We start from the raw sequence: 56,147 nt of genomic DNA, 5'->3' as shown, positions 1-56,147 counted from the left end.
TTGCCCACCGAGTAGGCGCCGGGGATCGGATCGTCGTCACCGAGGTCCCCCGCGACCTTGTCGACCCGCTGCTTCCCGAGGTTCATGAGCTCCTTCCTGAGCTCATCGTTCGGGTCCGGCGCGAGACCCAGCGGGTCCGCCCAGGTGTACGGGTTGTGGACGTAGGTGTCGGGGTTGGGGTCCGGGGCGAGGCCCAACGGGTCAGGAGTGGTGTAGCGGGCGGTCTCGGGGTCGTAGTACCGGTTCAGGTTGTAGTGCAGGCGGGTCTCGGGGTCGAAGTACTGGCCGGGGAAGCGCAACGGGGTGTAGGTGGTGCTCGCGGCAGGCCAGGTGGTGTGGCCCCACACGGTCCGGGTGGCGCGCCAGGCGATGGTGCCGGCGGCGGCGTCCACGAGTTCGGTGGGGGTGCCGACCAGGTCGGTGACGATGGCGAAGAACCGGCGGTCGATCTGCTCCTGCGGGGCGTCGGCCGTCCCAGGAGTGGTGATGGTCTCGGTCTGGGCCAGGGGGTGGAGCCCTCGGTAGTCCCAGCTGAGGGTGTGCGGACCGGGCAGGTAGGGGGCGTGGGTGGTCTGTTCCGCCAGGGTCGCGCCGTCCCAGGTGAAGTCGGTCTGCTCGACTACCGTGATCCCGTCCTCGGCCAGGCGCTGCTTGGCGATGCGCCGACCGAAGGGGTCGTACCGATAACGCCAGCGGGTGCCGTCGGGCGTGCTGACCTCCCTGAGGCGGTCCTCGGCGTCCCAGGTGTAGCGCCAGGTGTCCGGCTTGCGGGACAGTCTGGTGACCTGGCGGAGAACGGTGCGGCCGGCGGCGTCGTACTCGTAGCGGACCCGGCCGGCGGTGGTGAGCTCGGTGCCGGTGTGGGTGCGGGTGCCGAGCGCGGCACTGGTGGCGCCAGAGGCGGGCCAGTCGGCGTCGGTGAGGTTGCCGGCCGGGTCGTAGGCGTAGCGCTCACTCCAGCCGGCGGCCTGCACGGCCGTGACCCGGCCGGCGGTATCCAGCTCGAAGGCACGAGGACCGCTGACCTGGTCCTCGACTCCCAGGAGGGCGCCGTCGGCACGGTAGGCGTAGTCGCGACGCTGCAGCACCGACTCGTCGGTCCGAAGGATCTGGCTGGTCAGCCGGTGTTCAGTGCTCCAGGTGCTGGCCAGCGTGAGCTGTCCGTCGATGCTGCGTTCGGCTTCGTGCCCGGCCGCGTCGTAGGCGAAGTCGAGACGGCCGCCCGAGGTGGTCAGGGAGCTGCGCCGGCCTGCCTCGTCGTAGGTCCAGAGACTGGTGTGGCCCGTGGGTGTGGTGTAGCCGATGCGGCGGCCGAGCTTGTCCCGGGTGTAGCTGAGGCTGCGTCCGTTGACGTTCTCGGCCAGCAGGTTGCCCAGCGGGTCGACGATCCGGTGCAGCTCGGCGTCGGGGCTGATGGCCTGGAGCAGGTGTCCGGCGGCGTCGTATCCGTAGCGGGTGACCTCGCCTGCCACGTTCTTCGCCACCACTCGGCCGAGCAGGTCGTAGTCGTACTCGATCCGCTGGCCCAGCGGGTTGGTCCGCGCGACGATCTGTCCGGCGGCGTCCAGTTGGTAGCCGACGCTTCGGCCGTGGAAGTCGGTCTCGCGGACCAGGTTGCCGGCCGCGTCGTACGTGTAACTCCAGCTCTGGTCCAGGGCGTTGGTGACGGCTGTGAGCCGCATGTCGGCGTCGTAGCTGAAGCTGAGCCGGCTGCCGTCGGGTGCGGTGCGGGCGGCCAGGGTCTCGAACGGCGTGTACTCGAAGGTACTGACCTGGCCGGCCTGGTCGGTGTGGACGAGAAGGTTGCCCTCGTCGTCATAGCTCCAGGTCTCGATGGTCCCGTCCGGGGCCGTGAACGAGGCCAGCCGACCCTCGGTGGTCCAGGTCACCCGGGTGACCGCCCCCAGTTGGTCGGTGACCGCGATGACTCGGCCGAAGGCGTCGCGCCGGTAGCTGCTGGTGGCGCCGCCGGGGGCGGTGACCTCGACGGGGAGCCCGGCAGCGTTGCACCGGACCGAGGTGCACTGGCCCACGGCGTCGGTCACCGACGCCAGGTGCCCGGACTCGTCGTAGCCGTAGCGCGTGACGCCACCGGTCGGGTCGGTCACCGAGGTACGGCGACCGGCTTCGTCGTACGTCTGGTGCCAGATCCGGCCGCCCGGTCTGGTGAGCAGGGTGGGCTGACTCAGCGCGCCGTCGTAGGCCGCTGTGGACTGTTCGCCGTCGGGGCGGGTGACGGCGACCAGGTCGCCGGCACCGTCGTAGGCGAACCGGGTGGTGCGGCCGAGCGGGTCGGTGCGGGAGAGCAGCCGGTCGTAGTCGTCCCGCTCGAAGAGCGTGGTGTTCCCCAGCGGATCGGTCTGGGAGACGACCTGGGCATGCTCGTTCACGTGGTAGACGGTGGCATGGCCGAAGGCGTTGATCTCGGAGTGGACCTTGAGGCCGGTGTCCGGATCGGGGTCGCCGTACTCGAACCGGAAGTTGAGCGAGCCGTCGGTTCCGCCCTCCTCGACGACCCGGTCGAACTGGTCGTAGCGGTAGCGGTACTGGGTGCCGTTCCGATCGGTCCAGGCCACCACCCTGCCCTGGGTGTCGTTGGCGAACCGCAGGGGCTTACCGGAGGAGTTGTAGACCGAGGTGAGGTGCCCGTCGGTGTAGCCGTACCTGGTCAGCAGAGCGTCACGGCCGTCCTCACCCGCACCGGCCAGGCGCAGGGCGGTGATCCGGCCGCCGTCGACCGTGACCAGCAGCCGGTAGCCGCCGGAATGGGTCATGCTCACCGGAGTGCCGTCGGCGTCGTACTCGAACTCGACGCGGTGGCCGGAGCGGTCGCGCAGCCCGGTCAGCAGCGCCTCATGACCACCCGGGACGACGCTGAACTCCCGCACCAGGCCGGTGCCGGGATCCGTCAGTCGGTAGTCGCCGGTCTCTGCGGCTGTCGAGAGACTCCATCGCGCGCCGGCACCGGCCTGCACGGGCTCGTCCGGAGCCGGGTGCGGATAGGCCTGGACCATCCGATCCGCGCCGAGGTAGACCACGCCCTCGGCATCGATCTCCAGCCGCTCGTCGAAGGTGCACACCCAGCGCGGACCCATCCAGCGCCCGGCCCGGTAGCCGGACTCGAACGACCTGTTGAACAGCAGGGCCAAGGCACCTGGGAGGTACGCGTCCGTCTGCTCGATGAACATCCGGCCGGTTGCCATGTCGACGGGCTCGCCGCCTTCGCAGACGGAGTCCTTCGGCCGGCCGGCCTCGCGCTGGTTCCCTGCCTGCTGGCGGCCCGAACCGGGCTCGCCCTTGCCGCCGCCTCGGCCACCCCCGCCCTCGCTGGGCAGGTGGGGCTCGTGCGGTTCGTCGTGCTTGGCGTCCTGAAGGATCTTCTTCAGTGCCGCCTCGTGCTCGGCGTCGGTCTCGGCGGTCTGCTTCGCGACGCTCTTCAGCTTCGTGCCGGCGGAGTGGTAGAAGTCCTTAACCGTTTTACCCGCATCTTCGGCGAGTGACTTGCCGAGCTTCTTGGCGCCGTCCTCCAGCGCCTTGACGATCTGGTTGCTCATGTGAAGTCGACCCCCGCCAGCTTGCCGCGCAGCGTCTCGGCGTGGCCGGCCACTTCCTGGGCGTGTCCGCTCATCGTCTCGGAGTGGCCTTCCAGTGCGGCCGGGTTGATTTTGAAGCTCGTGCCCCCGGCCCCGGCGCTGCCCGAGACGCCCAGGATCCCTGCCATCGCCGAGAACGCCAGTCCGTTGACGGCCTTGGCCACCACCGCCACCAGCGGCGTGATCGCCGCCTCGATCACCTGGCCGATGATGTACTGCTCCAGCTGCTGTTCCAGGTAGTCGGTGACCTGCTCCGCGCCTTCGACGATCAGGGCCATGCCGGCCTCGGCGAGGCCGAAGGTGGCCACCGCCGCTGCCTGGTCGGCGGCGAACGTGACGGCCAGCGCTATGAGTTCGCCGATCGCCTGCATCTTCATCGTCACGATCACCCCGGCCGCCGCGTCCAGTGCGGTCGCCACCGTGTGGCAGGCGTTGACCAGGTCGGTCATGTGACTCGACGACAGGTGCGCCCAGTTCGACACCAGCGCCTCGTAGGAGGAGCCCTGGTAGTCGGCGGCCATCGCGTTGACCGTGCCGGTCGCCTTCTGGTGCGTCCCGTCCACGTTGTCCGCGAACTCGCGGATGTGCGTGGCCAGTTCGCGGACCTTGTCCTCGTTCACGTTCGGCCAGTTCACCCCGATGAACTGGAGCATCGTCACCACTTCGCCAGGCAGCTCGATCGCCATGACTTCCCCCGTACGGTCATATGTGCAACGCCGACCGTAACGCATCACGCATCACACCGACCGAGGGGCCGTCAGTTCCACCGCGGCCCTCGCCCCGCCGCCATTCATTCGCTCGGCGCGACATACGCCCCGGCGGTGGTCGCGGTTCGCCATTGCTGCTCGGTCACCCGGCACGAGAGCAGTGTCGCCTGGGAGAAATCGGCACCGTTCAGGTCGGCCCCCTCGAAATCGCAGCCCTGCAGCACGGCTCCGCGGAGGTTGGCATTGCGCAGGAGGGCGCCTCGGAACGAGATGCGGCCACGGCAGTGGGACAGGTCCGCCCCGCAGAGGTCGGCACGGTCGAAGCCGGCGTCGAGAAGGTGTGCGCCGGCCAGATCGGCGCAGGCCAGGACAGCGGCCACGGCCGTGGCGCCGTCGAGAAGTGCTCCGCTGAGGTTCGCCCCGGTGAGGTCGACGCCGTCCAGTGGTGCGCCGCGCAGGTCCCGGCCGCCTGGCGCCGGCCGGTCGCCGTGCTCCTGAACGAACGGCGGTTCCGTCGCGGTCGGCTCCGGCTCCGGCTCCGGCTGCGAACGCTGTCCGGCGCGGGCCGACGCCAGCATCGCCTCGAGAGCGCGGCGGCCCTCGGGAGCGGACCATCGGGCGCGAAAGACTTTCCGCACGGCCGGCGGGAAGTCGAAGCCGTGCAGCACCTGCGGGAGGGCTTCCGGCACCATCTCGCTCGGGCCAGGTCCTTCGGATCCGCGGTCGTCCAGCCGGGCACCCGACAGGTTCGCCCCTGTCAGGTCCGCGGTCGTCAGGGCGGCGCCCAGCAGGTTCGCACCGGTCAGGTCCGCACGCATCAGCTTGGCCTGCCGGAAGTCGCTCGCCCGCAGCATGGCACCGACGAGCTTCGCCCCGTCGAAGCGGCACTCGGCGAAACCGGCCTTCCCGGCAGCGCCGGAGAGGTCGGCTCGACGTAGGTCCGATCCCGTGAAGTCGGTCTCGTCCAGTTGGGCGTCGCGCAGGTCGGCGCCGGCCAGCACGGCTGACCGCACCGAGGCCCCGTAGAGGTCCGCCGAGCGCAGGTCGGCGCCGTGCAGATCCGCCCCGTCGAGCGGGGCGCCGCGCAGGTCGCGGCAACCCGGTTCCGGCTCCTCCCGAAAGGTCTCGTCGGCGTAGGGCAGTTCGGCCACCGCGTCGGCCCACCGGCCGCCGGACGGAGCGGTGGCGGCCACCGCTGCCAGCGCCGCCTCACCCTGGGGGGTCAGCCAGCGAGCGCGCAGCTGCTCCAACGAAGCCAGTGGAGCGAACACCCCGTACAGGCCCGGAACGCCGTCCTCACCCGTCATGTTCGTCCTCTCCCGCGCCCGCGGTTCACGCTCCTGGCGGCCACTCATGATACGGAGGCGTCGTTCCGTGTCCGATCCCGTGCAGGAAGCTGCTGAGGCGCCCGGCTTGGCCGTTGGCGGCTCTCACGTATCCGGAGAGCATGCTCCGGTCCTCCTCGCTGAGGTCTCCACCCTTGATCAGTTGCGAGGAGCGGGAGTTGTGGCCGTGCCGGCCGCCGGGTCGGTTGCGGTTCGATTACGTCGTGTCCGATTGGTGAAGCAATGGGGGAGTCGAGTGGATTGCCGCCTTGTTGGCGAGAGCGGGGATCTCTCATAATTCCAGGTGACTGGTACTACGGCCGATTTCCGAGCGGCGGCCGGGCCGCTTCCGCCGTGCCGGTGGGGAGCACCGCTCTTCACTCCTGGGGGGAGTCCCTTGTCCGCGCCCGACCCTGCCGGCGATCCCACGCCGGTGCCCGAGCCGTCCGTGCCCGAGCCGTCCGTTCCCGACCCGCTCCCTGCCCTGCCCGCTGCCCTGCCCGCTGACGCGCCCGTCGAGGCGCCCGCCGCGCGTCGGCTGCCGCGGGCGGCGGTGGTCGCGCTGGCCACCGCCGGACTGCTGGCCGTCACCGCGGGCAGCGCGGCCGTCACCGTCCTGGTCGGCAGGCCGGACCACCGCAGCACGGTCGCCGCGACGGCCCCGGCCGCTCCCGGCGCGAGCGCGAGCGCGTCCCCGACCGCCGGACCCGCGGCGAGTGCGGCGCCGGTGCCGCTCCCCTCCCAATCGCTCGTCCCGTCGCCCAGCAGCACGCTGCACGGCACGCTCAGCGGCAGCACCCACGGCGGCGACCTGCGCTACTTCCTGGTTCCGATCCCCGACGGCGGCGAGTCCTACGGTCCTGCCGACGGCGCCGCGCTGACCACCGACGACCTGGCCAAGGAGTACGACAGCTCCACGGACATCAAGAGCGTCCTGAACTCCTACGGCTACCAGGAGAGCGTCTACCGCAAGTACCGCACGGCCGACGGCTCGATGGAGGTCTCGGCGCGGCTGATGCGCTTCTCCTCGGCCTCCAGCGCCCGGCAGTTCGCCGCCAACGCCAGCTTCTCCACGGGCGACAGCTTCGACCTGGACGGCGACAGCGGCGGCCGCGGCTTCCTCTTCAAGCCCGACCAGCAGGCGTTCCCGGGCCACTTGATCGGCGTCTCCGCGGTCGGCGACGTCGAGTACGAGGTGAGCGTCGACGTGAAGGGCGACCCGGACAAGGCGCTGCTCACGGACGCGATGAAGCGTCAGCGCGATCGGCTGTCCAGTGCCGGTTGAGCCCACGGCCGTTGAAGGCCCGCCCCCGCCACCCTCATCTTCTTCTGTGCTGGAGCCCTCCGTGAGCACCGACTTCGCGCCGGACACTGCCCCGGACAGCGCGCCGGACACCGCGCCCGCGCCGACCACCCGCGGTCGCCGCCCCCGCACCGCGCTCCTGCTGGTCGGCGCGCTGCTGCTCGGCCCGGTGATCGGGGGCGGCGTCGGCTACGCGGTCCAGGCCGGCCGTCCGCCGACCCCGCTGCCCCCGCTCCAACTCACCGTCCTGCCGCACTACCCGAGCACCGTCCTGGACGACCGGGCCGCGGCCGACGCGGCCCCCAAGCCGCTCGCCATCGACGGCGACCTGCGCAAGCTGCTGATCGGCAAGCCCGCCGACGCCCAGGACTGGGACGACTTCGGGTTCGCGGACGGCGACGGCTGGGAGTCCGCCGCCAACCTGGCCCGCAGCATGGGCAACTCGGCGCAGCGGTTCCACCTGATACTGGCCGAGGGGTTCCGGCGCACCGCCGCCACGTCCTGGCAGAAGGGCGACGTCAAGTACCTGGTCCAGCTGACCCAGTACGACGCGGACCACGCGGCCACGGCGATCACCGACGTGGCCGGTCGGGGCGTCACCGTGCCGCGCCCGTTCGCCAACGGCATGGAGGGCGGCTACGGCGCGGACGACACGCCCCTGACCTACAGCGACACCACCGAGCAGTACTACTACGCGCTCGCCCGAGCGCGCCGGGGCAACGTCCTGATCAGCGTCGAGGAGTTCTCCTCGACCAAGCTCGGCCCGGACGAGGTCAAGGACCTCGCGCAGCGGCAGTGGGAGCAGTTGGCATGAGCGACGACCTCGACAACGACACCGCCCAGCAGACGGACGCCCCAGAGCAGTTGGCCCCAGCGCCGGTTCCGGCGCGCGGGCGCGGACTCGCGCTGCGCGTCTGCGCCGCAGTGGCCGCCGCCGCCCTCGCGGGGGTCGCCATCGGCGTCGGCATCATCAGGGTGAAGTACGACGACGCCCCACAGCCCGCGGCCGGCTCTGCCGCACAGGGCGTCGCGCCCGCCGCCGCGAAGCCGCACCCGTACGGCGCGCAGGCGAACGGCACCCACTTCGGCTCGCTGCGCGACCTGCTGCTCCCCGTCCCCGCGGGCTACCGGCTCGGCCCGGACGACGGTGCGGACGGCAACGACACCGAGCTGACGCCGGACCAGCTGGCCGCCGACCTCGACGACAGTGTCAAGGACCTGCCCAAGACCGAGCGGGACAAGGCCAAGGCCGTGCTGCAGGGGCTGAAGATGAAGGGGAAGGGCGTCCGCACCTTCCGCTCGGAGACCGGCGACATGGCGCTCTACCTGCGGCTCAGCCAGTTCAACCAGAAGTCGGTGGAGGCGGAGAGCGCCTTCGAGGGCGCGCTGGGCTCGCAGTCGGGCCTGTTCCGGCTGGGGCCGGAGGTGCCGGGCCACCCGGAGGCGCACTGCTTCCTGCCGCCGGCCGATCCGGGGGAGCCCATCGACGAGCTGGACTGCACGGCCGCCGTCGGCGACCTGCTGGTCGAGCTGCACGTCGAGGGCGTCGCACCGCTGCCCAAGGCCGAGGCCGTGTCCCTCTTCCGTCAGCAGCTCGACCGGCTGGCCCTTCCCGGAGCGACCGTATGAGTGACCAGACCCCCACCACCGAGACCCCCACCACCGAGACCCCGGCAGCGGAGACCCCGGCAGCCGAGACCCCGACCACCGAGACCCCTACCGCCGCCCCCCGCCGCCCGCGCACCGCTACAGTCGCGCGCTGGGCCGCCGCCGTCCTGCTCCTCGCGGGCAGCGGAACGGCCGCCGCCTTCGCGGTGACCGCCCCCGCGCGCACCGACCTCCCGGGCCTGGCCACGCCGAACGACGGCCGCTACACGTTCGCGCCACTGACGCTGCCCCCGCTGCCGTCCGGCAGGTCGGCGCCCGCCGCCGACCCTCTGGAGCATCGCCACTACGCGGACCTGCGCCGACTGCTGCTGCCGCCGCCGAGGGGCGCGGTCACCCCGACGCTCCCCGTCGCCCCCTCGTCCTCCCCGTCCTCCGCCCCCGCGTCCTCCCCCTCCGCGTCCTCCGCCCCCGCCGCATCGCAGCCGACCGCCCACTGGGCCACCTGCGGCGACTTCACCAAGCTGGACGCCAACCCGGTCCTCCTCACGGTGATCGTCACCGAGAACGCCTGCCGCGCCGCCGCCACCCAGGTCTGGACGGCCGCGGACGGCACCCGCACCGAGCTGTGGCTGCAGAGCTTCGGTTCGGAGGAGGAAGCCGACCAGTACTTCACCGAACTCACCACCATGGGCTTGCCCAAGGCCGTCCCGCAGCCGATGGTGGCACCGGCCGACATGGCCCTCAGCAGCCTCTCGAACGCCTTCCCGCGGTCCAGCGGCCAGCGCGGCACCGGCGGCTCGCTGCCCATCGGCCGGTACGCCTACCTGAACGCGGGTGACGTGGTGGCGACCGTCCTGATGACCAACCCGGTCGGCGTCGCCGACCAGCCGTTCCAGCAGGTCGTCACCCTCCAGTCCGACCTCCTCAACTGAGACCGACCGACAAGGACTTGCCGGCCCGGGCCTTCCCCTAGGGGAAGGCCCGGCCCCCACTCATCCCCGAGGATGACCGACTCCTCGTCATCCCAGTTCATGCGGGCCGTTGTTCACACCCACTAGGTTCGAGCCGTGTCCATTTCGTCCCCAGTCATCAGAACCGATGGCCTCACCAAGCGGTTCCCCTCCGTCACCGCCCTGGATCAGCTCACCGTCGAGGTGCAGCCCGGCGTGGTGGGCCTGGTGGGGGCGAACGGTGCGGGCAAGTCCACGCTGATCAAGATCCTGCTCGGCCTGGCCCCGGCCACCTCCGGGACGGGCGAGGTGCTCGGTCTCGACATCGCCACCGAGGGCTCGGCGATCCGCGCGCTGGTCGGCTACATGCCCGAGCACGACTGCCTGCCACCGGACGTCTCCGCCACCGAGTTCGTGGTGCAGATGGCCCGGATGTCGGGGCTGCCGGCGGCCGCGGCCCGCGAGCGGACGGCCGACACGCTGCGGCACGTCGGCCTGTACGAGGAGCGCTACCGCCCGATGGGCGGCTACTCCACCGGCATGAAGCAGCGGGTGAAACTCGCCCAGGCGCTGGTCCACGACCCGCGCCTGGTCCTGCTGGACGAGCCGACCAACGGGCTCGACCCGGTCGGCCGCGACGACATGCTGGCGCTGATCCGCCGGGTGCACAGCGACTTCGGCATCTCGGTGCTGGTCACCACCCACCTGCTCGGCGAGCTGGAGCGGACCTGCGACCACCTGGTGGTGATCGACGGCGGCCGGCTGCTGCGCTCGTCCTCCACCGCGTCCTTCACCGAGGCCACCCAGCTGCTGGCCGTCGAGGTCACCGACCGGCCCGACGATCCGGAGTTCGACGCCGACGCGGCCGTCCAGGAGCGCCTCACCGCCGCCGGGCTGAGCGTCCGGGCGGACGGCGCGCGGATCCTGCTGGTGGACATCGCCGGTGAGGAGACCTACGACGTCATCCGCGACACCGTCGCCGACCTCGGGCTCGGGCTGGTCCGCCTGGAGCAGCGCCGGCACCGCGTCTCCGAGATCTTCACCCAGGAGCCCCAGGAGACCCAGGAGCCAGCCGATGCCCACGCCGTCTGACCGCCCCGCCGCCACCGCCCCCGGCACCGGCGTCATCCACGACATCGGCTACCGCAGCTACCAGGGCCCCCGGTTGGGCCGCTCGTACGCCACCCGGTCGCTCTTCGTCCAGGGGCTGCGCGGCGCCTTCGGCCTCGGCCGCTCCGGCCGGTCCAAGGTCCTGCCGATGCTGATCCTGGCGGCGATGGTGCTGCCCGCCGGCATGCTGGTGGCGCTGACGGTCTTCCAGCAGCGCGCCGACCTGCCGGTCGACTATCCGCAGTACCTCAGCAGCTTCGGTCTCTTCGTGGAGATCTTCCTGGCCGCCCAGGCGCCGGTGCTGCTCTCCCGCGACCTGCGCAACGGCACGATGCCGCTGTACTTCTCGCGCCCGATCACCCGCGCCGACTACGTCCGGGCCAAGGCCGCCGCGATGGTCGCGGCGCTGCTGATCGTGACGGTGCTCCCGCTGCTGGCGCTCTACGCCGGCGCGCTGCTGGCCGGCCTGGACTTCGTGCACAGCACCGAGCACCTCGGGTACGGGCTGCTCGCGGCGGTGCTGTACTCCGTCGTGCTGTCCGCGGTCGGGCTGCTGATCGCGGCGGGCACCCCGCGCCGGGGCTTCGGAGTGGCCGCGATCATGGGTTTCCTGGTGGTCAGCTCCGGTGTCGCGACCGTCCTGGAGGGTCTCAGCGACCGCTCCGGCGGCGGCTCCGCGTCCGGGTCCGCCGCCGACTGGGCCTACCTGATCTCGCCCGACGACCTGGTGGACCGCTTCGTCAACCACGTCTGCGGTCTGGTCCGGACGGTGCCGACGAGCATCGGTGACACGCCGGGGACGCTCGGGGCCCTGGTCTTCGGGCTGGAGATGCTCCTCATCGTGGCGGGTGCGTATGCCCTGCTGCTGCGCCGCTACCGGAAGATCTGAGAGGGCGTCATGGCCGTCATCACCATCGACAAGGTCTCCCGCTGGTTCGGCAACGTGGTCGCCGTCAACGACGTCTCGATGTCGATCGGCCCGGGCGTCACCGGCCTGCTCGGGCCCAACGGCGCGGGCAAGTCCACCCTGATCCACCTGATGAGCGGCTTCCTGTCCCCCTCGGCGGGCACGGTCACGCTGGACGGCGCGACGATCTGGCGCAACCAGGAGGTGTACCGGGAGATCGGGCTCGTCCCGGAGCGGGAGTCGATGTACGACTACCTGAGCGGCTGGGAGTTCGTCCTCGCCAACGCCGAGCTGCACGGCCTGCCCGACCCGGGCGCCGCCGCGAAGCGCGCGCTCGCGCTGGTCGAGATGGAGTACGCGCAGGAACGGCAGGCCGGGACGTACTCCAAGGGCATGAAGCAGCGCGTCAAGATGGCCTCCGCGCTGGTCCACGACCCGTCCGTGCTGCTGCTCGACGAGCCGTTCAACGGCATGGACCCGCGCCAGCGGATCCAGTTGATGGACCTGCTGCGCCGGTTCGGCGCCGAGGGCCGTACGGTGCTCTTCTCCTCGCACATCCTGGAGGAGGTCGAGCAACTGGCCCGGCACATCGAGGTCGTGGTGGCCGGCCGGCACGCCGCCTCGGGGGACTTCCACCGGATCCGCCGGCTGATGACGAACCGCCCGCACCGCTACCTGGTCCGCTCCAGCGACGACCGGCGGCTCGCCGCGGCGCTGATCGCGGACGCCTCCACCGCCGGGATCGAGCTCGACTGGCAGGAGCGGGCGCTGCGCGTCCAGGCGATCGACTTCCAGGGCTTCACCACCCTGCTGCCCAGGGTCGCGAAGGAGGCCGGGATCCGGATCCTCACCGTCTCCCCGGCGGACGAGTCGCTGGAGAGCGTCTTCTCCTACCTCGTCTCCTCCTGAACCCCCACCCCTGAAAGGACCCACCCCCTTGCTGCAATCCCCAGTGCAGGGCACCGTCGCCCGGCTGACCGTCCGAGGTCTGCTGGGCAGTCGGCGCGGCATCCTGCTGGCGGTCGTGCCGGTGCTGCTGCTGATGATGTCGGCGGTGGCGGCCGCGACGAGCGGCGACAAGCACGACCTGACCGTCACCATCCTCGGCCGGCTGGGCCTGGGCACCCTGGTCCCGCTGCTCGGCCTGGTGGTCGGCACCGGCGTGATCGCCACCGAGATCGACGACGGCTCGATCGTCTACCTGCTCGCCAAGCCGCTGCCGCGCTGGCGGATCGTCACCACCAAGCTCATCGTGGCGGTGCTCACCACCTGGCTGTTCTCCGCCGTGCCCACCCTGCTGGGCGGCCTGCTCCTGTACGGGACCAGGGACGGCCTGGCGTTCGCCCTCACCCTCGGCACGATGGTGGCCGGCGCCGCCTACAGCGCGCTCTTCCTGCTGCTCGGCGTGGCGTCCCGCAACGCGGTGGTGATCGGGCTGGGGTACGCGCTGATCTGGGAGAGCCTGATCGGCAACTTCGTCAAGGGCGCCAGGACGCTCAGCATCCAGCAGTGGGGCCTGTCGGTCGCCAAGGCGGTGGCCTCCAGCGGCTCGCTGACAGCGGACGTGGCGCTGGGCGCCGCGGTGCCGCTGCTGCTGGTGGTCACCGCGGCGGCCACCGTGCTCGCCTCGGTCAAGCTGGCCGGCCTGACGCTGGCCTCCGAGGACTGAGCCGAGGACTGAGTCCTTACAGCGTCCGGCCGCGTCCCGCGCCCCAGCCCGCGACGGCCGCGGCGCCCGCGAGCACCAGCAGCAGCGCCAGCGGCACCGTCCAACTGCCCGTCAGCTGGTGCAGCGCTCCCGCGCCCACCGGCCCGGCGGCGGCGATCAGATAGCCGACCGCCTGTGTCATGCCGCCCAGCTGCGCCGCCCCGGCCGCGCTGCCGGTCCGCAGCACGATGAAGGCCAGCGCCAGCCCGAGCGAGCCGCCCTGCGCCACGCCGAGCACGGTGGCCGACACCCAGGCGCCGGAGACCGGCGCGAGCAGCAGGACGCTGACCCCGACCGCGTTGAGGCCCGCCATCGCCACCGCGAGCCCGCGCTGACGGGTCATCCGGCCGGCGATCAGCGGCACCAGGAACGCGCCGGACACCTGCACCAGGTTGCTGTACGCGAAGACCAGGCCGGACTCGTCCCGGCTCATGCCGTGGTCGGCCAGGATCGTCGGCATCCAGGCGACCAGGGTGTAGACCATCAGCGAGGAGATGCCCATGAAGAGGCTGATCTGCCAGGCCAGCGGCGTCCGCCAGAGCCCCGCGATCGGCTTCGCCGCCGCCACGGGTGCGGCCGCCACAGGGCCCTGGGCCTTCTCCTGACGGGCGCGCAGCACCTGCGGCAGCCAGGCCACCGCCGCGATCAGCGCGAGCACCGACCATGCCCCCAGCGAGGCCCGCCAGCCACCGCCCAGCACGTGCTCCAGCGGCACCGAGGTGCCGGCCGCCAGCGTCGCGCCGACCAGCATGGTGGTCGAGTAGACCCCGGTCATCGCGGCGGCCTTGGCCGGGAACTCCCGCTTGACCAGCCCGGGCATCGAGACGTTCAGGACGGCGATCGCCACGCCGATCACCACGCAGCCCGCGTACAGCGACGCGACCGAGGGCAGCACCCGCAGCAGCACGCCGGCGCCGAGCACCAGCACCGCGCCCAGCACCACGCGCTCGGTCCCGAACCGGCGGGTCAGCCGCGGGGTGAGCGGCGCGCCCATGCCCTGGAACAGCACCGGCACGGTGGTGATCAGCCCGCTCGCGGTGGAGGAGAGGCCGAAGGTCCGCTGGATCTCCCCGACCATCGGCGAGATGGCCGCCAGGCAGGCCCGCATGTTCAGCGCGACCAGCAGGATCCCGGTGAGCAGCAGGGCGGGGTGCGCGAGCTTGGAGCGGACGGCGGAGACCGGCGTGAGCACCGGCTGCGGGGCACGGGTGATCGACAAGGTGGTGCACTTTCTGGGAAGGACAGCGGACTGACGGACGGCGACGGACGCGCCGTGCCTTACTTCCGGGCCGCGAACTCGGCGAGCAGCTGCTCGACGGCGGCCGTCGGCTCGGCCAGCAGGGCGCGACACGCGACCTCGGCCTGCTCCGGGTCACCGGCGGCGATGGCGTCGACCAGGGCCTGGTGGGTGGCCACGACCACCTCGGGCATCTCGTGGTCGCCGAAGGCCGTCCGCATGGACTCGCGGACGGAGGCGCTGAAGTAGCGGTAGACCTCGGTCAGTGCGGGGTTGTGCGCGGCCTCGACGACGGCGGTGTGGAACTCCAGGTCGTGCTCGACCGTGGCCTCCCGCCCGACCCGATCCGAGTGGGCGGCGATCACCTCGGCCTCCCGGGCGAGCGCGGCCCGCATCCGGTCGAGGTCCTCGGGGGTGTGCCGGACGGCGGCCAGCCGGGCGGCCTCGGCCTCCAGCGCGGCGCGGACCTCCAGGACGTCGCGGACGCCGGAGCGCTGCACGCCGCGCAGCACGGAGGCGGGGTCGCTGGTGCTGCGCACGAAGGTGCCCTCACCCTGCCGGGAGACCAGCATCCCGGCGTGCACCAGCACGCGGATCGCCTCCCGCACGGTGTTGCGCCCCACCTGGAGCCGCTCGGCGAGCTCGTGCTCGGTCGGGATCTGCTCCCCGACCGCCCAGGTCCCGGCCGCCAGCCGCTCGCGCAGTTGCTCGATCGTGAGGTCCACCAGGGACTGTCGCCCGGTGGCGCGCAGACTCTCGTTCCCGCTGGTCACCACGCCACCTCCGATCCGATCCCGACGGACTCCCGACTCGCTTGCCCGGTCATCCTACAACCAGTCGTCCTACAACCGCACCGCGGGGGCTCGCCAGGGGCGTGACGCTCAATTGCTTGCGCAATTAAGCGATTATCCAAAATCTCATTCCGGCACGAACGGCATCCTCGCCACCATCCCTTGATCGGCCGATCCGCTCGCACCACCACCGGCCCTGACCTGCCGATCTGTCCGTCAGTCCACTCGCGCCGTGACTTCGTGATCATGCCTTTATATGCTCCGTTGGAGCTCCATGTGGATCGTGCCGCCGGTGAAGGGTGTACGAATGTCAGGCCAGAGGGCGGGAGCGTCCGATCGCGGCGCGGGGTCGCGGCGCGAGGGCGCCTCGAACGGCGCGGTGCCCGGGCAGCGGGGTCCGGCCGACGGTCCGGCCGACAGTCCGACGGGCGGTCCGACGGGCGGTCGCGCTGAGGCTCGGCGGGCGCAGGGGCGCGGGCGCAAGAAGCAGCAGCGCAACACCAAGAAGATCGTCGCCTGGACGGCCGCCTCGGCGGTGGCCCTGGTCGCTGCCGGCGGCGGGGCGTTCTACTACAAGCTCAACGGCAACATCACGACCTTCGACAAGGCCGGCATCAGCAAGGACCGCCCGGCCGCAGCCACCGCCGATGCCAACGGCGACAAGCCGGTGAACGTCCTGCTGATCGGCTCCGACTCGCGCGGCAACGGCAACAACGACCTCGGTGGCGGCGGTGAACCCGGCGCCCGTTCGGACACCACGATCCTGCTGCACGTCTATGCGGACCACAAGCACGCGGTCGGCGTCTCGTTCCCGCGCGACTCGCTCGTGCCGATACCGCCCTGCCTGGTGAACGGCAAGTGGACCGCGAAGCAGTCCAGTGCCATGTTCAACTCGGCCTTCGCGATGGGCAATTCGGACAAGGGCAACCCCGCCTGCACGCAGAACACGGTGGAGAGCCTGACCGGGATGCGGGTCGACCACACCATGGTGGTGGACTTCAACGGCTTCGCCTCGATGACCAACGCGATCGGTGGCGTCCAGGTCTGCCTGCCGAACGCGGTCTACGAGGGCGACCTCGACCCCAACCTCGGCCACAAGGGCAAGCAGGTCTTCGCCAAGGGCCTCCAGCAGGTCTCCGGACAGTCCGCGCTGGACTACGTCCGGATCCGGCACGGCATCGGCGACAACTCGGACATCGGCCGGATGGCCCGTCAGCAGGCGTTCCTCTCCTCCATGATCAAGGACGTCAAGGGCAAGGGCATGGACCCGACCACCCTGCTGCCGCTGGCCGATGCCGCGACCAAGTCGCTCACCGTCGACCCGGACCTCAACTCGGCGGCGAAGCTGCTCTCCTTCGCGATGTCGATGAAGAGCATCGACCTGAAGAACATCAAGTTCATCACCACGCCCTGGCGCTACAACGGGAGTCGGGTGGACCTGGTCCACCCCGACGTCGAGAAGCTGTGGGGCGCGCTCAAGGCCGACCAGACGCTGGACGGCCAGGACGCCAGCGGCGGCCAGCAGGCCGACGCGCCGTCCGCCCCGCCGGCCGCGCCCTCCCCGCCCGCCCCCGCGGTGAACGGCGCCGGTGCCCGGGTCATGGTGCTCAACGGCACCACGACCAAGGGCCTGACCAGCACGGCCTCGGCCAAGCTCAAGGACGCCGGGTTCACGGTGACCGGCGCGGGCAACGCCCCCACCCAGACCCACGAGACCACGCTGATCCAGTACAGCGCGGCCTCGGCGCAGGCGGCCCAGTCGCTGGCCCAGCTCTTCCCCGGCGCGACCCTGGAGAAGAGCAGCTCGCCCGGGATCAGCCTGACCCTGGGCAGGGACTACGCGGCCACCGCCGGCGGCGCGTCCCCCGCGGCCGGAGCCGCCTCCCCGGGCACGGCTGGGGCCCCGGCCCCGCTGCCGACCAGCATCAGCGACGCGGGCCGCTCGGCCGCGGACGACCCCTGCAGCAACGTCTCCTACGGCTGAGCGCAGCGAAAGGGCCCGCTGCCAGTGCCGGCAGCGGGCCCTTCCCCATGTCACGTCAGCCGAAGAGGCGCTCCAGCACCACCGCGACGCCGTCCTCGTCGTTGCCGGCGGTGACCTCGTCCGCGACCGCGAGCAGCTCCGTGTGCGCGTTGGCCATCGCCACGCCGTACGCGGCCCAGTGGAACATCGGCAGGTCGTTGGGCATGTCGCCGAAGGCGATGGTGTCCGCCGCCCGCAGGCCCAGCCGGCGGGCCGCGATCGCCAGCCCGGTGGCCTTGGAGAGCCCCAGCGGCAGCAGCTCGACGATGCCGGGCCCGGCCACGGTGACCCCGACCAGCTGGCCGGCCAGCCGCGCCGCGGCCTCGCCCAGCTCGTCGTCCCCGTAGCCCGGGCACTGGATGTAGAGCTTGCTGATCGGCGCGACGATCAGGTCGGCGAAGGTCTCCACCGGGACCATCGGCAGGTCCCCGACCGCGCGGAACGACCTCATCGCGAGCACCGCGCCTTCCAGCCCGTCCTGGCTCGCCGCCACGGCGAGCGGGCCGAGCTCGGCCTCGATCTTGGCGATGGCCGTCGCGGCCAGCGTGCGGTCCAGCGTCATCGAGGTGAGCAGCTTGTGCGCCCCGGCGTCGTAGACCTGCGCGCCCTGCCCGCAGACCGCCAGACCGGTGTAGCCGATCTGGTCGAATATCGGCCGCGACCAGGCCGCCGAGCGGCCGGTGACCACGATGTGCACCGCACCGGCCGCCGTGGCGGCGGCCAGGGCGGCGCGGGTGCGGTCGGAGACCGTCGTCCCCGTGGAGGTCAGCAGGGTGCCGTCCAGGTCGGTCGCGACCAACCGGTAGGGCAGCTCCTGGACGGTCACTTGATCGGGTCCAGCGTGGTCCGGCCGCCGAGGTAGGGGCGCAGCGCCTCCGGGAGGACGACCGTGCCGTCCGCCTGCTGGTGGTTCTCCAGGATCGCCACGATGGTCCGCGGCACGGCGACCAGGGTGCCGTTCAGGGTGGCCAGCGGGCGGACCTTGCCCTCCTCGCGCATCCGGATGGAGAGCCGGCGGGACTGGTACTCGGTGGTGTTCGAGGTGGAGGTGACCTCGCGGTACTTGCCCTGGGTCGGGATCCAGGCCTCGATGTCGAACTTGCGTGCGGCCGAGGAACCGAGGTCGCCGGAGGCCACGTCGATCACCCGGTAGGGCAGCTCCAGGGCGTTCAGGAAGTCCTTCTCCCACTGGAGCAGGCGGCGGTGCTCGGCCTCCGCCTCCTCCGGGGTGGTGTAGACGAACATCTCGACCTTGTCGAACTGGTGCACCCGGATGATGCCGCGGGTGTCCTTGCCGTACGTCCCGGCCTCGCGGCGGAAGCAGGAGGAGAAGCCGGCGTAGCGCAGCGGCAGCTGGCCCGCCTCCAGGATCTCGTCCATGTGGTACGCCGCGAGCGGGACCTCGCTGGTGCCGACCAGGTAGCGGTCGTCCTGCTCCAGGAAGTAGACGTTCTCGGCGGCCTGGCCGAGGAAGCCGGTGCCGTCCATCGCGGCCGGCCGGACCAGGCTCGGCGTGATCATCGGGACGAAGCCGGCCGCGGTGGCCTGCGCCATCGCCATGTTGACCAGGGCCAGCTCCAGCAGGGCGCCCACGCCGGTCAGGTAGTAGGAGCGCGAGCCGGCCACCTTGGCGCCGCGCTCGGTGTCGATCGCGCCGAGGATCTGGCCCAGCTCGACGTGGTCCTTGGGCTCGAAGCCCTCGGCCGCGAAGTCGCGCGGGGTGCCGATCTCCTCCAGCGTGACGAAGTCCTCCTCGCCACCGACCGGAGCCGCCGGGTCGATCAGGTTGGCGAGCGAGCGGATCAGGCGCTCGGCCTCGTCCTTGGCCTCGTTCTGCTCGGCCTCGGCCGCCTTGACCTCGGCGGCCAGCACGCGGGTGCGGGCGAGCAGGGCGGCCTTCTCGTCGCCCTGGGCCTTGGGGACCAGCTTGCCGAGCGTCTTCTGCTCGTTGCGCAGCTCGTCGAAACGGGTGCCCGATGACCGGCGCCGTTCGTCGGCGGAGAGCAGGGCGTCGACCAGGTCGACGTCCTCGCCACGGGCGCGCTGCGAGGCGCGCACTCGGTCAGGGTCCTCACGAAGCAGGCGAAGGTCAATCACGGGCCACAGCCTACCGGGGCGCGAGCGACCGGCCGGACTGGTTTTCGGGGATCCGGGCGGTGCTGTCCACCACGGCGGCCGCTCCCTGGGGATAACCGGCCCAATCCTGTGGATAACTTGTCCACCGTGCGCCGTGGAGCCCTTTTGTCCACAGGCTCGGAAGCTTGCCTGTGGATTGTCGTTCCTGGGAGAATCCTGGATCCCGAAATCAGGTTTCCAAGGTTTCAAACCCGAAATTAGCTGCTCGGCTGAGTTAATTTACCCACTCGGACGGGTGATTTAAAGGCAGAAGGGTGACTCTGGTGTGATTGGTCCGATCCCGCCCACTAGGAGATGATCCGACTGGACCTGGGAGTAGCTATGCCGGTTTGTCGACTCGTCCCCAGGCCTGTGGATAACTAGCCCCGTCAGGGCCTGTGGATGAGGAGGGGCCAGTTCACCGGCCTGTGGATGACGGTGTGTGGTCGGGCGCTGACCTGGTTCCCGGGTGGTGTCACCCGGATGGGCGCGACATGAACAACTGACGAACGGCGGCGCCAGAGTTCGGACCAGAGTTCGGATCAGAGTTCGGCGCGGCCGTCGAGGCAGCGCGAGAGCCAGTCCGCCGCGCGGTCGAAATCCTCGTCCGAGGTTCCGGGCTGGCGGGCCGACGGGTCGCGCTGGTCCGCCCGCGGATAGGAGCCGAGGAACCGCACCTGCGGGCAGATCCGCCGCAGACCCATCAGCGTCTCGGCGACCCGGCGCTCGGTCAGGTGGCCCTCGCAGTCGAGCGAGAAGCAGTAGTTCCCGAGTCCCTGGCCGGTGGGCCGCGATTCGATCCGCATCAGGTTGACCCCGCGCACCGCGAATTCCTGCAGCAGCTCCAGCAGCGCGCCCGGGTGGTCGTCCGGCAGCCAGACCACCATCGACGTCTTGTCCGCGCCGGTCGGCGAGGAGACCCGCCCCGGTCGGCCGACCAGGACGAACCGGGTGGTCGCGTACGCGGCGTCGTGGATGTCGCTGACCAGTGGCTCGAGCCCGTACAGCGCGGCGGCGAACTCCCCCGCGAAGGCACCGTCGAAGCGGCCCTCCTGCACCAGCCGGGCGCCGTCCGCGTTGGAGGCGGCGGACTCCCAGTGGACGTCCGGCAGGTTGGCCCGCATCCAGTGCCGGACCTGCGGCTGGGCCACCGGGTGGCTGGTCACGGTCTTGACGTCGGCCAGCGTGGTGCCGGGTCGGACCAGCAGGGCGAAGCTGATCGGCAGCAGCACCTCGCGGTAGATCATCAGCGGCGTGCCGGTGGCCAGCTCGTCGATGGTGGTGGTGACCGCGCCCTCCACCGAGTTCTCGATCGCCACGAAGGCCCCGGCGGCCTCGCCGGTGCGGACGGCGTCCAGCGCGGCCTGCACCGAGGTGAGCGGCACCAGCTCCCGGGTCGCCGCCTCGGGCAGGGTGTGCAGGGCGGCCTCCGTGAAGGTGCCCCGGGGCCCGAGGTAGGTGTAGCGGGTGGCCGACATTTCGTGCCTCCGGACGGTTCAACTCAGCGGTGCCAGACCTGCCACCCTATCCACTCGGGCCCCGGCACGGCGCCGTTCGTCCACCCCGTGGGCAGCTGGCTAACCCTCCAGCAGCGCCTGGCCCAGGTAGCCGGTGCCGCCGGCCGGGACGCCCGGCGGCACCGCGTACAGCCCGCTCGCCTCGTGCCGCAGGAACTTCGACAGCCCGTCGCCCCGGGAGAGCTTGCGCTGCACCGGGACGAAGCCGCGCGCCGGGTCCGCCTGGAAGGCCAGGAAGAGCAGCCCGGCGTCCGGCGAACCGTCCGCCCGGACCCCGTCGGCGTAGCTGTACCCGCGCCGCAGCATCGCCGCCCCGCTGTTGGCCGCCGGGGCGGCGACCCGGATGTGCGCGTCGGCGGGGATCGCCAGGGTGCCGTCCGGGTTGGACCTGGCGAGGTCGACGGGGGTGGTCTCGGTGCCGCCGGAGAGCGGCGCGCCGTCCGACTTGCGCCGCCCGATCACCCGTTCCTGGCGGTCGGTGGGCAGGTTCTCCCAGTCGTCCAGCAGCATCGTGATCCGGCGGAAGACCAGATAGGAGCCGCCGGCCAGCCAGCCGGGCCCGGTGCTGAAGATCCGGGCGGCGAAGTCGGCGTCGGCGGGCTTGGGGTTGTTGGTGCCGTCGATCTGGCCCATCAGGTTGCGGCCGGTCCGCGGCTGCGCGGTGGCGCCGGGGGTGCGGCTGAATCCCGCCGACTGCCAGCGCGGGGCGGCCGTGCCGACGGCCTGCTGCTGGAGCACCCGCAGGGCGTGGAAGGCGACCAGCGCATCGTCCGCGCAGACCTGGAGCCACAGGTCGCCGTCGCTGCGGGCGGGATCCAGCGCGTCGGCGGGGAACTCCGGCAGCGGCGCGAGCGCGGCCGGCCGGGCCGCCTGCATCCCGGTCCGCTCGAAGAGCGAGGCGCCGAAGCCGACCGTGACGGTCAGCGAGCAGGGACCGGCGTCCAGGGCGATCTGGTTCTCGTTCCGGTCGGCCGGCTCACCGGCGGTGAGCCGCGCGATGGTCGCGGTCCAGCGCTTGAGCAGCGCCTGCAGCCCGGCCCGCCCGGCGGCGGGGGCCAGGCCGGGGAGCAGGTCGAAGGCGGCCAGCTGGATCCGGGCCTGCTGCGGGGTGAGGATGCCGGCCTGGTGCGGGCCGTGGAAGTCCACCTGGCCCGCTCCGAGGCCGGCACTGCGGGCTGCCGCCGCCGGCTCGCTCGCGTATGTGCCGGCCGCGCCTGCCACCAGGCCGGCCCCGGCGCTGCCGAGCAGGGCGCGCCGGGAGAACGCGCCGGACGTGCTGGGTGCCATGGTTCAGCCGATCTTCACGGGCTTGGTCTGGGTGGTCTGGTCGATGTCCGAGGAGCGGACCACGACGGCCGCCACCCAGTCGCCGGCCAGCGGCAGCTGTGCGGTGCCGCTCCAGGTGCCGGTGCCGGACTTGGCCAGCACCACCGGCAGCGGGCCGAGGTCGCGGTCCGGCAGGGTGAACGACAGCTGCACCTCGGGGACGTCCACCGGCTGCCCGGCGCTGTCGCTGACGACCAGCTTGATGGCGTTGCCGCCGGTCCTGGCCGGGTCGATGCTCAGCGTCGCGGTGCCCTTGGCGCCCGTCCCGGTGCCGCCGGTGTCGTACGCCAGCTTGAGGACCACCGGCTGCCCGGTGGCGGCGGGCGCGCCCGCGCTCGGCGCGGCTGTCGCGGCGGCCACCCGGCCGGGCGGCGCGTTGGTCAGCAGGGTGGTGACCACCAGGACGGCCACCGCCACCGCGCTCTCCACCAGCACCGCGCGCCGCAGTCCGGCCCGCACCGGCGAGCCGTCCTGGGTCCGGCGCACCTTCGCCGAGGCCAGCGCCGCGCGCTGGCGGTCCAGCTGGGCCTGGCGGACCGGGTCGTCGGCCAGGCCGACTTCCTGCTCCTGCTCCACCGGCTCGGGGCTGAGGGCCTCCTCCGGCGTCCCGCGCAGCCGGGCGACCCAGCGCCGGGAGAACCAGGCCAGGCCCAGCATGACCAGCACCAGGCCGATCTTGATCAGCAGCAGCCGCCCGTACTCGGTGTCCACCAGCGCGCCCCAGGAGCCGACGCCCCGCCAGGACTGGTAGACGCCGCTGGCCACCAGCACCGCCACCGAGCTGAAGGCGACCTTGGAGAACCGGTCCGCCTCCGTCGCGCCGATCCCGTGCCGCAGCCCGACCAGCAGGGTGGCCAGCCCGCCGAGCCAGCAGGCCATCGCCAACAGGTGCAGCATGTCCAGCGGCAGCGCCAGCGGGACCTGGATGCCGACGGCGGCGTGGTCCGCCGCGGCCCAGGTGGCGCCGAGCGCGAGGGCCAGCACCAGCCCGCCGACGCCGAGCGCCAGCCGCGCCTCGCGCTGCGGACGCTCCGCCGCGCGCAGCTCCAGCCGGCGCAGCTCGTCCTCCTCGGGATCCCCGCTCGGCTCGGCCGCCGGGGATGCGGAGGAGGACAAGCCCAGCTGCCCCACCAGCAGCGACAGGAACACCCCGGCCGCCGCCAGCAGCAGCAGCCGGGCCGCCAGCGCGGTGCCGAGCCGCTCGTCCAGCGTGCTGCGCACCAGGGTGAGGTCGAACGCCTGGCCGATACCGGTCCCGCGCTCGTACGGCCCGCGCAGCAGCAGCAGCGCCACCGTGGAGGCCAGCAGCGCGACCCACCCGGTCATCAGCAGCCGCTGCACCGAGCGCACCGCGGCGCCGCGCGGCCAGCAGAGCAGCACGAACGCCGCCACGCCGACCAGCAGCGCGTAGGCCGCGTAGGCGACCGTCCGCGCGGTGCCGTAGAGCGCGGCCACCACACCGTCGGCCTTCGCGCCCTGCACCTGCGAGGCGGAGACCGAGGTGTCCGAGGGCGCCCCGATCGAGAAGGTGAACGCCCCGCCGACCGGGTGCGAGTCCTCCGAGATCGCCCGCCAGGCCACCGTGTAGGTGCCGTTGGCCAGGCCCGGACGCAGCCCGATCGTCGCGGTGTCCGACTTGCCGTCGGCGTGCCCGGGGTTGCCGGTGTCCACTGCCTTGCCGGCCGGGTCGAGCACCCGCAGCGCGTCGGAGTCCAGCGTGACGCCCTCGCTGAAGGTCAGCGTGACGGCGGCCGGCTCGGTCGCGACCACCGAGTTCTGCTCGGGGTCGGTGTGCAGCAGCGCCGCGTGCGCGGAGGCCGTCCCGGCGCTGCCCAGCAGCAGCACCAGCAGCGCACCGACCATGGCCAGGATCGCCCTCGTCTTGCGCATATCTCTCGTCAGCTCCCGGGACGGTAGGTGAGTGGCTCCACCGGCACCTGCACGGCGATCGTTCCGCCGTGCTGGAAGGTGAGGTCGAGTTCGAGCTTGTCGCCGAGGGCGGGCGGCTTCGCCCAGCCCATGATCATCAGATGGTTGCCGCCCCGGGCCAGCTCCAGCGAGCCCCCGGCGGGCACCGGGAGGCTGTCGACCTCCTGCATGGTGGTGTCGGTGGACCGGTGCAGCGTCACCGACTGGGCGCCCGGGCTGGACACCTTCAGCAGCTTGTCCGCCGCGCCGCCGGTGTTGCGCACCGTCAGGTACCCGGCTGCCATGCCGTCGCCCGCGGGCAGCGGGATGTAGGAGTCCGCGACGCTGAGCTTCACGCCCGCCGCCGCTCCACCGCCACCGCCGCCGCCGCAGGCGACGAGTATCGCCCCCGCGGTCAGTGCGGTGGCCAGCGCGGCTCCCGCGAGCGCGGTCCGTCGGAATCCGGGCATCAGGCCGGCACCCCCTTCGCCAGCAGCGGCAGGTCGTGGCTGAACACGTCGATCGAGCTGTTGCTCAGGTACAGCACGTGAGCCTTGTCGTCGGAGGGCAGGAAAGCCAGTACCTGCGCGCCGTGCGAGGAGCTGACCGTGCCGTCCTTGTTGACGATCGGGTCCTCGACCAGGATCCCCAGCGACTTCGCGGCCGCCTTGACCTTCTCCAGGTCGCCGGTCAGGCCGATGAAGCTGGTGTTGAAGGAGTCCAGCCAGGTCCGCAGGACCTTGGGGGTGTCGCGCGCCGGGTCGGTGGAGACGAAGACCACGTCGATCTTCTTCTGCTCGTCGGCGGGCAGCTTCTGCATCGCCACGCCGATGTCGCCCATGGTGGTCGGGCAGACGTCCGGGCAGTCGGTGTAGCCGAAGAAGAGCAGCGTGGTGCGCCCGGCGGTGCGCTGGCGCAGGTCGAACGGCTGGCCGCTGGTGTCGTTCAGCACCAGGTCCGGCTTGTCGAAGTGCCGGGACAGCGCGGTGCCCTGGTAGGGCGAGTTCGAGGACGGCATGGAGACCACGGCCGCGCCGGCGGTGGTCTTGCCGGCGGCGGAGCCGCAGGAGCTCAGGGCGAGGCAGCCGGCCAGCGCGAGGGCCGCGGTGCCGGCCAGTCGCCGACGGGTGGTGGTGCGAGGCAGAGGCATCGGAGGTCCGATCGGGGCTCGGGGGATTTCACGGGAGGGGGCTGCCGCCGGGGCCGTGCGCGCGGCACGGCCCCGGCGGCCTGCGGTCAGGGGGTGACGCTGCTCTTGCGGCGCAGGCCGAGGACGCCGAGACCGGCGCCGATCACGCCGACCACGATGCCGACCACGCCGAGCGTGCGGGCGGTGGAGTCGTCGGACCTGGCCGCGCCGACCGAGACGGTGGCGTCCTGCGAGCCCGAGCCGCCCATCTGGTGGCCGCCCGCTGCGGGCGAGGCGGCGTCGGCCTTGGTGAGGGTCAGCGTCGGGGCCGGGTGCTGGGGCTCCGGCTGGCCGGACTGCGCCTCGTCGATCCAGCGCACGACGTTGCCGTCGTCGTAGGTCTGCAGGGCCTTGAAGACCAGCTTGTCGGTGTCGGTCGGCAGCGGGCCGAGCGAGATCCTGAACTCCTGGAACTGGCCCGGGCCGATCTTGGTGCCGGCGTCCGCGGTCCAGGTGATCTTCGAGACGGCGTCGGTGATCACGGCGCCCTTGGCGCTCTTGACCGGCGTCGCGAGCTTGCTCTTCTCGACGGTGGCGGTCCAGCCCGGCAGCGGCTGGGTGCTCACCGAGGTCACCGGGTGGTCGGTGGGCACGGTGACCTCCAGCTTGGTGGTGCCGGCCGTGTCGCTCTCGTCCGGCACCCGGAACGCGACGGCGGTGTAGCCGCCGGCCTGGGCGTTGCCCGGCTGGACGGTGACGTGGGCGAAGGCGGGTGCGGCGAGAGCGAGCACGCTGCCCGTGGTCAGGGCGGCGACGGTGGTGAGACGACGGGCGGGAAGCGAACGCATGATGCGGGGTTCTCCATCGGAAGCAGGACACACCTGTGCCCTGGCTGAGGGGTGGTCACGAGGTACGCACGGCGCGCCCCGACCCCGCAGCGGAAGATCTCCGACGGTGGGTCAGTGCGCGAACGCCGCCACCGGCGGACCCCGCCGGATCACGCTGTGCCGCAGGACGGCCGCCCGCGGCAGCCGTCCGCTCCCCGCGTCCGGGCGCACCGCCCGGACGTCCGTGCCCGCCGTGCCGAGCAGGCCGCGCAGCAGGGCCGCGACCAGCAGCAGCGCGGTGCGCAGCGGTGCGGCCCGGTCCTGGACCTCGCGGGCCAGCGCGCCGGCCAGCCGGACCAGGCGCCAGAGCGCGGCCTCGCCGCGGCTCAGCCACCAGCCGGCCAGGACGGCGGCGGCCAGGTGGCCCGCCGCCATCGCGGGCGTCAGGCCGAACTGCCACCAGGGCAGCACGGCCGCCGTGTGGTAGGCGCTCGGGTCCAGGCCGGCGTCGCCCAGCAGCTGCGCGGGCGTCATGCCGACGGGCAGCGTGCCCATCAGCGAACCGGGCATGTCGTTGCAGATCAGCCGTCCGGCGACCTGGTCCATCGTCATGCCGGACATCGCGTGGTGGCCGACGCAGTGGAAGAGCAGGTGCAGGCCGAGCTGACCGGTCCCCAGCGCGCCTGCGATGGACGTCAGCGAGCGCTCCCGTCCGCCGAGCAGCGCGGCGAGCGCGCAGACCAGGGCGAAGCCGAGGGCCAGGGTGGACGGGTCCACCGGTCCGCCGCCGCCGAGGTCGTGCCCGGCTGCCGCGATCACGGTGCAGACCAGCGCGAACGGCACCGCCCGGACCGCCCGCAGATCCCAGGCCGCCGCACGGGCGGCGCCCGGTGCAGCTCCCGTCACTGCCCGCGCGACACCACGGACCCGGCGCACCGGGTCGGCGGCGCCCGGCTGCGGGGCGGGATGGCGGTCAGTCATGGCCGGGCCATCCTCTCACCGGGCCCCGCGCCCGCTCGGCAGGGGGTGGCGGTGGGGTGGCGGGCGGCCGGCGGTGGTAATTCCACAGGAATGACCCGATCGGCCCCGGCGTGCGCGCGGTGGTGTGCGCCGCTCGGCACACCGTGCCGCGTCAGTCCATCCGCCGAACGGGCGGACCGGCACCCCGGAGACGGTTCACACGCGGATTGCTCGGCAATACCTAGTTGTATGTGGAGCCGCAGCCAGGAGGGACCTGTCGTGGACATCTGGTGGACTCTGCATCTCAAGCGCGACCTCGCCAGCGTGCCGCTGGCCCGGCGCATCCTGCTCGGCACCATGGAGACCGCCGGCGTCGACCCGCAGATCGCCTACGACCTGGGCGTCGCCCTGACCGAGGCCTGCGCCAACGCCGTCGAGCACGCGGTCGGCGGCGGCCGACCGGACGACAGCTTCCAGGTCACCGCCTCGATGGAGGGCGACCGGCTGCGGATCGAGGTCACCGACTCGGGCCCGGGCCTGCCCGCCACCTCGCACCTGGTCCCGGCCCGACGGCCCTCGGGTGCGCCGCCGGCCCGCGCGCTCACCCGCGGCGGCCCGCGCACCCGCCGCGGCCGGGCCTCCCTCCCGCCGCCCGGCGCCCTCGGCCCCACCCGCCGCACCCGCCCCGCCGACCGCCCGGCGCCGTACGACACCCACGTACTGCCCGCCGGCCGCCCGGTGCCGGCCGGCCCGCGCCCCGCCGAGCTCGACACCCAGCCCGACCTCTACGCCGAGAGCGGCCGCGGCCTCTTCCTGATCCGCGCCCTCACCGACCACGTCCAGCTCCGCAACCACCCGCAGCGCGGCGCCATCGTCAGCTTCGACAAGGTCCTCAAGTGGCGCCACGACACCCCGGTCCTCCAGGCCGCCTCGTAGCTATGGGCAGCTGCTGTCCAGCCCGCGGACGGTCACCAGGCTCACCCCGGCCCCGGGCACCCGGGTCACCTGGCCGGTGGCGGGGTTCCACAGCGCGACGTTCGCGGCGAGCGGATCGAAGGTGAGCAGCGGGGTGCCCTGCGGGAGCGGTGCCCCCTTGGTGGCCAGCGCCGTCGTCGTCGGTTTGACGCAGACCGCCGAGGCCGTGATCGCCCGGAAGCCGCCCGGCAGGTGCCGGGCCGCCGCCTCGCGCTGGGCGCGCGTCGAGGCGTGCTCCCCGCTCTGGGTGGCCGCGAGCACTGTCGCCAGGCCGAACATGACGGCCAGCGGGACGATAAGGATCTTCCCGAGGTCCACGTGCACCCGTCGGGCGAACCCGGCCATCGCCAGGGTCAGCAGGCCGGTTGCCACCCCTGCTCCTAGCGGACGGAACGCCGGCCACATCTGGTTCAGGCCGCTGACGGTGACGTCGCTCAGTCGTAGGCCGAAGCCCGACAGGTAGCTGCCGTAGGCGATGTCACCGACTCCGCGAAGCAGCGGCGGGGCCAGCGAAACGACGAACGGTACGGCCCAGAGAGCCATCTTCCCGGTGCTGGTCCCGCGCACCAGAGAACGCAGTCCGAAGAACACGAACACCAGGAGCAGCGGAACGACTCTCCCCCAGGCGTTGGCGACCGGCCCGGCGTTGCCCACCAGAATTCCCAGTCCGGTGGAGAGGACCGATCCGGCTGCGGAGAACAACACCTTCGCGCGGGTCGAAAGCGGCGGAGTGATGCGTGACTGCGCGAGGTACAGAAGTGCCGCGCACAGCGCCGCGAGGGCGACCAGCAGTGCCGTTCCCCAGCTGCCGGCCGACCAGCGCGGTTGGGTGAGGACGACGAGGGAGAAGATCGTGATCATGACGCCGGCGGTGCGCAGGGCCTTGGCGTCCTCCCGGCGTGTCCGATAGCGGCCGTTCGCCTCGCGCTGACTTCTGGAAGACGTCAGGAAAGGCCGTCGCAGCGCGGCCCGTTCCGGTCGCTCGGGGCCGTTGTGCAGTTCACGTCGCCGTGCGAACTCGCGAACGGCGTGGCGGTCCGAGTGGGCGTAGATGACCTCGCCCGTGTCATGCAGCCCGAGGCTGATCCCGAGCCGGTGCAGTCGGCGCAGCCACGATGTCCGCCCGCGCGGTGGCCGCTGGTAGACGCGGTATGTCAGGGTGGTCATCGCACTCGGCTGGAGGACCCAGCCGCCTCGCATGTTGGTCATGGTGCCGAACGGCTTGAGGACGTTGCGGAGTTCCATCTCCGCCTCGCTCGTGGCCCCGAGCGCAGCTCCGACGCGCGGCACGTCGACGAACCAGTGGGAGTCCAGGCTCTGCTGGTCGGGACCGAGTTCGCGCTCGCTGACCTGGGAGTCCGGAGTGCAGTCCCAGCCCCGGGCGCGGCAGGCCATGATGATGAGCTTGGCGTCCTGGCTGTGCAGTGCCAGCGAGATCCTGACCCGGACGTCGAAATCCCCTGCCGGAAGCACCGGGTCGCCGGATACCAGGTCCGTCGTTGGCGGATTCTGCTCGCGTTGCCCGGGCACCCGCCCCCGGTTTCTGGCCGAGCCACCCCAAAAGCGGCTCCACAGGGCCTTGAGCCGGAGCCACGCCCGGTCGAACTCCTCACGCTCCGTCGGGGGAACCCCGCAGGCGGCGAGGATGGAGTTGACCACCATCCTGGAGGGGAGGCGCTTTCCCGAGAAGGCGTCCGCCAAGGTGCTGGGAGGGACGTAACTACCGTTGAGCTTGGTCCTGAGGCTGAGTTCGCGCAGGGAGGGCGAACCGGCCGCGGCCCGAACTTGCCGCAGTCCCTGCCCCACGTCCTCGACGGACACGATCGTCCCGCCCGCCACGTAGGACGCGATGCCCTCGCTGGCGTGGTTGCCGACGTGGCTGCTGATGAGTAAGCGCTTGGAGGTCGGCGGCGTGACTGGAGTCGCGGCACGGTACGGCCTTCGTGCAACCACCCCGGAAGTCTGGATGTACTCCGAGGTCGACTCGACGGGCATGAGGCCCGCAGAGTTCAGCGCCTCGGCCGGTGCCGACTCCAGCACCTGCTTCACCAACTGCCAGCGTGTCCTCCACTCGACCTCGGAGCCGCCACAGGCATTCACGAAGGCTCGCGTCACCTCCCAGGTCGGCAGTTTCCTGCCCGCGGCAGCCTGGGAAAGCGAGGGAGCCGAACAGTTCGCCCGCGCCGACATGGCCCGGTAGTCCAGATAACCGTCCTTCCTGCGGAGAGCACGGAGGCCCTCGGCGAACTCGCGCAGCTCGATCGGGGACGTGCCCGGGATCGGGTTCTCAGGCCGCGGCATTGGTGTCACCGTTGTCGACCTGCTCGATGGCGGGCTCCGCCCGAGGAACAGAGTGGAGAGCCGGCGCCAGCGCCACCACCGACTCGCCAATCGGCTGGCCGGGACCGTCGTCGTGGCCTTGCAGGTTGCGAACGACCTGGGTCGCCAGCAGCGCGAGGGTAGGCACGGTGGGAACGGCTACGGCCACGGGCATGCCGAGCAGCACGAGCAGCGCGATCAGCGCGGCGATCCCGGCGAGGACGGCGGCCCACAGGAGGACCTGCCGCGTCGGGAAGCGGTAGTCCGGCGCGTCTGCGGGCGTCCGCGGTACAGGGGTGCCTGCCATCAGGCGCTCCCCCCTTCTCGGGCTCGGGAGCCCGCTTCGCACACCCACTTCCGAGGAGGCAAGGGTGTGCGCGGGCAGGCCCGAGGACCTGCCCGCCGTCGAATCGAAACGACCCCGGCTGCAACCGGGAAAACGCCGCAGAACGATTGAACCGCACCTTCAGGCGATCGAGCCAAATGCCTGCCCCCGCCAGCATCTGGCCGGCAGGAAACATGCCGCCAAAGAAGGATAACCGGAATGAGCTCCTCCGAGTAGAAACAGCCACAAAAGGGGGCAAATCACCTAAAAAGTCTTCCTTATCAACCAATACATCAAGGCATCTATGGCCCTCTGGGTGGCGGAAGGGATCTGCATCAATGCAGGTCATGGGCTCTTTGATTGTTAAGCTGATGTCGGGTCTGTCCGAGTCCGACCGAGAGTAAGAAGAAAACTCGCGAATCAACTGGAGATCAGGCTTCATAGACCCAGTCGGCCGACGCAATTCGGTGGTCAGCCGAGCACTAAGGTTCAAACGTCGAATCGAACGAACCGCCTGCCAGGGGAAACGCTGCAACGTGGCTCCTGGCCGAACGCGAGGGGCAGCTGACCAAGGCTGCGACCCTCGCGTTTTGGGTTGATCAGACTTGATTAGCTCGCCGTGGGAAAGTGCCCCGTCCCGGCCTGGCGCCGGAGCGGGCACCTGGGCGCGGCAAGCGGCCCTGACGCCACAAGCCGGACCCTCGTCTGGCTCACGGGTCGGGCGGGCCCGCCTCCTGCCTCCTGCGGCTGTCCGGCCTGCGTCGAAGTCGGGCAGGTCCGGGCGGTGCTGGTGGATGCCCTCCATAGTGGTGTCGCCAGTGGCCCGGGACAGTGCCCACATGCGACGCGGATAGCCGTCGTAGTGGCGACCGGGACCTCTGGCTCCTCTGCCGGCTCCTCATGGATTCCCGCGAGGGCAGTGAGAGGTGTGACGATGGCGGTGGCAATGCCTACGCTGGCGCGATGACCGACTGGGACCTCAAGAAGCTGCGCATTCTGCGGGCGCTGGACGAGTGCGGGACCGTCACCGCGGCGGCGGCCCGGCTGAGCATGACGCCGTCCGCCGTGTCGCAGCAGCTCTCGCTGCTGTCGCGGCAGTTGGGTGCTCCGATGCTGGAACCGTACGGGCGGCGGGTGCGGTTGACCAGTGCGGCCCGGCTGGTGCTGCGGCATGCGGACCGGGTTTTCGGCCAACTGGAGCAGGCTGAGGCGGAGTTGGCGGGCTATCTGCACGGCGAGGCGGGCGAGGTGCGGATCGGGGCGTTCGCGACCGCGATCACCGGGTTGGTGGTTCCGGCGGTGGCCCGGCTGCGGGAGAGCGCGCCGCGGCTCGTGGTGCGGCTGGTGGAGGCGGAGGCGGCGGAGGCGTTCGAGCTGCTGGCCTGCGGCGAGGTGGACCTGTCGGTCTCGCTGAGTGTGCGCGGGTCCGTCGCCGAGGATCCCCGGCTGGTCCAGATCCCGTTGCTGGACGACCCGTTGGACGTCGCCCTGCCCGTGGGTCATCCGCTCGCCACCGCCGCCGGTCCGCGGCTGGCCCAACTCGCGGACGACCCGTGGATCTTCGGCGGTAGCGGCCCCTGGCGGGAGATCACCTTGGGGGCCTGCGCGGACGCGGGCTTCGTCCCCGAGCGGGCGCACACCGCCGCCGACTGGGCGGCGATCCTGGCCATGGTCGGCGCGGGCCTGGGCGTGGCGCTGGTGCCGCGGCTGCTCTCCCGGGCGGGCGAGAGCCCCGGCGTGGTGGTCCGCGCGCTCCCGGCGGACCTGCCGAGTCGCCGGGTGGTGGCCGCCGTCCGGGTCGGTACCGAGCAGGCCCCGCCGCTGCGCCGGGTGCTGGCCGAGATTGTGAAGTCAAAATGAACGATTTGGTCAGAAACTTGAGATGGACCTGAAACGTCGCGGCGGAGCAGAGTGAGAGCCATGACGAGCTACGAGCACCTCACCGGTTACGCCGACTACGACGACACCACCGACGACCTCTCCTTCACCGACCTCGTCGACCTGGCCGACCGCCGCCTGGGAGCCGGGGTGATCGCCGCCAACGACGAACTCTTCGCCGAGCGCGAGAACCTGCTGCTGCCCGCGCCGGCCGTCTTCCAGCCGCACACCTTCGGCCCCAAGGGCCAGCTGATGGACGGCTGGGAGACCCGCCGCCGGCGCGGCGCCGACACCGCACGGCCGCACCCCACCGCCGACGACCACGACTGGGTACTGATCCGCCTCGGCCTCCCGGGGGTGATCCGCGGCATCGTCGTGGACACCGCGCACTTCCGCGGCAACTACCCGCAGCAGATCAGCGTCGAGGCGGTGGAGCTCCCCGGCACCCCGGGTCCGGCCGAGCTGCTGGCCGCGGACACCCCGTGGCGGGAGATCGTCCCGCGCAGCGCCGTCCGCGGCCACGCCGCCAACGGCTTCACGGTCACCGACCAGGGCCGCTGGACCCACCTGCGGCTCAAGCAGTACCCGGACGGCGGCATCGCCCGGCTGCGTGTGCACGGCGAGTCCCGCCCCGACCAGGGCTGGCTGGCCGCGCTCGACACCTTCGACCTGGCGGCCCTGGAGTACGGCGGTTCGGTGGAGGACGCCTCGGACCGGTTCTTCTCCCCGCCGGTCAACCTGATCCTGCCCGGCCGCTCCCGCGAGATGGGCGAGGGCTGGGAGAACCGCCGCCGCCGCGACGGCGGCCACGACTGGGTCCGCCTGCGGCTGGCCGGGCGCGGCGTGGTCCGGGCGGTCGAGATCGACACCGCCAACTACGTGGGCAACGCCGCCGGCTGGGCCGCGCTCTCCGGCTTCGACGCGAGCAGCGGCGCCGACCCCGCCGACCCGGCCGCGGCCGGGGACTGGTTCGAGCTGGTCCCCCGGACCCGGCTGAGCCCGGACTCCGTGCACCGCTTCGTCCTGGACGGCGCCGCCCGCCCGCTCACCCACGCCCGCCTGGACGTCTTCCCCGACGGCGGCATCGCCCGGCTGCGCCTGCACGGCTCGCTCGTGCGCTGACAGTGGTCAGCAGTGGCATCTGCGGCGACTCGGGAGCACTGTGGAAGCATGTTGCATCACATGCGCGCGGAGTACGGCGATCAGGGCCCCAGCGGCCCCGTGAAGCGGTGGCACATGGTGCCCACCGCCACCGGCAAGGCCCTGTGCGGACAGGACGTCCCGGCCGAGGGCCCGACCCTGGAACCGACCGAGTGGGGCCGCACCGCCGAGCCCTGCTGCCGCGCCTGCGGGGTCGTGTGGCTGCAGTCGGTGCCGTTCCTCGCGGACGAGCACGACCGGCAGGACTACCTGCCCTGACGTGCCCGCCCGCGGAGGGCCTCGCTACTGGTACGCGGCCTCACCGGTGATGGCCTCGCCCAGCACCAGCGTGTGGATCTCGCTGGTCCCCTCGTACGTCAGCACCGACTCCAGGTTGTTGGCGTGCCGCAGCACCGGGTACGCCGTCGTGATGCCGTTCGCGCCGAGCACCGTCCGCGCGCTGCGGGCGATCTCCAGCGCCGTGCGGACGTTGTTGAGCTTGCCGAAACTCACGTGCGCCGCACGGGACTTGCCCTCGTCCTTGAGCCGGCCGACCCGCCAGGCGACCAGGTACGCCTGCTCCAGCTTGAGCGCCATCTCGACCAGCTTCTCCTGGGTGAGCTGGAAGGCCGCGATCGGCCGGCCGAACTGCACCCGGCTCTTGGCGTAGTCCAGAGCGGAGGAGTAGCAGTCGCGGGCGGCGCCCACGGTGCCCCACAGGATGCCGTAGCGCGCCTCGTTCAGGCAGGAGAGCGGGCCGCGCAGGCCGGTGACGCCGGGCAGCACCGCGTCGGCGGGCAGCAGCACCTCGTCGAAGGCCAGCTCGCTGGTGACCGAGGCGCGCAGCGAGAGCTTGCCGTGGATGTCGTGCGCCGTGAAGCCGCGGGTGCCGCTCGGCACGAGGAAGCCGCGCACGCCCTCCTCGGTCTGCGCCCAGACCACCGCGACGTCCGCGATGCTGCCGTTGGTGATCCACATCTTGCTCCCGGAGAGCACCCAGTCCGCGCCCTTGCGGCGGGCGGTGGTGCGCATTCCGGCCGGGTCCGAGCCGAAGTCCGGTTCGGTCAGGGCGAAGCAGCCGATGGTCCGGCCGGCCGCCATGCCCGGCAGCCACTGCTGCTTCTGCTCCTCGGAGCCGAAGGCGTGAATGGCGCGCATCGCGAGCGAGCCCTGCACCGAGACGAAGCTGCGCAGCCCCGAGTCGGCCGCCTCCAGCTCCAGGCAGGCGACGCCGTACGCCACCGCGGAGGACCCGGTGCAGCCGTAGCCGTCCAGGTGCATGCCGAGCAGCCCGAGCGCGCCGAGCTCCGGCGCGATCTCGCGGGCCGGGAAGACGCCCTGCTCGAACCAGTCGCCGATGTTCGGCCGGATCCGGTCGTCGGCGAAGCGTCGGACGGTGTCGCCGATCATCCGCTCCTCGTCGGAGAGCAGATCGCTCACCGCGAGCAGGTCGAGCGGGTCGGGTCCACCGGAGCGTGCGGGCCTGCCGGACATGCGGGTCTCCTGAGGGTGTGGGTCTGCACGGTGCCGGACCATCCGTATCAGGCTTTACGCTGGCCCGAAAGGCAGTCACACGGAGGACGGTGGTGGACGTGACCGATCCCACGACGGACGGGCGGGTCCAGAAGGGCAACGAGACCCGCCGCCTGGTGCTCGGCCGGGCGGCCGAGATCGCCTCGGTCGAGGGGCTCGCAGGGCTGTCGCTCGGCAGGTTGGCCACCGAGCTGGAGCTGAGCAAGAGCGGGGTCTTCGCGCTCTTCGGCTCCAAGGAGGAACTCCAGCTGGCCACCGTCCGGGCGGCCCAACGGATCTACCTGGACCAGGTGGTGGAGCCGGTACTGGAGCTTCCGGCCGGGGTCGGGCGGCTCTGGCAGCTCTGCCTGCGCTGGCTGGAGTACTCCCGCACCCGGGTGTTCGCGGGCGGCTGCTTCTTCTACGCGGTCGGCGCGGAGTTCGACGCCCAGCCCGGACGGGTCCGCGACGCGCTGGCGGCCGGCAGCCGGGCCTGGCACCGGACCGTCCTGGACTTCCTCGAATCGGCCCTCGCGGCAGGGGAGTTGCACCCGGATGCGGATCTCGAACAGCTGACCTTCGAGCTGGTCAGCTTCCTGGAGTACGCCAACGCGATGTCCCTGCTGCACGACGACGAGGCGGTGTACGCGCGGGCCCGCCGCTCGGTGCTGCTGCTGCTCCGCTCGGAGGCGGCGGACGAGTCGCTGCTGCCGGCGGAGTGAGCGCGGGCGCGCACTTCTCGTTTCGGCCGAATCCTGAAACTGACCGATCGATCGTGCTAACGTCTCGGCCATGGAATCCGGCATTCGCACTGCCCATCTCCGCGCTCTCGCACTCGTCCAGCCGGCACTGGACGCGGTCCGTCCCGAGCACCTCGACCTGCCGACCCCGTGCGCCGGGTGGATGCTTCGCCGCCTGCTGGCCCACATGCTCGGCCAGAACCACGGCTTCGCGCAGGCGGCCCTCGGCCGCGGCGCCGACCTCGCCGTCTGGGCCGACCGGGAGGTCGGCGACGGCCCGGTCGGTGCCGCCTTCGCCGCCTCGGCGGACGAGCTCTTCAGTGCCTTCGGCACGGCGGTGAAGAGCGGCCGGCCGTTCCTGATCCCGGAGGTCCTGCCCGGCCACGCCTTCCCGGCCGAGCAGGCGATCGGGTTCCACTTCGTCGACACGCTGGTCCACGGCTGGGACGTCGCGGCCGCCCTCGGCGTACCGCTGGACTGCCCGGACGACCTCGCGGCACTACTGCTGCGGATCTCCCGGCAGGTGCCGACGACCCCGGAGTCCCGCGCCCCGGGCCGGGCCTTCGGTCCGGTCGTCGGTCCGGCCGTCGGCCCGGCCGGCGACGTTTCGGACTTCGACCGCGCCCTGGCCCTGCTCGGCCGCGACCCGGCCTGGGCCCCGGCCCGCCCCTGACCACCTGCCCGCTCGCGCCTGGGGTCACGGGGGAGTCCCGGGCGTGAAAAAGGGGGGACCGGCAGCTCCTGCCGGTCCCCCCTTCAGGTGGTGCTCAGCCGCCGCTCTTGCGACGGAAGGTGCGCTTGCCACCTTCGGCGCCGTGGGCACCGTGGATCTTGGAGTCGCCGCCCGGGCCACCGCCCGAACCGTCGCTCTTCACACCCTGCTTGCGCTCCAGCGCGGCCAGGAACTTGGCCTTCACGTCGTCCTGGCCGGCAGCCGCAGGCGTCTCGGGGTTCTCGTCGTTCTCCACTGCTGCTGCGTCGCTGCTCATACGGGACCTCCTGGGCGGGGCGGACTTCTGGTCGTGCTGCTGCCACTGTGTCATGTCCGGGAGTGGACCCGGCGTCAGATTTCCGGCGTGCCTCACAGAGCGCCGCAGCCGCTCAGCGCTGCTGGACGCTACTCAGTGCTGCTGATCGCGGTACTGCGGTCCGCCGATGAAGAACAGAAGTACGGCGGTCGGAAAACAGAACGCTGCCAAGGCAACGACGATGGCCTGCCACCACATGATGCACTCCCGAAACTCTCGTACCAGCATTCAGTCCGTATTGCGACGCTATGGGCAGATCGGCAGCCGCGCCACCGCGCGATTCACCGGGATGTCCCCGTTCGAGGGATCATTCGCCGAGGTCTGTGCCGGGGCGCACCCGGCACCGCAGACTGGCGGCATGCAGGTACAACTGGCAGGGCACGCACAGCGGCCGGACGCGGAGAGCGAGGACTTCGCCACTGCCTCGCCGGAGGCACTGGTGCTGCTCGACGGGTCGAGTTCACCGGCGGGCATGGAGTCGGGCTGCCGGCACGGCACCGCCTGGTACGTGCGCCGGCTCGGCGTGCACCTGCTGGCCCGGATGACCGACCGCTCGGACCGCGACATCGCCGAGTGCCTGGCCGACGCCATCGCCGAGACCGCCGCCCTGCACGGCGGTCGCTGCGACCTGGCGCATCCGAACACGCCTGCCGCGATGGTGGTCGCTGCCCGAAAGCACGGCCGCTCGCTGGAGTACCTGGTGCTCGGCGACTCGCTGCTCGTCCTGGAACCGTCCTCCGGTCCGCCGCGGGTGATCGGCGACAACCAGGAGTTCTCGGCGGGGGAGAGCCTGCTCCGGTCGGTCTGGCAGGCCGAGCTCGGCACCGCCGAGCGCGCCGCGCTGCACCTGCGGTACGCGCTGGCCGTCCGGGCCGTGCGCAACACCGGCGACGGGCCGTGGATCGCGGCCGCCTCCCCGAAGGCGGCCGGGCACGCCGAGACGGGCTTCGTCCGACTCGACCGGCTGCGCGCGCTGGCCGCCCTTAGCGACGGCGCGAGCCGCTACACCGAGCGCTTCGCCCTCGGCGACTGGCCGGCGGCGCTGCGCCTGATGGCCGAGACCGGCCCCGGCGCGCTGATCGCCCGGGTCCGCGAGGCGGAGGAGGCCGACCCGCGCTGCGAACGCTGGCCGCGCAGCAAGCCCCACGACGACGCCACCGCCCTCTACGCCAGGCTCTGAACCTCGCCCAGTACCTCGCCGACGGTCGGCAGCATCCCCACCTCCGCCGCTATCCGTTGCGCTGCTGCGCGGTACGACGCGTCCGCGAGCACCGCCTCGACGGCGGCCCGGATCCGCGGCACGTCGTCCGGGCCCGGCACACCCATCGTGCCCGGTGCGCCGCCGCTGGGCGCCACGAGCAGGCCGGCACCGGCCGCTTCCACCAGTCGGCCGTTCGCGGGCTGGTCCGCGAAGAGCGGGACGACGACCAGCGGCACCCCGGCAGCCAGCGCGCCGAACGTGGTGCCCGAGCCGCCGTGGCACACCACCACGTCGGCGCTGCCGAGTACGTCCGCCTGCGGGACCCACGGCTCCACGTGCACGTTGGCGGGCACCGGGCCGAGCGCCGCCGGGTCGACGGCCCGCCCGACGGTGAGCAGCACCCGCACGGGCAGCCCGTCCACCGCGTCCAGCGCCGTCCGGAACGCGGCGGCGGCGGCCGGGCTGCTGCTCACGACGCTGCCGAAGGTGAGGTAGACCAGCGGCGCGGTGCTCCCGCCCCACCAGTCGGGCAACGGCTCGGTCTTCTCTCCTGTCTCCCTGAAACGCCGGGTGGCGGCGAACGGCGACGGGTCGAGCGAAGCCGGGAAGCGCGTCAAGTACGGTGCCGAGCGCAGCCGTTCGACGGTCTCGTGGCCGTACCGAGCCAGCGCGGGCTCGGCCAGGCCGAGCGAGGACGCCTCGATCGCCGCCAGCGAGATCCCGACCTGCGCCTGCGGTATCCCGTGCCGCGCGGCGACCACCGCCGAGGCGTACTCGCACGGCTCGTGCAGGATCAGGTCGGGCCGCCACTCACGACACGCGGTCTCCACCGCGGGCAGCATCGCCGCAGTGCAGAGCCGCCCGAAGAACTCCCGGTTCGCAAGCACCGCGGCCTCGTCCGGGGACACTTGGGGAAACCGCCGCCAGAGCTCTCCGCTGGCCTCCGCAGCTGGCTCCGCCCCCACCCGGAACGGAACCCCCAGCTTCGAGGCAACGGTCACCAACTTCGGCGGCACCACGAGGAGTACGTCGTCCCCGCGCGCAACACACGCGTCGATGAACGGCAGTAGCGGATTGAAGTGACCAGAGCCCTCGGTGGAACTGAAGAGAACACGCATGAGTCAGATATCGCCGAACACACCGCTCTTGACGCCGTCGATGAACGCCGAGAAGGCGTCGGTAGGAAAGATCAGCGCGGGCCCGTGCGGGTCCTTGGAGTCACGGACCGGAACAACAGCAGATTCCCCGACGCCGATCTCGACGCAGTTGCCGCCGTTGGTGCTGCTGTGACTGCTCTTGTGCCAGGTGATCATCTGCTCAGGTCCTCCAGACGTGCGCCGATCAGCTCGGCCGACTCTTCGGGTGAGAGGGCTACGGCTCTGAGCAGATCATAGGCATGTGTTGCGCCGGCGACCTCGCTTGCGTCGGTGCCTAGTCGGCCCTGGGAGTAGCCGTCCACATAGAGCACATCCACCCCCTCGGTGAAACCCATGATCGTGAAGGGGCCGGCCAATCCGGCGTGTGCCGTTACCCGTTCAGGGATCACCTGGATGACGGTTCGGGGATGTGCACCCGCCTTCAGCAGCCGTTCTAGCTGACCTGCCATCACCGCCGGTCCACCGATCGCCCTGCGCAGCACCTGTTCATCAATGACGAACCAGGCACGCGGGCGATCCTCGCGCTCAAGTACTGCCTGTCGTGACAACCGGGCGGCGACCAAGTCGTCCAGGTTGTCCGGCCGCACTGCGCCGAACATGGCTCGCGCGTACCCCTCAGTCTGTAGCAGGCCGGGGACGACTTGAGCTTCGAACGTATGGATCGATGAAGCATCCCGCTCCAACTCCACATACGGCAGGAACCAGCTCGGATACGCATACCGCAGCACCAGCGGATGCAGCCGCATGAAGTGGCCCCCGGTACCGAACGCCACGTCCAGCCCTGCCGCCAACTCCGCGCTCGGTACCCGCTTCGCCGACTCGATGTAGCTGATCATCGCCTGGGTGGCGAACGCCTTCTTCGCCGTCTCCAGCTGCGACCAGCCCGCCTCCGTCCGCAGCCGGTGGGCCTCCGATCCGAAGAACGCGAGGAGTGACGTCGTCGGGTCCGGTCCTTCGGTCTCTGCGGTCATCGTGGCGACGCCTCCTCATAACTGGATCCGCTTTATCCGCCCACCCCTCCTCAGCGTACGTGCGCAGGGCGACGATTGATGCACAGTCAGTCATAGTCACCCCATCGAGTAGAGCCCAGAACGGACCGCCATGACCTCCGAGCTGAACCGACACCTCCGCGACCAGCGAGAACGTGCCGATCGAGCCCTCACCCGACTCCGCGCCGCGCTCGGCCTCGCCGAACTCGTCCTGCCCTCCCTCGGGCCCGATCACCAGTCCGCCCTGACGGGGGTCGTGCTGATCGAACTCGGGGCCGTGCGGCCCGACATCGCAGAACGGCTGGCGGACCTCATCACCAGAGGATCCGGACATGCCGACTACTGAGAGTGTCGAAACCCGGTTCTGGCGCCTGCTCCGTCCGGCCCGCCCGAGCTGTCCGCTCGGCTGGCCCAACTGCCCACTGTGCCAAGGGAATCAAATCCGATGAAGTCCTCCAAGTGCAGCGCCATGACCCTGCGCGCCTACCGCATCACCCCCACCGGCCACCACGTCGAGATCTCCCAACGGACGATCTCCCTGCGCCCGGGCGCGATCGAGATCTCCAGCGTCTGGCCGCCCTGCGCCTGCCCGCGCTGCCGCCCGGCCGACGGCCAGCTGGCGGAGAGCGCCTGAACGGGCCGCCGGACGACCTCACCCCGTCACCACGAATCAGGAAGGTACCGTGACCACAGACGATCTCTCCTCGCGAACCTCCGTGAGGCCCTCCTGGGATGAACTCCCGCTGCCGGTACGAGACTCCGTGCAGGCAGTCCTGGGCTCACCCGTCGCCAACGCCCGGACCCAGACCGGCGGATTCAGCCCAGGCCTCGCAGTCCGCGCCACGCTCGCCGACGGCCGGGCGGTGTTCCTCAAGGGCGCCGCCACCGACCATCCCGTTCACTCGATGTACGCCGACGAAGCGGCGATCAACCGCAGCCTTCGCCGCCAGGCCCCCGTGGTCCCCGTGGTCCCCGTGCCGAGGATGATCGACTCCTGGGAGGCGGGCGGGTGGCTGCTGATGGCCTTCGAGGACATCGCCGGTGGCCACCCCGACCTTCGTCCGGGATCGGCCGACCTCCCTGCCGTGATGCGGCTGCTCGACCAACTCCCCAAGACCGTCAGCCCGTCCCCGATCCCCGACGCTCCGACCGTCGCCGCTGTCCTCGGAGGCGGCTTCCATGGCTGGCAGGCGCTTGCGGACCAGCTGGCCGACCTCGACCCGTGGTCCGCACGCCACCTGGAGCAGTTGGCAGCCGTCGAGCGGGACTGGCTCGGCGAGTCCGGCGGAGACTGTCTCCTCCATGTGGACCTGCGGGCCGACAACATGCTCATGCGCGACGGCGACGCCCTCGCTGTCGACTGGGCCCACCTCCACCAGGGGGCCGCGTGGCTCGACCCGGCCTTCCTCGTCCCGCAACTGATCCGCGCCGGCCATACCCCGGCCCAGGCCGAAGCCCTGATCGCGGACCTGCCCGCGTGGGCCGACGCCCCACCCGCTGCGATCACGTCGTTCGCCGCCGCCCAGGCCGGCTACTGGGAACGCAGCTCCCGGCTCCCCGCCCCGACCGGGGTGCCGTACCTGCGCGGCTACCAGGCCGACATGGCGGCGATCGGTCGGACCTGGACCGAATATCGAACCGGCTGGTGGTAGCGATCAGGCGTGCCCCGAGGACGCCTCGGGCTTCCTCGCCAGCAGGCACGCATGCCGTCGCCGCATCCCCTCGTCCGGTTCCTGGAGCACCCGCGTGGTGACGACGAGACCGGCCTCGCCCAGCAGTTGGGCGAGCCGGTCGAGCGGCAGCAGGTGCGACTCGTAGGACACCGGGTGACTGCCGTACGCCTGCGTCGGACGCACGTGCTCGTCGTCCCCGACGTAGCCGGCCAGCATCAGCCGGCCACCGGGGGCCAGCGTGCGGTGGAACTCGGCGAACACCGTCGGCAGCCACTGCGGCGGAGTGTGGTGGGTGGAGTAGTGGGCCAGGATGCCGCCGAGTTCGCCGTCCCCGAGGTCCAGCGCGGTCATCGATCCCACGGCGAAGTGCAGTTCCGGGTAGGCCTCTTGGGCCAGAGAGATCATCGTCGGCGACAGGTCGACGCCGAAGGCGGACACCCCCAGCGCGGCCAGGTACGCCGTCAGGTGCCCGGGGCCGCATCCCAGGTCCGCGACCGGTCCGCGATCGGCGGAGGCCTGCACGAGTTCGGCGAAGGCGGCCAGCATCGCACGTGCCAGGGGGTCCAACGCGCCTGGGGCATTGACGAGTTCGGCGTAGTCGGCGGCGACGGTGTCGTACGACTGCCGGACGGCGGCCAGGTAGGTGGGTTCCTCGGTCATGCGTGGCCCAGGAGTTCGTCGCGCCGGCCCAGTGCCCAGGAGCGTTCTTCCTCGATCTCCGGGATGAAGTCCTGGCGCAGGAACGAGGCCCAGGGATCCTCGCCGAGTGGGCCCAGGCGGGCGATCCGCTGGGTCTCGTCCCGCTGCAACCGGGCCAGGGCGTCGAGGACATCGGCCGGGTCCGCGCCGTAGGCAGCGCACAGCAGGTGGAGCCGTCGCGCGAGCGGTGCGCCGGCCTGGCCGTAGCCGACCCTGCGCTGGCGGTCGGGAAGGCGCAGCGGCACGCTGTACCAGGCCAGTTGCGCGAGATCGTCCAGGGCGTCGCCGGGGATGGCCAGATCCCAGTCGATGAAACCCACCAACTGGTCGTCCGCCCAGACCGAGTTCCAGCTGGTGAGGTCTCCATGGCGCATGATCAGCCCGGGTCGCCAGCGGGCCTCGCCGTCGCACCACACGGCCTGCGGTGAGGGCCGGAAGTCGCGTACGGCCTCGTGGTAGTCGCGCAGCCACCGTCCGAGCGCACGTACGCCCTCGTCGGCGAGGAGTGCCTGCGGCCACGGGTACAGCCCGACCTCGCCGTGCAGCAGCGACACGACCTCCTCGCCCTGCTCGGGGTCGCCACCCAGCACGCGCGGCGCGCCGGAGAATCCGACCCGTTCGAGGTGGCGCAGCAGTTCGTGCACCGCGGGGGTCCACGCGCGCCAGGGCCGGCGGATGGTCTCGCCTTCACGGCGTACCATCGAGAGGCCGCCCCGCATTGATTCGCCGTCCTGGATCACGGCAGAACCCTACAGACGTCCCCTCGGGCTCACCCGCCTATTTCCAGGCCTCACCGGCCCCGAAGTCGACCGTGACGTACACCGAAGCCATCAACTCGTCCTCCGCTGTATGAGCGTTCACCAGCACCACGTACCTCCCCTCCCGGGCGTCGCCCAGCAGCGAGCGCAGCGGTGGAAAGGCGATCGCCACCGGTCCCGGGGCGATGTAGTGCTGCCACTCCGACACCGATCCGCTCGCCTGGAGCTCCTTCAGCAGGTCGAAGGTGTGCGCGACCAGCTTCACCCGCCCGAGCCTGACGGTGACGTCGAGATACGCGCCGTCCTCCAACATCCGCTGCGCATCCGCGTTGATGACGATCTGCGTGTGCCGAGGGTCGGCGGGCGGATCGGGCTGCATCTCCACCGACCTGACCACCATCAGGTCGTCCGGCCCGCCTGCGTCACTCCAGTTCCACGTTGCCACGGTGTGCGCTCCGTTTCCTGCGCCATGCCCGGCGCTCCGCGCCTTGCGGTGACGGCAGCATTACCAGCGATGCGGCGCCGGAACCCAACGCGCCGTCAGGTTTGCCCCTCAGTCGGCGAACCGCCATCGGGTCGCACCATGGGGTTCGCGGGACGCGACGCCGAAGACGGTGCTGATCCGCATCCGGTACAGATGCCACGGCGGCGGGCCGGCGCTGGGGGCACTGAAAGGCGCGGTGAGCCCGTCACCCTCCACCTGGGCGGGCCACCCCGCCTCCCGATAGATGGCCGACAGCTTCTTCAGCGTCTCCTCGTCGGTGACCCGCGCGGCCTCACCCTCGGCCACGATGTCGATGTCCTCCAGCCGCACCGAGAACGTGCACGCCGGATTCGCCGCCAGATTGCGGGCCTTGCGCGCATCGGGGCTGCTGGTGAAGTACAGGTCGGCGTCGAGCCACACGGCCCCGACGCCCGCGGCGCACGGACGTCCGTCCGGCCTGACCGTCCCGAGGAAGGACGTGACGGCCGGGCTCGGCATCGCGGTGCCCAGCGCTCGGTCGGCCCTGCTCCACGGCAGCGGCGGGTTGCCGTAGCGGTCGAGGTTGGTCTCCTCGACGGGTTCCCTGGCGGTCATCGTCCATCACCCCTTCGGGCGACGGTCCCGGTCGCCCTGAGCCACGGTCAGATCGCCTTCCAACATCTCACGGAAGCTAGAAGCCGCTCTTCAGCGACACAACTTCCGCAGCCGCTCTGTGCGACCGGGTGACCGTTCCGGCAGCGCCGGCCAACCGGAACGATCACCCGAGTCCTTGCCGCGTCGGTGCCACCCGCCAGGGCTTATGCAGTCGGGATGGTCCCCAGACGCCCGGCCTGGAAGTCCTCCATCGCCTGCTGGAGCTCGCGGTGACTGTTCATCACGAACGGACCGTAGTGAGCCACCGGCTCCCGGATCGGCTCGCCGCCGAGGAGCACCACCTCGAAGTTGGCGTTGCGGGAGTCCTGCGTGTCGTCGGCCCGGATGGTGAGGGAGTCGCCCTCGCCGAAGACGACGGACTGTCCCCGGTGGAACGGGCGCCGCTCGATGCCGGCCGAGCCGCTGCCGGCGAGGCCGTACGCCAGGGCGTTGAAGTCGGGCCGCCAGGGCAGCGTTATCTGGGCGCCGGGGTTCACGGACACGTGGATCATCGTGATGGGCGTGTGCGTGGCGCCGGGGCCCTGGTGGCCCGCGATGTCACCGGCGATGAGTCGGACGAGCGCGCCGCCGTCCGCCGAGGCGAGCAGCTTCACGTTCTTGCCGCGGATGTCCTGGTACTTCGGGGCGATCATCTTGTCCGCGGCCGGCAGGTTCACCCAGAGCTGCAACCCGTGGAACAGGCCGCCGGACATGACCAGCGACTCCGGCGGGCTCTCGATGTGCAGGAGTCCGGAGCCGGCCGTCATCCACTGGGTGTCCCCGTCGCTGATGACTCCGCCGCCACCGTGCGAGTCCTGGTGGACGAAGGTGCCGTCGAGCAGGTAGGTGACCGTCTCGAAGCCGCGGTGCGGGTGCCAGGGGGTGCCCTTGGGCTCACCGGCCGCGTAATCCACCTCGCCCATCTGGTCCATCATGATGAACGGGTCGAGGTACTTCTGGTTGATCTTCGCGAACGCCCGGCGGACCGGGAACCCCTCACCCTCGAAGCCCTCGGGTGCGGTGGAAACCGCCAGGACCGGCCGATGCGTCGTGACGGTGGGGTCGGGGGTGGCGACGCGCGGGAGGGTCAGCGGGTTGTCGACGGTCACGGCGGGCATGTCGGCCTCCTTCGGGAGTCTGTGGCCTACATCCAGGAGATTAGTTCAATCATCAACAAGAAGCAAGTTGAAACTTCAACCATATGGAGACGAGAGCGCTGCTCCAAGATGAGAGCAGTGCTCTCGTTGGAGCGCGGTGCACGCAAAAGAGCGGCGATCTGAATCAAGAGCACTGCTCTCGATTGTGATCACCGCTCCAGTCGGCCGGGTCGCCAGACCCTCAGCCGTACATCCGCCGCATCGTGAAGTCGACCATCTGCTCGACCGCCTTGGCGTCGAACACCATCCGGTGCTCGCCCTCCATGTCCAGCGCGAAGCCGTACCCGGTCGGCAGCAGGTCCAGCACCTCGGCACCGGAGACGGTGAAGTGCTTCGACTCCTTGCCCGCGTAGCGCCGCAGCTCCTTGAGCGAGCTGAACATCGGGATCACCGGCGTCGGGGTGTTGTGCAGTGCCAGGAAGCCGGGCCGCTCACCGCGCGGGCAGTGCACCTTCGAGGTGATGAAGATGGCCTGGAAGTCCTCCACCGGCATCGACCCGGTGGTGAAGGCCCGCACGGCGTCCGCCAGCGAGGGCGGCGAGGGCTCGGGGTAGAGCGACTGACCGGCGGACTGCGGCTGCTCGCCGTATCCTCCGACCCCGCCGGCGCCGCCGCCCTGTCCGTCGTAGCCCGGCTGTCCGTACATGCCGTTCATACCCTGCTGCCCCGCCTGCTGGTAGGGGTCGCCGGGGTAGCCGCCGTTCGCGCCGGGTGCGCTCTGCTCGTAGCCGTACACACGGACAGGCTAGCGGGCCCGGACCTCCTTGTGCGGCGGCCGATGCGGACAAGGCGCGCTGGGATGTGACTGTCGGGACGTGACTACGTTCACGTCGGATTAACGCCGAAGGGGTTGAAGAAGTTACTAACCGGTAGCATCATGATGTCTACTGGCGGGTAAGGGCGTCCGGATACGGAACGACGCACCCGGAAGCGACGAACCGAAGCGACGAACCGGAGAAACGGCCATGGGTCACTACAAGTCCAACCTGCGGGACGTGGAGTTCAACCTCTTCGAGGTGTTCGGTCGCGACCAGGTGTACGGCACCGGTCCGTTCGCCGACATGGACGTCGACACCGCGAAGAACATCCTGAGCGAGATCTCGCGCCTGGCGGAGAACGACCTTGCCGCCTCGTTCGCCGAGACCGACCGTACCCCGCCGGTCTTCGACCCGGAGACCAACACCGCGCCGATCCCGGCCGCGTTCAAGAAGAGCTACCAGGCCTACATGGACGCCGAGTGGTGGCGCCTGGGCATCCCGGAGGCGATCGGCGGCCAGGTCACCCCGTCCTCGCTGATCTGGGCCTACGCCGAGCAGATCCTCGGCTCGAACCCGGCCATCTGGATGTACTCCTCCGGCCCGGCCTTCGCCGGCGTCGTCTACGAGGAGGGCACCGAGGAGCAGGCCAAGGTCGCCAAGCTGATGGTCGACCGCCAGTGGGGCGCCACCATGGTGCTGACCGAGCCCGACGCGGGCTCCGACGTCGGCGCCGGCCGCACCAAGGCGATCAAGCAGGACGACGGCAGCTGGCACATCGAGGGTGTGAAGCGCTTCATCACCTCGGGCGAGCACGACATGTCCGAGAACATCATCCACCTGGTGCTGGCCCGCCCCGAGGGCGGCAAGCCCGGCACCAAGGGCCTGGGCCTCTACATCGTCCCGAAGTTCGACTTCGACTGGGAGACCGGCGAGCTCGGCGAGCGCAACGGTGCCTACGCCACCAACGTCGAGCACAAGATGGGCCTCAAGGCGTCCAACACCTGCGAGATGACCTTCGGCGCCAAGCACCCGGCCAAGGGCTGGCTGGTCGGCGAGAGCGTCGACGGCATCCGCCAGATGTTCAAGATCATCGAGTTCGCCCGGATGATGGTCGGCACGAAGGCCATCGCCACCCTCTCCACCGGCTACCTGAACGCGCTGGAGTACGCCAAGGAGCGCGTGCAGGGCGCCGACATCTCCAACTTCATGGACAAGGCCGCCCCCCGCGTCACCATCACCAACCACCCGGACGTCCGCCGCTCGCTGATGACGCAGAAGGCGTACGCCGAGGGCATGCGCGCCCTGGTGCTCTACACCGCCTCGGTCCAGGACGACCTGCTCGCCGCCCGCCTGCGCGGCGAGGAGGACAAGGCCGCCGAGAGCCTGAACGACCTGCTGCTGCCGATCGTCAAGGGCTACGGCTCGGAGAAGTCCTACGAGCAGCTCGCCCAGTCCCTGCAGACCTTCGGTGGCTCCGGCTTCCTGCAGGAGTACCCGATCGAGCAGTACATCCGGGACGCCAAGATCGACACCCTCTACGAGGGCACCACCGCGATCCAGGGCCTGGACTTCTTCTTCCGCAAGATCGTCAAGGACGGCGGCCAGGCGCTCACCTCGGTCTCCGAGCAGATCCAGAAGTTCCTCGCTGCCGGTGAGGGCGGCGACGCCCTGGCGGCCGAGCGCGAGCTGCTCGCCAAGGCGGCCGGCGACCTGGAGGCCATCGTCGGCAAGCTGCTCGCCGACCTGTCCTCGGTCGAGCAGGACGTCAAGAACATGTACAAGGTGGGCCTCAACACCACCCGCCTGCTGATGGTCTCCGGCGACGTGGTGATCGGCTGGCTGCTGCTGCGTCAGGCCGCCGTCGCCCTCGCCAAGCTGGAGGCCGGCGCTTCCGCCAAGGACGTCGCCTTCTACCAGGGCAAGGTCGCCGCGGGCCGCTTCTTCGCCCGCAACATCCTGCCGACGATCACGCCGCAGCGCCTGATCGCCGAGGGTGTCGACAACGAGATCATGGACCTGGCCGAAGAGGCGTTCTAGTCCTCCGTCAGGTCCGTCGGACCGCCTGACCCACCCTCACCCGGAGGGGGCCCTGCGCACAGCGCTCGGCCCCCTCCGGGCTTTTCGTGCCCGCCGCGGGTGCCCGCTGCGGGTGCCCGCGCCGGGTGATCGCGACGGGCGGTTCCGGTCGGTGCTCGGAGTGTGATGACCCGATCGGACGTTTGACAGTCCTGTCGGTGTACGGGCATATGCTCAGGGATGGGAAGCCCCTCCCCACCGGCTCTCCGCAATCCCTCGACCCAGGAGCAGCATGTCGACCGCCGACCGACCGGTCTACTTCGACCGGACTCACACCGACGACCTGATCACCTATCTGGCGGCTGCCCCGTCCCCGTACCACGCGGTGGCCGGTGCGGCCGAGCGGCTCGAGAAGGCGGGCTTCCGCCAGGTCGCGGAGACCGACGCGTGGGAGGGCACGGCCGGTGGGCGGTACGTCATCCGAGGCGGCGCGCTGATCGCCTGGTATGTGCCGGAAGGGGCCCGGCCGGAGACGCCGTTCCGCGTGGTCGGGACGCACACCGACTCGCCCAACCTGCGGGTCAAGCCGGTCCCCGACACCGGCTCGGCCGGCTGGCGGCAGGTGGCGGTGGAGATCTACGGCGGCGTGCCGCTGAACACCTGGCTCGACCGTGACCTGGGGCTGTCCGGTCGACTGGTGCTGCGCGACGGGTCGACGCGGCTGGTGCAGCTGGACGAGGCGCTGCTGAGGGTTCCGCAGCTGGCGATCCACCTCGACCGCCAGGTCAACGACGGCCTGAAGCTGGACAAGCAGCGCCATCTGACGCCGATTTGGGGTATCGGCCAGGTGGACGAGGGGTCGCTCATCTCCTACGTCGCCGAGCGTGCCGGAGTGGACGCTTCCGATGTGGCGGGCTGGGATCTGATGACCCATGACGTCCAGGCGCCGTCCTACCTGGGCAAGGACCGCGACCTGCTGGCGGCCCCGCGACTGGACAACCTGCTCTCGGTGCACGCGGCCACCGCCGCACTCGCCGCGGCCGTCACCGCGGGGGGCGCCAAGCTGCCGTACATCCCGGTGCTCGCGGCCTTCGACCACGAGGAGACGGGCAGCGAGTCGGACACCGGCGCACAGGGCCCGCTGCTGGGCAACGTGCTCGACCGCAGCGTCTTCGCGCGCGGCGGTACGGCGGAGGACCGCGCCCGGGCGCTGGCCGGCACGATCTGCCTCTCCTCGGACATGGGCCACGCCGTCCACCCGAACTACAGCGAGCGGCACGAGCCCGGCCACCAGCCGATGCCCAACGGCGGCCCGATGCTCAAGGTCAACGTCAACAACCGCTACGCGACGGACGGCGTCGGGCGGGCCGTCTTCGCCGCCGCCTGCGAGCGGGCCGGCGTGCCGTGGCAGACCTTCGTCTCCAACAACGCGATGCCCTGCGGCACGACGATCGGCCCGATCACCGCCGCCCGCCTCGGTATCACCACGGTGGACTGCGGCATCGCGGCGCTCTCCATGCACTCGTCCCGCGAGCTCTGCGGCGCCGACGACCCGTACCTGCTGGCCAGTGCGATCAAGGCGTTCCTGGAGGGCTGACCGGCCCACCGGCGCGAGGGGGCGGTACCCGCACGGGTACCGCCCCCTCGCTGCGTCACTCCATCCCGGCCAGCACCAGCGGCAGCCGGGTCGCGCCACCGGCGACCAGCTTCACCGGCACGCCCCAGTCCTGCTGGTGCACGTGGCAGGCCGGGTACTCGATCTCGGGGTCGTCGTCGCAGGACGCGGCCATCGCCGAGACGTGCAGAACGCCCTCGGTCACCTGGTCCGAGAGCACCAGCTCACGAACGAGAGCACTGTCCGCGCCGGAGCCCGAGACGAGCAGCTCCGGCGGGGTCGAGCTGACCAGCAGCCGGGTCGACGGACCGTAGCGCTCGTCCAGCTTCTGGCCGCTGGGCGCGGAGAAGACCACGTCCAGCTGGAACGTGCCGGGGGCCACCTCGGTCGCCGCGCGCTGGGTGCGGTGGGCGACGGACTCGACGCGCACCGCCTCCTCGGGCAGCCGCAGCCGGGTCAGCCGGTGCCGGGCCGACTCCACCACCACGATGTCGCCGTCCACCAGTACGGCGCCCGAGGGCTCGCGCAGGTCGGTGGCCAGCGTGCTGACCTCGCCGCTGGCCGGATCGAAGCGGCGCAGCGCGTGGTTGTAGGTGTCCGCGATCGCCACCGAGCCGTCGGGCAGCACGGTGACGCCGAGCGGGTGCTGGAGCAGGGCCTGGTCGGCCGCGCCGTCGCGGTGTCCGAAGTCGAACAGCCCGCTGCCCACCGGCGAGGTCACCAGGCCGGTTTCACGTGAAACAGCGCGTAGCGCCGAGGTCTCCGAATCCGCCACCCAGAGCGTCCCGCCGTCCGCCGAGACCGCCAGGCCGGAGGGCTGCGCGAACCAGGCCTCCGCCACCGGACCGTCCACCAGACCCTCGTTGGTCGTCCCGGCGGCGACGCCCACGGTCCGCGCCACGGCGTCGTACGCCCAGAGCTGGTGCACACCGGCCATCGCGATCCACACCCGGCCGTCGAACCAGGCGACGTCCCACGGCGAGGAGAGGTCCACCTCGCGGGCGGCGCCCTCGGTCGCCGAGCCCTGCCACCACTGCCGACCGGTCCCCGCGAGCGTGGTCACCGAACCGTCCGCGAGCCGCACGCCGCGCAGCGCGTGGTTCACCGTGTCGGCCACCACCACGTCGTAGTCCAGCCCCAGGTCGGCCGGGACCAGGGCCAGTCCCTGCGGCTCACTGAACCGCGCGCTGTCGGCCGGGCCGTCCACCAGCCCGCGCACCCCGTCGCCGATCCGCCGCAGCACGCTCTCGCCGTCCTCGGCCAGCTCGACCAGCGAGTGGTGACCGGAGTCGGCGACCAGGAAGCCGCCGCCGGGCAGCCGGACCGCCTTGCCCGGGAACTTCAGCTCCCCGGCCTGCGGCTCGGGCGCCACGTACGGGCCGTCCCCGCGCCGCAGCGTGCCCTTGGCCGCGTGCTCGGCCTCCAGCTCTTCCACCAGCCGCTCGATCGCGTGCGCATGCCCCTCACCCGCGTGCTGGGCGACCACGTACCCTTCGGGGTCGATCACCACCAGCGTCGGCCACGCCCGCACCGCGTACTGCTTCCAGGTCACCAGCTCGGGGTCGTCCAGCACCGGGTGCGCCACCTCGTACCGGGCCACCGCGTCCACCACGGCCTGGTGGTCCGCCTCATGGACGAACTTCGGCGAGTGCACCCCCACGATCACCACGGTGTCGCGGTGCTTCTCCTCCAGCTCCCGCAGCTCGTCCAGGACATGGAGGCAGTTGATACAGCAGAAGGTCCAGAAGTCTACAACGACGCACTTACCTCGTAGGTCGGCAAGAGTGAGGTCCTTGCCGCCGGTGTTGAGCCAACCACCGGAGCCGACCAGTTCAGGGGCGCGAACGCGTGCACGAGAAGCCATGTCCTCATCCAACCCCATCGGGCTGGGGAAGCATTCCGGCTGCCTCGGTCTACGCTGCGGTGCGAATCTTGCGACAGGGGAGAGGCAGATGGCTGTGAACGGGACCGAGATGCCTGCGGGGGCAGTGCAGGGATTCATGGCGCTGCCGGAGCGTACGGAGGACGGAGAGCAGCCGTTCCTACGATGCCTGGCGGATGTGGTCCGGGTGCTTGGGCTCGATGTTGCTCCGGAGTCGGATGCCGGTGATCGGCGGACGTGGGAGCACCGAGCTCGGGCGGCGCTGCGCGAGGCTTGCCACCAAGGGCTGATCGTTTCCGAGGCATCCTTCGACGCGCTGATGAAGGCTGCCGTCCACGACCCCAATCCGAGCTTCAACCGGCAGTTCGTCGAGCCGGCCCTGAACGCGTTCGGGCACTGGCGCGTCCAGTCCGCGCTGCTCGACTACCTGCGGACGGGCGCCGACCAGGAACGGGCGGGCGCTGCGCGGGCCTGGTACTGGTCTGCTCTGCCCCTCCGGCTTTCCCAGGTGAGGGCGGAGAGCCAGGGCACAGAGAGCCAGGCAGAGCCCGACGACCGATCCGTCGTCGTGCGTGAGTGGTACGACACTGCGCTGCGAGAGTTCGTGAGCAATGAGGATCTGGACGTCCGGCGGTGCATCCTCCCTGGATTGCCTCTCCGGCAGTCGGCGTTCCCACCCGAGCTACATGACCTCGTGGAGGCGGCGGTGGCGATCGCTCGGTCTCATCCCGATGAGTACATCCGCCACCGCGTGGAGCACCAGGTCCGCGACTGATCCGCCGCTGTGGGGCGTGACTGTGCATCAGATGCCGTGTCCCACCCCGTCGGGCCGCAGAAGCAGTCCGGGAGCGGGAGTGACGGGTCAGCCACCTATCGCGCGAGCGGCGCTGGTCTCCACGATCTCCCTGGCGACCAGCAGCGGGGTATCAGCCCATCCGAGCAGCGCCTTCGTGACCGCGATCGCCGGGATGATGCTTGTCCCGCGCTGGACGAGGAGGGCTTGCACCGCCTCCATCCCACTGCGCGCGAGCACGGGTCGGCACTCTTCGACCAGTACGGTCCACTTCGCGGCGACCTCGGGTTGTAGCCCGGTGACGTTCTCGAACATGGCATTCCTCCCCCTCGTGAACGAGCGACCCCACCGACTGCGAGCCGATCGATTCCAGTCGTCACGGCTCCTGCGGGATTCTCGCAATCCTTGCGCTGAGACGCTGATCATTTTCAGCGGGTTACGGGCGTCGCTGCTGGTTGGCCGTGCGCACGTCTCGCAGCAGCCGTGCCCGCCGCGCGTGCTCCTCGGGGCCAAGAGGTCGGTCGGTGTGCTCCTCGGGCGTCAGCGGGGCGCGTGGCGCTTCAAAGCCTCCGGGAGTGGCAGTCGGCGATGACGATCTTCCCCCGGAAGTCCGCCAGGGTCAGATCCTTACCGCCGGTGTTCAGCCAACCACCGGCGCCGACCAGTTCAGGGGCGCGTACGCGTGCACGAGAAGCCATGCCCACATCCAACCCCATCGGGCTGTGGACGCATTCCGCTCGGCCTCGGAGTTCGGACGGGGACGATCTTCAGCTGAACGTGTTAGCGTGCCGCCCGTGCCAAGTTCAGGTAATACGACAACACTTCCTGGTTCCCTTGGCCCAGGGGTAGTCCGTCCGAGAGCGTCGACTCCGGACGGGGTCTCGACGACGTCCGGGCGTCCGGTGTCGCTCCCCTCGCTGACGGGGCTGCGGTGGACCGCGGCGCTGCTGGTGTTCCTCTTCCACGTGAACCTCGTGCAGTACTTCGGCGGCCGTGCCGGCAGCCTGGTGAACTGGGCGTTCTCGGCGGGCGATACCGGGGTCTCGTTCTTCTTCATGCTGTCCGGGTTCGTGCTGGCCTGGTCCTCGCCGGGCCGCACCGGGATCGCGAAGTTCTGGCGGCGGCGGTTGGCCCGGGTCTATCCGCTGCACGTGGTGACGGCCCTGCTCGCGCTGGCGATGGCCTTCACCTTCGCGCCGATGACCAAGCCGCTGCACACGCAGCTGGCGGCGAACCTGCTGATGGTCCAGTCCTGGTTCCCGGACTTCGGCTTCTACCAGAGCGTGAACCCGGTCAGCTGGTCGCTGGCCTGCGAGGCGTTCTTCTACTTCCTGTTCCCGGTGCTCCTGTGGTGCCTGCGGCGGGTGGGCTGGCGCGGGAACCTCATCGTCGCCGCGCTCAGCACGGCGACGGTGCTGGTGATGCCGATGCTGATCCACCACCTGTCGCTGTCGACCGACTTCACCTGGACCATCTACTACTTCCCGCTGCTGCGGCTGCCGGAGTTCGTGCTCGGCATCGCGCTGGCCGAGGTGGTCCGGGCCGGGCGCTGGCGCGGTCCGGGGCTGGCGGTCTCGCTGATCCTGGCCGTGTTCGGCTACTTCCTGACCAGCCAGGTCGACTACGGCTACCAGTTCACGGCGTGCACGGTGATCGGGTTCGCCGCGCTGATCGCCGCGGCCGCGACGGCCGACCTCAGGGGGGAGCCGTCCCCGTGGCGCGGTCGGCTCATGGTCAAGCTGGGCGAGATCTCCTTCGCCTTCTACATGATCCACCTGCTGGTGATGCGGACCGGCGAGTACGCGTTCCGCTCGCACCCCAAGGAGCACTGGCCGATGGGCCTGGCCGTGACGGCGGCAGCGTTCGCGATCGCGCTGAGCCTGGCCTGGCTGCTGCACACCTACGTCGAGGGACCCGGGCGACGGCTGATGCTGCGCAGCTGGGGTCGCCGCGCCGCCGTCCGACACTAGGGCCCGCCGCAGGCGCCGTGGTCCGCTCGGATCGCGGCGCCGTGGCCCAGGATGTCCCGTGACAGGTGGCAATCCACGACGGGAGCGAGCGCGTGATCAAGTACAAGGTCAGGGAGCGGGTCTTCGGGATCGGCGACGACCACTGGATCGAGGACGAGCACGGCCACAAGGCGTTCCTGGTGGACGGCAAGGTGCTGCGGATCCGGGAGACCTTCGAGCTCAAGGACGACAGCGGCCGGGTGGTGGCCGTGATCCGCAAGAAGGCGCTCGCGGTCCGCGACGCGATGCGGATCGAGGACGCGCACGGCGGCACGGTCGCCACCGTGCGCCGCAAGCTCTTCTCGCCGATCCGCCACAGCTACTACGCGGAGCTGCACGGCGGTGGGGAGCTGGAGATCCACGGCGACCTGGTCGGCAAGGAGTACACGGTCGAGTCGGACGGCCACAAGATCGCCGAGGTCTCCCGCTCGTGGTTCCGGATCCGCGACCACTACGGCGTGCGGATCGCCGACGGCGCCGACACCCCGCTGCTGCTGGCCATCGCGGTCTGCGTGGAGCACCTGGTGGCGGAGGACGACTGAGGCGAGGCCTTCAGGTCGTGACCGGCCGGGGTGCGGCTCTATCCGCCGGCGAGCCGTGCGGTCAGGCGCTGTCGGGCGGCCGGCCACTCGTCGGCGAGCATCGAGAAGTAGACGCTGTCGCGCCAGGTTCCGTCGGCGCGGCGGCGCTCGCGGCGGTGGGTGCCCTCGTAGTGGGCGCCCAGGCGGCGGATGGCGTTCTGCGAGCGTTCGTTGCGGTGGTCGGTCTTCCACATCACCCGGCCCATGCCCAGCTCCTCGAAGGCGTGGACGAGCAGCAGCAGCTTGGACTCGGTGTTCACGGCGGTGCGCCAGGCCGCGCGCCCGTACCAGGTCCAGCCGATCTCCAGCCACTCGTCGTGCGGGTTGATCTGCCGGTAGGTGGTCCAGCCGACCGCGCGGCCGGTGTCCAGCCGGATGACGGCGAAGGCGATGCTCTCGCCGCGCTCGACCTCGCCGAGCACGCCGTCCAGCAGGGCGCCGAGCTCCTGTTCGGTCTGCGGGGCCGAGCCGGACAGCCAGCGCCAGACCTCCTCGTCCGCGCCGCCGGCCGCGAAGAGGTCGGGCAGGTGGTCGCGGCTGAGCGGTTCGAGGCGGACGTGCCGGCCGGTCAGGGTGACGGGGACGGGATGCTTCGCAGTCATGACTGGAAAAATAGCCCCTGATTGAACTAGGGGCAACTGATATCTGCATTAGTGCAAAGAGGGAAACGAGAAGGCCCCGCCGGGCTTGGGTTCCAGGGGTCGTCGCAACACCACTGGTTCTAGGTGGTGAGTAGATCACGTAGACGCTCGGCTGGGGTATCCCAGTCGAGCGTCTTGCG

The 56,147-nt window shown here is 71.2% G+C and carries 55 protein-coding genes (1 of these 55 running past the window's edge); 24 read left to right on the top strand and 31 right to left on the bottom strand.

Going from position 1 to position 56,147, the window contains the following annotated elements:
- From P3T37_RS33865 to P3T37_RS33855, 3 genes are all read right to left on the bottom strand, one after another.
- Positions 1-3,554 carry the 5' portion of an RHS repeat-associated core domain-containing protein gene (locus tag P3T37_RS33865; RefSeq protein WP_280727780.1) on the bottom strand. The gene continues 280 nt to the left of window position 1, outside the view, so only the first 3,554 of its 3,834 coding nucleotides appear in the window; the start codon lies at positions 3,552-3,554; its stop codon lies off the left edge, out of view.
- A complete protein-coding gene (locus tag P3T37_RS33860) occupies positions 3,551-4,279 on the bottom strand; it encodes a WXG100 family type VII secretion target (RefSeq protein WP_280727779.1) in 729 nt (242 codons plus the stop codon). The genes P3T37_RS33865 and P3T37_RS33860 overlap by 4 nt, the downstream gene beginning before the upstream one ends.
- A gap of 104 nt (positions 4,280-4,383) precedes the next feature.
- A complete protein-coding gene (locus tag P3T37_RS33855; protein WP_280727778.1) occupies positions 4,384-5,451 on the bottom strand; it encodes a pentapeptide repeat-containing protein in 1,068 nt (355 codons plus the stop codon).
- A 571-nt stretch (positions 5,452-6,022) separates the two neighbouring features.
- Between P3T37_RS33855 and P3T37_RS33850 the strand changes: the two genes are divergently transcribed.
- The 8 genes from P3T37_RS33850 to P3T37_RS33815 all read left to right on the top strand — a co-directional run bounded on the left by P3T37_RS33850 (position 6,023) and on the right by P3T37_RS33815 (position 13,172).
- Positions 6,023-6,910 (top strand): hypothetical protein, encoded by an 888-nt coding sequence (locus tag P3T37_RS33850; protein ID WP_280727777.1) that lies wholly within the window; start codon positions 6,023-6,025, stop codon positions 6,908-6,910.
- A 61-nt stretch (positions 6,911-6,971) separates the two neighbouring features.
- Positions 6,972-7,742, top strand: a complete 771-nt coding sequence (locus tag P3T37_RS33845) for a hypothetical protein (RefSeq protein WP_280727776.1) — start codon at positions 6,972-6,974, stop codon at positions 7,740-7,742.
- Complete coding sequence (locus tag P3T37_RS33840; protein ID WP_280727775.1) at positions 7,739-8,557, top strand: hypothetical protein; 819 nt, start codon at positions 7,739-7,741, stop codon at positions 8,555-8,557. The genes P3T37_RS33845 and P3T37_RS33840 overlap by 4 nt, the downstream gene beginning before the upstream one ends.
- Positions 8,554-9,468 carry a hypothetical protein gene (locus P3T37_RS33835; RefSeq protein WP_280727774.1) on the top strand — a complete coding sequence of 305 codons (915 nt, stop codon included), beginning with the start codon at positions 8,554-8,556 and terminating at the stop codon, positions 9,466-9,468. The genes P3T37_RS33840 and P3T37_RS33835 overlap by 4 nt, the downstream gene beginning before the upstream one ends.
- Positions 9,469-9,603: 135 nt before the next feature.
- A complete protein-coding gene (locus tag P3T37_RS33830) occupies positions 9,604-10,578 on the top strand; it encodes an ABC transporter ATP-binding protein (RefSeq protein ID WP_280727773.1) in 975 nt (324 codons plus the stop codon).
- A complete protein-coding gene (locus tag P3T37_RS33825; protein ID WP_280727772.1) occupies positions 10,562-11,485 on the top strand; it encodes an ABC transporter permease subunit in 924 nt (307 codons plus the stop codon). The genes P3T37_RS33830 and P3T37_RS33825 overlap by 17 nt, the downstream gene beginning before the upstream one ends.
- Positions 11,486-11,494: 9 nt before the next feature.
- Complete coding sequence (locus P3T37_RS33820; RefSeq protein ID WP_280727771.1) at positions 11,495-12,412, top strand: ABC transporter ATP-binding protein; 918 nt, start codon at positions 11,495-11,497, stop codon at positions 12,410-12,412.
- 31 nt (positions 12,413-12,443) lie between these two features.
- A complete protein-coding gene (locus P3T37_RS33815; protein WP_280727786.1) occupies positions 12,444-13,172 on the top strand; it encodes an ABC transporter permease subunit in 729 nt (242 codons plus the stop codon).
- Positions 13,173-13,188: 16 nt separating this feature from the next.
- Here the strand turns inward: P3T37_RS33815 and P3T37_RS33810 are convergent, their stop codons facing one another.
- Both P3T37_RS33810 and P3T37_RS33805 read right to left on the bottom strand, forming a co-directional pair.
- The gene (locus P3T37_RS33810; RefSeq protein WP_280727770.1) at positions 13,189-14,430 is read right to left on the bottom strand and encodes an MFS transporter; all 1,242 of its coding nucleotides are present in this window, start codon (positions 14,428-14,430) and stop codon (positions 13,189-13,191) included.
- Positions 14,431-14,489: 59 nt separating this feature from the next.
- Complete coding sequence (locus tag P3T37_RS33805; RefSeq protein ID WP_280727769.1) at positions 14,490-15,221, bottom strand: FadR/GntR family transcriptional regulator; 732 nt, start codon at positions 15,219-15,221, stop codon at positions 14,490-14,492.
- A gap of 325 nt (positions 15,222-15,546) precedes the next feature.
- On the opposite strand from P3T37_RS33805, the gene P3T37_RS33800 reads away from it, so the two are divergent.
- Entirely contained in the window at positions 15,547-17,223 is a 1,677-nt protein-coding gene (locus P3T37_RS33800; protein ID WP_280727768.1) for an LCP family protein, read from the top strand.
- A gap of 55 nt (positions 17,224-17,278) precedes the next feature.
- Here P3T37_RS33800 and P3T37_RS33795 read toward each other — a convergent pair whose 3' ends face one another.
- The 9 genes from P3T37_RS33795 to P3T37_RS33755 all read right to left on the bottom strand — a co-directional run bounded on the left by P3T37_RS33795 (position 17,279) and on the right by P3T37_RS33755 (position 27,065).
- Positions 17,279-18,088, bottom strand: coding sequence for an HAD-IIB family hydrolase (locus tag P3T37_RS33795; RefSeq protein ID WP_280727767.1), 810 nt, complete (start codon positions 18,086-18,088; stop codon positions 17,279-17,281).
- Positions 18,085-19,359, bottom strand: coding sequence for a serine--tRNA ligase (gene serS / locus P3T37_RS33790; RefSeq protein WP_280727766.1), 1,275 nt, complete (start codon positions 19,357-19,359; stop codon positions 18,085-18,087). The genes P3T37_RS33795 and serS overlap by 4 nt, the downstream gene beginning before the upstream one ends.
- Before the next feature lie 560 nt (positions 19,360-19,919).
- Positions 19,920-20,855, bottom strand: coding sequence for a prephenate dehydratase (gene pheA / locus P3T37_RS33785; protein ID WP_280727765.1), 936 nt, complete (start codon positions 20,853-20,855; stop codon positions 19,920-19,922).
- Positions 20,856-20,954: 99 nt separating this feature from the next.
- Complete coding sequence (gene efeB, locus P3T37_RS33780) at positions 20,955-22,181, bottom strand: iron uptake transporter deferrochelatase/peroxidase subunit (protein ID WP_280727764.1); 1,227 nt, start codon at positions 22,179-22,181, stop codon at positions 20,955-20,957.
- Between the two features lie 3 nt (positions 22,182-22,184).
- On the bottom strand, positions 22,185-24,110 hold the full coding sequence (locus P3T37_RS33775; RefSeq protein ID WP_280727763.1) for a copper resistance protein CopC: 1,926 nt from the start codon (positions 24,108-24,110) through the stop codon (positions 22,185-22,187).
- A gap of 8 nt (positions 24,111-24,118) precedes the next feature.
- Positions 24,119-24,598 (bottom strand): copper chaperone PCu(A)C, encoded by a 480-nt coding sequence (locus P3T37_RS33770; protein WP_280727762.1) that lies wholly within the window; start codon positions 24,596-24,598, stop codon positions 24,119-24,121.
- The gene (locus P3T37_RS33765) at positions 24,598-25,278 is read right to left on the bottom strand and encodes an SCO family protein (RefSeq protein WP_280727761.1); all 681 of its coding nucleotides are present in this window, start codon (positions 25,276-25,278) and stop codon (positions 24,598-24,600) included. Before P3T37_RS33765 ends, P3T37_RS33770 begins: the two co-directional genes overlap by 1 nt.
- A gap of 86 nt (positions 25,279-25,364) precedes the next feature.
- Positions 25,365-26,105: a YcnI family protein gene (locus P3T37_RS33760; protein WP_280727760.1), complete on the bottom strand. Its 741-nt coding sequence runs from the start codon at positions 26,103-26,105 to the stop codon at positions 25,365-25,367.
- 111 nt (positions 26,106-26,216) lie between these two features.
- Positions 26,217-27,065 (bottom strand): hypothetical protein, encoded by an 849-nt coding sequence (locus tag P3T37_RS33755; RefSeq protein WP_280727759.1) that lies wholly within the window; start codon positions 27,063-27,065, stop codon positions 26,217-26,219.
- Between the two features lie 258 nt (positions 27,066-27,323).
- Between P3T37_RS33755 and P3T37_RS33750 the strand changes: the two genes are divergently transcribed.
- Complete coding sequence (locus P3T37_RS33750) at positions 27,324-27,980, top strand: ATP-binding protein (RefSeq protein ID WP_280727758.1); 657 nt, start codon at positions 27,324-27,326, stop codon at positions 27,978-27,980.
- Here the strand turns inward: P3T37_RS33750 and P3T37_RS33745 are convergent, their stop codons facing one another.
- Both P3T37_RS33745 and P3T37_RS33740 read right to left on the bottom strand, forming a co-directional pair.
- Entirely contained in the window at positions 27,981-30,320 is a 2,340-nt protein-coding gene (locus tag P3T37_RS33745; RefSeq protein ID WP_280727757.1) for a helix-turn-helix transcriptional regulator, read from the bottom strand.
- Positions 30,307-30,645, bottom strand: a complete 339-nt coding sequence (locus P3T37_RS33740; protein ID WP_280727756.1) for a hypothetical protein — start codon at positions 30,643-30,645, stop codon at positions 30,307-30,309. Before P3T37_RS33740 ends, P3T37_RS33745 begins: the two co-directional genes overlap by 14 nt.
- Before the next feature lie 981 nt (positions 30,646-31,626).
- Between P3T37_RS33740 and P3T37_RS33735 the strand changes: the two genes are divergently transcribed.
- The 3 genes from P3T37_RS33735 to P3T37_RS33725 are packed head-to-tail and all read left to right on the top strand — an operon-like array spanning position 31,627 to position 33,960.
- On the top strand, positions 31,627-32,523 hold the full coding sequence (locus P3T37_RS33735; protein ID WP_280727755.1) for a LysR family transcriptional regulator: 897 nt from the start codon (positions 31,627-31,629) through the stop codon (positions 32,521-32,523).
- A gap of 60 nt (positions 32,524-32,583) precedes the next feature.
- On the top strand, positions 32,584-33,663 hold the full coding sequence (gene alc, locus P3T37_RS33730; protein ID WP_280727754.1) for an allantoicase: 1,080 nt from the start codon (positions 32,584-32,586) through the stop codon (positions 33,661-33,663).
- A gap of 48 nt (positions 33,664-33,711) precedes the next feature.
- The gene (locus P3T37_RS33725; protein WP_280727753.1) at positions 33,712-33,960 is read left to right on the top strand and encodes a hypothetical protein; all 249 of its coding nucleotides are present in this window, start codon (positions 33,712-33,714) and stop codon (positions 33,958-33,960) included.
- Between the two features lie 24 nt (positions 33,961-33,984).
- Here P3T37_RS33725 and P3T37_RS33720 read toward each other — a convergent pair whose 3' ends face one another.
- Positions 33,985-35,175: an acyl-CoA dehydrogenase family protein gene (locus tag P3T37_RS33720; RefSeq protein ID WP_280727752.1), complete on the bottom strand. Its 1,191-nt coding sequence runs from the start codon at positions 35,173-35,175 to the stop codon at positions 33,985-33,987.
- 98 nt (positions 35,176-35,273) lie between these two features.
- On the opposite strand from P3T37_RS33720, the gene P3T37_RS33715 reads away from it, so the two are divergent.
- Positions 35,274-35,915, top strand: coding sequence for a TetR/AcrR family transcriptional regulator (locus P3T37_RS33715; RefSeq protein ID WP_280727751.1), 642 nt, complete (start codon positions 35,274-35,276; stop codon positions 35,913-35,915).
- Between the two features lie 70 nt (positions 35,916-35,985).
- Positions 35,986-36,606 (top strand): TIGR03086 family metal-binding protein, encoded by a 621-nt coding sequence (locus tag P3T37_RS33710; RefSeq protein ID WP_280727750.1) that lies wholly within the window; start codon positions 35,986-35,988, stop codon positions 36,604-36,606.
- A gap of 94 nt (positions 36,607-36,700) precedes the next feature.
- Here the strand turns inward: P3T37_RS33710 and P3T37_RS33705 are convergent, their stop codons facing one another.
- Positions 36,701-36,922 (bottom strand): DUF5302 domain-containing protein, encoded by a 222-nt coding sequence (locus P3T37_RS33705; protein ID WP_280727749.1) that lies wholly within the window; start codon positions 36,920-36,922, stop codon positions 36,701-36,703.
- A 397-nt stretch (positions 36,923-37,319) separates the two neighbouring features.
- Here P3T37_RS33705 and P3T37_RS33700 point away from each other — a divergent pair, with 397 nt between their 5' ends.
- Positions 37,320-38,141, top strand: a complete 822-nt coding sequence (locus tag P3T37_RS33700; RefSeq protein ID WP_280727748.1) for a protein phosphatase 2C domain-containing protein — start codon at positions 37,320-37,322, stop codon at positions 38,139-38,141.
- Here P3T37_RS33700 and P3T37_RS33695 read toward each other — a convergent pair.
- The 3 genes from P3T37_RS33695 to P3T37_RS33685 form a co-directional block, all read right to left on the bottom strand.
- Positions 38,126-39,070, bottom strand: coding sequence for a nucleotide disphospho-sugar-binding domain-containing protein (locus tag P3T37_RS33695; protein ID WP_280727747.1), 945 nt, complete (start codon positions 39,068-39,070; stop codon positions 38,126-38,128). The two genes, P3T37_RS33700 and P3T37_RS33695, sit on opposite strands and share 16 nt — an antisense overlap.
- Before the next feature lie 213 nt (positions 39,071-39,283).
- Positions 39,284-39,475: a DUF397 domain-containing protein gene (locus P3T37_RS33690; RefSeq protein WP_280727746.1), complete on the bottom strand. Its 192-nt coding sequence runs from the start codon at positions 39,473-39,475 to the stop codon at positions 39,284-39,286.
- A complete protein-coding gene (locus tag P3T37_RS33685) occupies positions 39,472-40,290 on the bottom strand; it encodes a helix-turn-helix transcriptional regulator (RefSeq protein ID WP_280727745.1) in 819 nt (272 codons plus the stop codon). Before P3T37_RS33685 ends, P3T37_RS33690 begins: the two co-directional genes overlap by 4 nt.
- Before the next feature lie 130 nt (positions 40,291-40,420).
- Here P3T37_RS33685 and P3T37_RS33680 point away from each other — a divergent pair, with 130 nt between their 5' ends.
- From P3T37_RS33680 to P3T37_RS33670, 3 genes are all read left to right on the top strand, one after another.
- The gene (locus tag P3T37_RS33680; RefSeq protein WP_280727744.1) at positions 40,421-40,654 is read left to right on the top strand and encodes a hypothetical protein; all 234 of its coding nucleotides are present in this window, start codon (positions 40,421-40,423) and stop codon (positions 40,652-40,654) included.
- A 99-nt stretch (positions 40,655-40,753) separates the two neighbouring features.
- A complete protein-coding gene (locus tag P3T37_RS33675) occupies positions 40,754-40,942 on the top strand; it encodes a hypothetical protein (RefSeq protein WP_280727743.1) in 189 nt (62 codons plus the stop codon).
- 49 nt (positions 40,943-40,991) lie between these two features.
- Positions 40,992-41,960, top strand: a complete 969-nt coding sequence (locus tag P3T37_RS33670) for a phosphotransferase (protein WP_280727742.1) — start codon at positions 40,992-40,994, stop codon at positions 41,958-41,960.
- A 3-nt stretch (positions 41,961-41,963) separates the two neighbouring features.
- Here the strand turns inward: P3T37_RS33670 and P3T37_RS33665 are convergent, their stop codons facing one another.
- The 6 genes from P3T37_RS33665 to P3T37_RS33640 form a co-directional block, all read right to left on the bottom strand.
- Complete coding sequence (locus P3T37_RS33665; RefSeq protein ID WP_280727741.1) at positions 41,964-42,641, bottom strand: class I SAM-dependent methyltransferase; 678 nt, start codon at positions 42,639-42,641, stop codon at positions 41,964-41,966.
- A complete protein-coding gene (locus P3T37_RS33660; RefSeq protein ID WP_280727740.1) occupies positions 42,638-43,381 on the bottom strand; it encodes a phosphotransferase in 744 nt (247 codons plus the stop codon). Before P3T37_RS33660 ends, P3T37_RS33665 begins: the two co-directional genes overlap by 4 nt.
- A gap of 76 nt (positions 43,382-43,457) precedes the next feature.
- Entirely contained in the window at positions 43,458-43,883 is a 426-nt protein-coding gene (locus P3T37_RS33655; RefSeq protein WP_280727739.1) for a hypothetical protein, read from the bottom strand.
- 108 nt (positions 43,884-43,991) lie between these two features.
- Positions 43,992-44,516: a pyridoxamine 5'-phosphate oxidase family protein gene (locus P3T37_RS33650; RefSeq protein ID WP_280727738.1), complete on the bottom strand. Its 525-nt coding sequence runs from the start codon at positions 44,514-44,516 to the stop codon at positions 43,992-43,994.
- 203 nt (positions 44,517-44,719) lie between these two features.
- The gene (locus tag P3T37_RS33645) at positions 44,720-45,673 is read right to left on the bottom strand and encodes a pirin family protein (RefSeq protein ID WP_280727737.1); all 954 of its coding nucleotides are present in this window, start codon (positions 45,671-45,673) and stop codon (positions 44,720-44,722) included.
- Positions 45,674-45,893: 220 nt separating this feature from the next.
- On the bottom strand, positions 45,894-46,358 hold the full coding sequence (locus P3T37_RS33640; RefSeq protein WP_280727785.1) for an SseB family protein: 465 nt from the start codon (positions 46,356-46,358) through the stop codon (positions 45,894-45,896).
- 319 nt (positions 46,359-46,677) lie between these two features.
- Here P3T37_RS33640 and P3T37_RS33635 point away from each other — a divergent pair, with 319 nt between their 5' ends.
- Both P3T37_RS33635 and P3T37_RS33630 read left to right on the top strand, forming a co-directional pair.
- The gene (locus P3T37_RS33635) at positions 46,678-48,507 is read left to right on the top strand and encodes an acyl-CoA dehydrogenase (protein WP_280727736.1); all 1,830 of its coding nucleotides are present in this window, start codon (positions 46,678-46,680) and stop codon (positions 48,505-48,507) included.
- A 271-nt stretch (positions 48,508-48,778) separates the two neighbouring features.
- A complete protein-coding gene (locus P3T37_RS33630) occupies positions 48,779-50,083 on the top strand; it encodes a M18 family aminopeptidase (protein WP_280727735.1) in 1,305 nt (434 codons plus the stop codon).
- Between the two features lie 55 nt (positions 50,084-50,138).
- On the opposite strand, the gene P3T37_RS33625 is transcribed toward P3T37_RS33630, so the two are convergent.
- Positions 50,139-51,965 (bottom strand): NHL domain-containing thioredoxin family protein, encoded by a 1,827-nt coding sequence (locus P3T37_RS33625; protein WP_280727734.1) that lies wholly within the window; start codon positions 51,963-51,965, stop codon positions 50,139-50,141.
- An 88-nt stretch (positions 51,966-52,053) separates the two neighbouring features.
- On the opposite strand from P3T37_RS33625, the gene P3T37_RS33620 reads away from it, so the two are divergent.
- A complete protein-coding gene (locus P3T37_RS33620; RefSeq protein WP_280727733.1) occupies positions 52,054-52,758 on the top strand; it encodes a hypothetical protein in 705 nt (234 codons plus the stop codon).
- An 87-nt stretch (positions 52,759-52,845) separates the two neighbouring features.
- On the opposite strand, the gene P3T37_RS33615 is transcribed toward P3T37_RS33620, so the two are convergent.
- On the bottom strand, positions 52,846-53,091 hold the full coding sequence (locus P3T37_RS33615; protein WP_280727732.1) for a hypothetical protein: 246 nt from the start codon (positions 53,089-53,091) through the stop codon (positions 52,846-52,848).
- Positions 53,092-53,336: 245 nt separating this feature from the next.
- On the bottom strand, positions 53,337-53,474 hold the full coding sequence (locus P3T37_RS33610; RefSeq protein ID WP_280727731.1) for a hypothetical protein: 138 nt from the start codon (positions 53,472-53,474) through the stop codon (positions 53,337-53,339).
- 204 nt (positions 53,475-53,678) lie between these two features.
- On the opposite strand from P3T37_RS33610, the gene P3T37_RS33605 reads away from it, so the two are divergent.
- Together P3T37_RS33605 and P3T37_RS33600 are read left to right on the top strand one after the other, a co-directional pair.
- Positions 53,679-54,746: an acyltransferase gene (locus tag P3T37_RS33605; protein ID WP_280727730.1), complete on the top strand. Its 1,068-nt coding sequence runs from the start codon at positions 53,679-53,681 to the stop codon at positions 54,744-54,746.
- A 95-nt stretch (positions 54,747-54,841) separates the two neighbouring features.
- Positions 54,842-55,327 carry an LURP-one-related family protein gene (locus P3T37_RS33600; protein ID WP_280727784.1) on the top strand — a complete coding sequence of 162 codons (486 nt, stop codon included), beginning with the start codon at positions 54,842-54,844 and terminating at the stop codon, positions 55,325-55,327.
- A 38-nt stretch (positions 55,328-55,365) separates the two neighbouring features.
- On the opposite strand, the gene P3T37_RS33595 is transcribed toward P3T37_RS33600, so the two are convergent.
- On the bottom strand, positions 55,366-55,968 hold the full coding sequence (locus P3T37_RS33595) for a GNAT family protein (protein WP_280727729.1): 603 nt from the start codon (positions 55,966-55,968) through the stop codon (positions 55,366-55,368).
- Positions 55,969-56,147: the final 179 nt, after the last annotated feature.

Origin of the sequence: Kitasatospora sp. MAA4 (genome assembly GCF_029893355.1) — a bacterium.
Lineage (GTDB): Bacteria > Actinomycetota > Actinomycetes > Streptomycetales > Streptomycetaceae > Kitasatospora.
The sequence above is the reverse complement of the archived record's forward strand: the minus strand, read 5'-3'. Positions and strand labels throughout refer to the sequence as shown.

Coding starts and splice junctions, on each gene's coding strand:
- P3T37_RS33860 (WP_280727779.1), bottom strand. CDS start 4,279: ATGGCGATCGAGCTGCCTGGCGAAGTGGTGACGATGCTCCAGTTCATC.
- P3T37_RS33840 (WP_280727775.1), top strand. CDS start 7,739: ATGAGCGACGACCTCGACAACGACACCGCCCAGCAGACGGACGCCCCA.
- P3T37_RS33835 (WP_280727774.1), top strand. CDS start 8,554: ATGAGTGACCAGACCCCCACCACCGAGACCCCCACCACCGAGACCCCG.
- P3T37_RS33825 (WP_280727772.1), top strand. CDS start 10,562: ATGCCCACGCCGTCTGACCGCCCCGCCGCCACCGCCCCCGGCACCGGC.
- P3T37_RS33820 (WP_280727771.1), top strand. CDS start 11,495: ATGGCCGTCATCACCATCGACAAGGTCTCCCGCTGGTTCGGCAACGTG.
- P3T37_RS33800 (WP_280727768.1), top strand. CDS start 15,547: ATGTCAGGCCAGAGGGCGGGAGCGTCCGATCGCGGCGCGGGGTCGCGG.
- pheA (WP_280727765.1), bottom strand. CDS start 20,855: ATGTCGGCCACCCGCTACACCTACCTCGGGCCCCGGGGCACCTTCACG.
- efeB (WP_280727764.1), bottom strand. CDS start 22,181: ATGGCACCCAGCACGTCCGGCGCGTTCTCCCGGCGCGCCCTGCTCGGC.
- P3T37_RS33775 (WP_280727763.1), bottom strand. CDS start 24,110: ATGCGCAAGACGAGGGCGATCCTGGCCATGGTCGGTGCGCTGCTGGTG.
- P3T37_RS33770 (WP_280727762.1), bottom strand. CDS start 24,598: ATGCCCGGATTCCGACGGACCGCGCTCGCGGGAGCCGCGCTGGCCACC.
- P3T37_RS33765 (WP_280727761.1), bottom strand. CDS start 25,278: ATGCCTCTGCCTCGCACCACCACCCGTCGGCGACTGGCCGGCACCGCG.
- P3T37_RS33760 (WP_280727760.1), bottom strand. CDS start 26,105: ATGCGTTCGCTTCCCGCCCGTCGTCTCACCACCGTCGCCGCCCTGACC.
- P3T37_RS33755 (WP_280727759.1), bottom strand. CDS start 27,065: ATGACTGACCGCCATCCCGCCCCGCAGCCGGGCGCCGCCGACCCGGTG.
- P3T37_RS33745 (WP_280727757.1), bottom strand. CDS start 30,320: ATGCCGCGGCCTGAGAACCCGATCCCGGGCACGTCCCCGATCGAGCTG.
- P3T37_RS33740 (WP_280727756.1), bottom strand. CDS start 30,645: ATGGCAGGCACCCCTGTACCGCGGACGCCCGCAGACGCGCCGGACTAC.
- P3T37_RS33735 (WP_280727755.1), top strand. CDS start 31,627: ATGACCGACTGGGACCTCAAGAAGCTGCGCATTCTGCGGGCGCTGGAC.
- alc (WP_280727754.1), top strand. CDS start 32,584: ATGACGAGCTACGAGCACCTCACCGGTTACGCCGACTACGACGACACC.
- P3T37_RS33725 (WP_280727753.1), top strand. CDS start 33,712: ATGTTGCATCACATGCGCGCGGAGTACGGCGATCAGGGCCCCAGCGGC.
- P3T37_RS33720 (WP_280727752.1), bottom strand. CDS start 35,175: ATGTCCGGCAGGCCCGCACGCTCCGGTGGACCCGACCCGCTCGACCTG.
- P3T37_RS33710 (WP_280727750.1), top strand. CDS start 35,986: ATGGAATCCGGCATTCGCACTGCCCATCTCCGCGCTCTCGCACTCGTC.
- P3T37_RS33705 (WP_280727749.1), bottom strand. CDS start 36,922: ATGAGCAGCGACGCAGCAGCAGTGGAGAACGACGAGAACCCCGAGACG.
- P3T37_RS33700 (WP_280727748.1), top strand. CDS start 37,320: ATGCAGGTACAACTGGCAGGGCACGCACAGCGGCCGGACGCGGAGAGC.
- P3T37_RS33690 (WP_280727746.1), bottom strand. CDS start 39,475: ATGATCACCTGGCACAAGAGCAGTCACAGCAGCACCAACGGCGGCAAC.
- P3T37_RS33685 (WP_280727745.1), bottom strand. CDS start 40,290: ATGACCGCAGAGACCGAAGGACCGGACCCGACGACGTCACTCCTCGCG.
- P3T37_RS33680 (WP_280727744.1), top strand. CDS start 40,421: ATGACCTCCGAGCTGAACCGACACCTCCGCGACCAGCGAGAACGTGCC.
- P3T37_RS33675 (WP_280727743.1), top strand. CDS start 40,754: ATGAAGTCCTCCAAGTGCAGCGCCATGACCCTGCGCGCCTACCGCATC.
- P3T37_RS33665 (WP_280727741.1), bottom strand. CDS start 42,641: ATGACCGAGGAACCCACCTACCTGGCCGCCGTCCGGCAGTCGTACGAC.
- P3T37_RS33660 (WP_280727740.1), bottom strand. CDS start 43,381: ATGGTACGCCGTGAAGGCGAGACCATCCGCCGGCCCTGGCGCGCGTGG.
- P3T37_RS33650 (WP_280727738.1), bottom strand. CDS start 44,516: ATGACCGCCAGGGAACCCGTCGAGGAGACCAACCTCGACCGCTACGGC.
- P3T37_RS33645 (WP_280727737.1), bottom strand. CDS start 45,673: ATGCCCGCCGTGACCGTCGACAACCCGCTGACCCTCCCGCGCGTCGCC.
- P3T37_RS33640 (WP_280727785.1), bottom strand. CDS start 46,358: ATGTACGGACAGCCGGGCTACGACGGACAGGGCGGCGGCGCCGGCGGG.
- P3T37_RS33635 (WP_280727736.1), top strand. CDS start 46,678: ATGGGTCACTACAAGTCCAACCTGCGGGACGTGGAGTTCAACCTCTTC.
- P3T37_RS33630 (WP_280727735.1), top strand. CDS start 48,779: ATGTCGACCGCCGACCGACCGGTCTACTTCGACCGGACTCACACCGAC.
- P3T37_RS33625 (WP_280727734.1), bottom strand. CDS start 51,965: ATGGCTTCTCGTGCACGCGTTCGCGCCCCTGAACTGGTCGGCTCCGGT.
- P3T37_RS33620 (WP_280727733.1), top strand. CDS start 52,054: ATGGCTGTGAACGGGACCGAGATGCCTGCGGGGGCAGTGCAGGGATTC.
- P3T37_RS33615 (WP_280727732.1), bottom strand. CDS start 53,091: ATGTTCGAGAACGTCACCGGGCTACAACCCGAGGTCGCCGCGAAGTGG.
- P3T37_RS33610 (WP_280727731.1), bottom strand. CDS start 53,474: ATGGCTTCTCGTGCACGCGTACGCGCCCCTGAACTGGTCGGCGCCGGT.
- P3T37_RS33595 (WP_280727729.1), bottom strand. CDS start 55,968: ATGACTGCGAAGCATCCCGTCCCCGTCACCCTGACCGGCCGGCACGTC.